Source organism: Selenomonas sp. oral taxon 478 (assembly GCF_001189555.1).
Taxonomy (GTDB): Bacteria; Bacillota; Negativicutes; order Selenomonadales; family Selenomonadaceae; genus Centipeda; species Centipeda felix.
Map to the genome: position 1 here is coordinate 2123049 of NZ_CP012071.1, position 57671 is coordinate 2180719.

The 57671-nt window shown below is 50.2% G+C and carries 48 protein-coding genes (2 of these 48 cut by a window edge); 3 read left to right on the top strand and 45 right to left on the bottom strand.

The genetic code is table 11. The features are described from left to right. The 4 genes in view from hisB to hisG are tightly spaced (each overlapping or abutting the next) and all read right to left on the bottom strand, a layout consistent with a single transcriptional unit that may run on beyond the window. On the bottom strand, nt 1-226 hold the start of the coding sequence (gene hisB, locus ADJ74_RS09840; protein ID WP_050343902.1) for an imidazoleglycerol-phosphate dehydratase HisB. 374 nt of this gene lie to the left of the window's left edge; only the first 226 of its 600 coding nucleotides appear in the window; it begins with the start codon at nt 224-226; the stop codon falls past the left edge of the window. After that, nucleotides 223-1287 (bottom strand): histidinol-phosphate transaminase, encoded by a 1065-nt coding sequence (hisC, locus tag ADJ74_RS09845; RefSeq protein ID WP_050343904.1) that lies wholly within the window; start codon nt 1285-1287, stop codon nt 223-225. Before hisC ends, hisB begins: the two co-directional genes overlap by 4 nt. Continuing rightward, complete coding sequence (gene hisD, locus ADJ74_RS09850) at nt 1281-2627, bottom strand: histidinol dehydrogenase (protein WP_050343906.1); 1347 nt, start codon at nt 2625-2627, stop codon at nt 1281-1283. The genes hisC and hisD overlap by 7 nt, the downstream gene beginning before the upstream one ends. Beyond that, entirely contained in the window at nt 2624-3289 is a 666-nt protein-coding gene (gene hisG, locus ADJ74_RS09855; protein WP_050343908.1) for an ATP phosphoribosyltransferase, read from the bottom strand. Before hisG ends, hisD begins: the two co-directional genes overlap by 4 nt. A gap of 154 nt (nt 3290-3443) precedes the next feature. Here hisG and ADJ74_RS09860 point away from each other — a divergent pair, with 154 nt between their 5' ends. After that, nucleotides 3444-4397, top strand: coding sequence for a D-2-hydroxyacid dehydrogenase (locus tag ADJ74_RS09860; RefSeq protein ID WP_050343910.1), 954 nt, complete (start codon nt 3444-3446; stop codon nt 4395-4397). A 78-nt stretch (nt 4398-4475) separates the two neighbouring features. On the opposite strand, the gene ADJ74_RS09865 is transcribed toward ADJ74_RS09860, so the two are convergent. From ADJ74_RS09865 to cobO, 16 genes are all read right to left on the bottom strand, one after another. After that, nucleotides 4476-5006: a hypothetical protein gene (locus ADJ74_RS09865; RefSeq protein WP_050343912.1), complete on the bottom strand. Its 531-nt coding sequence runs from the start codon at nt 5004-5006 to the stop codon at nt 4476-4478. After that, on the bottom strand, nt 5003-6202 hold the full coding sequence (gene hisZ / locus ADJ74_RS09870) for an ATP phosphoribosyltransferase regulatory subunit (RefSeq protein WP_050343914.1): 1200 nt from the start codon (nt 6200-6202) through the stop codon (nt 5003-5005). Before hisZ ends, ADJ74_RS09865 begins: the two co-directional genes overlap by 4 nt. Further along, the gene (locus ADJ74_RS09875; RefSeq protein ID WP_009442163.1) at nt 6171-6497 is read right to left on the bottom strand and encodes a YerC/YecD family TrpR-related protein; all 327 of its coding nucleotides are present in this window, start codon (nt 6495-6497) and stop codon (nt 6171-6173) included. Before ADJ74_RS09875 ends, hisZ begins: the two co-directional genes overlap by 32 nt. Before the next feature lie 83 nt (nt 6498-6580). Continuing rightward, the gene (locus ADJ74_RS09880) at nt 6581-7537 is read right to left on the bottom strand and encodes an HlyD family secretion protein (protein WP_253271700.1); all 957 of its coding nucleotides are present in this window, start codon (nt 7535-7537) and stop codon (nt 6581-6583) included. A 58-nt stretch (nt 7538-7595) separates the two neighbouring features. Then, complete coding sequence (alaS, locus tag ADJ74_RS09885; protein WP_253271742.1) at nt 7596-10214, bottom strand: alanine--tRNA ligase; 2619 nt, start codon at nt 10212-10214, stop codon at nt 7596-7598. A gap of 71 nt (nt 10215-10285) precedes the next feature. Then, complete coding sequence (locus ADJ74_RS09890) at nt 10286-12916, bottom strand: DNA translocase FtsK (RefSeq protein WP_050343920.1); 2631 nt, start codon at nt 12914-12916, stop codon at nt 10286-10288. A gap of 71 nt (nt 12917-12987) precedes the next feature. Further along, the gene (locus ADJ74_RS09895; protein WP_050343922.1) at nt 12988-14265 is read right to left on the bottom strand and encodes an amidohydrolase; all 1278 of its coding nucleotides are present in this window, start codon (nt 14263-14265) and stop codon (nt 12988-12990) included. A gap of 11 nt (nt 14266-14276) precedes the next feature. Beyond that, the gene (locus tag ADJ74_RS09900; RefSeq protein ID WP_050343924.1) at nt 14277-15518 is read right to left on the bottom strand and encodes an adenosylhomocysteinase; all 1242 of its coding nucleotides are present in this window, start codon (nt 15516-15518) and stop codon (nt 14277-14279) included. Between the two features lie 14 nt (nt 15519-15532). Next, nucleotides 15533-16102 (bottom strand): cob(I)yrinic acid a,c-diamide adenosyltransferase, encoded by a 570-nt coding sequence (locus ADJ74_RS09905; RefSeq protein WP_050343926.1) that lies wholly within the window; start codon nt 16100-16102, stop codon nt 15533-15535. Continuing rightward, nucleotides 16102-18171, bottom strand: a complete 2070-nt coding sequence (locus tag ADJ74_RS09910; RefSeq protein WP_050343927.1) for a polyribonucleotide nucleotidyltransferase — start codon at nt 18169-18171, stop codon at nt 16102-16104. Before ADJ74_RS09910 ends, ADJ74_RS09905 begins: the two co-directional genes overlap by 1 nt. Nucleotides 18172-18298: 127 nt before the next feature. Further along, nucleotides 18299-18565, bottom strand: a complete 267-nt coding sequence (gene rpsO / locus ADJ74_RS09915) for a 30S ribosomal protein S15 (RefSeq protein WP_009442171.1) — start codon at nt 18563-18565, stop codon at nt 18299-18301. A gap of 88 nt (nt 18566-18653) precedes the next feature. Further along, nucleotides 18654-19613 (bottom strand): bifunctional riboflavin kinase/FAD synthetase, encoded by a 960-nt coding sequence (locus tag ADJ74_RS09920; protein WP_050343929.1) that lies wholly within the window; start codon nt 19611-19613, stop codon nt 18654-18656. A gap of 16 nt (nt 19614-19629) precedes the next feature. Beyond that, on the bottom strand, nt 19630-20541 hold the full coding sequence (gene murB, locus ADJ74_RS09925; protein WP_050343932.1) for a UDP-N-acetylmuramate dehydrogenase: 912 nt from the start codon (nt 20539-20541) through the stop codon (nt 19630-19632). After that, on the bottom strand, nt 20538-21035 hold the full coding sequence (gene trmL / locus ADJ74_RS09930; protein WP_050344281.1) for a tRNA (uridine(34)/cytosine(34)/5-carboxymethylaminomethyluridine(34)-2'-O)-methyltransferase TrmL: 498 nt from the start codon (nt 21033-21035) through the stop codon (nt 20538-20540). The genes murB and trmL overlap by 4 nt, the downstream gene beginning before the upstream one ends. Nucleotides 21036-21143: 108 nt before the next feature. After that, nucleotides 21144-22796 (bottom strand): dihydroxy-acid dehydratase, encoded by a 1653-nt coding sequence (gene ilvD, locus ADJ74_RS09935; RefSeq protein ID WP_050343934.1) that lies wholly within the window; start codon nt 22794-22796, stop codon nt 21144-21146. Nucleotides 22797-22970: 174 nt separating this feature from the next. Then, nucleotides 22971-23507 (bottom strand): cob(I)yrinic acid a,c-diamide adenosyltransferase, encoded by a 537-nt coding sequence (gene cobO / locus ADJ74_RS09940; RefSeq protein ID WP_050343936.1) that lies wholly within the window; start codon nt 23505-23507, stop codon nt 22971-22973. A gap of 54 nt (nt 23508-23561) precedes the next feature. Here cobO and ADJ74_RS09945 point away from each other — a divergent pair, with 54 nt between their 5' ends. Beyond that, a complete protein-coding gene (locus tag ADJ74_RS09945) occupies nt 23562-25187 on the top strand; it encodes a GDSL-type esterase/lipase family protein (protein ID WP_050343938.1) in 1626 nt (541 codons plus the stop codon). Between the two features lie 46 nt (nt 25188-25233). On the opposite strand, the gene queA is transcribed toward ADJ74_RS09945, so the two are convergent. From queA to smc, 17 genes are all read right to left on the bottom strand, one after another. After that, nucleotides 25234-26265, bottom strand: a complete 1032-nt coding sequence (gene queA, locus ADJ74_RS09950) for a tRNA preQ1(34) S-adenosylmethionine ribosyltransferase-isomerase QueA (protein ID WP_050343940.1) — start codon at nt 26263-26265, stop codon at nt 25234-25236. Between the two features lie 66 nt (nt 26266-26331). Then, complete coding sequence (locus ADJ74_RS09955; RefSeq protein ID WP_050343942.1) at nt 26332-27483, bottom strand: SpoIID/LytB domain-containing protein; 1152 nt, start codon at nt 27481-27483, stop codon at nt 26332-26334. Between the two features lie 15 nt (nt 27484-27498). Then, nucleotides 27499-28101: an epoxyqueuosine reductase QueH gene (locus ADJ74_RS09960; protein ID WP_050343944.1), complete on the bottom strand. Its 603-nt coding sequence runs from the start codon at nt 28099-28101 to the stop codon at nt 27499-27501. A 1-nt stretch (nt 28102) separates the two neighbouring features. Continuing rightward, nucleotides 28103-29140, bottom strand: a complete 1038-nt coding sequence (gene ruvB, locus ADJ74_RS09965; protein ID WP_050343945.1) for a Holliday junction branch migration DNA helicase RuvB — start codon at nt 29138-29140, stop codon at nt 28103-28105. A 21-nt stretch (nt 29141-29161) separates the two neighbouring features. Continuing rightward, entirely contained in the window at nt 29162-29761 is a 600-nt protein-coding gene (gene ruvA / locus ADJ74_RS09970) for a Holliday junction branch migration protein RuvA (RefSeq protein ID WP_050343947.1), read from the bottom strand. 72 nt (nt 29762-29833) lie between these two features. Further along, nucleotides 29834-30328, bottom strand: a complete 495-nt coding sequence (ruvC, locus tag ADJ74_RS09975) for a crossover junction endodeoxyribonuclease RuvC (RefSeq protein ID WP_050343949.1) — start codon at nt 30326-30328, stop codon at nt 29834-29836. Nucleotides 30329-30394: 66 nt separating this feature from the next. Beyond that, entirely contained in the window at nt 30395-31123 is a 729-nt protein-coding gene (locus ADJ74_RS09980) for a YebC/PmpR family DNA-binding transcriptional regulator (RefSeq protein ID WP_009442185.1), read from the bottom strand. Between the two features lie 32 nt (nt 31124-31155). Beyond that, a complete protein-coding gene (gene tyrS, locus ADJ74_RS09985) occupies nt 31156-32358 on the bottom strand; it encodes a tyrosine--tRNA ligase (protein ID WP_050343951.1) in 1203 nt (400 codons plus the stop codon). A gap of 18 nt (nt 32359-32376) precedes the next feature. Beyond that, on the bottom strand, nt 32377-34464 hold the full coding sequence (locus ADJ74_RS09990) for a transglycosylase domain-containing protein (RefSeq protein WP_050343953.1): 2088 nt from the start codon (nt 34462-34464) through the stop codon (nt 32377-32379). Nucleotides 34465-34755: 291 nt separating this feature from the next. Continuing rightward, nucleotides 34756-37113, bottom strand: coding sequence for an endonuclease MutS2 (locus ADJ74_RS09995; protein ID WP_050343955.1), 2358 nt, complete (start codon nt 37111-37113; stop codon nt 34756-34758). Nucleotides 37114-37171: 58 nt separating this feature from the next. Continuing rightward, a complete protein-coding gene (locus ADJ74_RS10000; protein WP_084708985.1) occupies nt 37172-39676 on the bottom strand; it encodes a DUF3656 domain-containing protein in 2505 nt (834 codons plus the stop codon). 8 nt (nt 39677-39684) lie between these two features. Beyond that, nucleotides 39685-40278 (bottom strand): SMC-Scp complex subunit ScpB, encoded by a 594-nt coding sequence (scpB, locus tag ADJ74_RS10005; protein WP_050343960.1) that lies wholly within the window; start codon nt 40276-40278, stop codon nt 39685-39687. Beyond that, on the bottom strand, nt 40265-40993 hold the full coding sequence (locus ADJ74_RS10010) for a ScpA family protein (RefSeq protein WP_050343962.1): 729 nt from the start codon (nt 40991-40993) through the stop codon (nt 40265-40267). Before ADJ74_RS10010 ends, scpB begins: the two co-directional genes overlap by 14 nt. Before the next feature lie 8 nt (nt 40994-41001). After that, nucleotides 41002-41631: a site-2 protease family protein gene (locus ADJ74_RS10015; protein WP_009442192.1), complete on the bottom strand. Its 630-nt coding sequence runs from the start codon at nt 41629-41631 to the stop codon at nt 41002-41004. Between the two features lie 9 nt (nt 41632-41640). Beyond that, nucleotides 41641-42192, bottom strand: coding sequence for an NUDIX domain-containing protein (locus tag ADJ74_RS10020; RefSeq protein WP_050343964.1), 552 nt, complete (start codon nt 42190-42192; stop codon nt 41641-41643). Between the two features lie 37 nt (nt 42193-42229). Next, a complete protein-coding gene (gene ftsY, locus ADJ74_RS10025) occupies nt 42230-43162 on the bottom strand; it encodes a signal recognition particle-docking protein FtsY (RefSeq protein ID WP_050343965.1) in 933 nt (310 codons plus the stop codon). A 29-nt stretch (nt 43163-43191) separates the two neighbouring features. Next, nucleotides 43192-46752 carry a chromosome segregation protein SMC gene (smc, locus tag ADJ74_RS10030; RefSeq protein WP_050343967.1) on the bottom strand — a complete coding sequence of 1187 codons (3561 nt, stop codon included), beginning with the start codon at nt 46750-46752 and terminating at the stop codon, nt 43192-43194. Nucleotides 46753-46896: 144 nt separating this feature from the next. Here smc and fba point away from each other — a divergent pair, with 144 nt between their 5' ends. After that, nucleotides 46897-47895, top strand: coding sequence for a class II fructose-1,6-bisphosphate aldolase (gene fba / locus ADJ74_RS10035; protein ID WP_050343969.1), 999 nt, complete (start codon nt 46897-46899; stop codon nt 47893-47895). A 97-nt stretch (nt 47896-47992) separates the two neighbouring features. On the opposite strand, the gene ADJ74_RS10040 is transcribed toward fba, so the two are convergent. From ADJ74_RS10040 to ADJ74_RS10075, 8 genes are all read right to left on the bottom strand, one after another. After that, on the bottom strand, nt 47993-48706 hold the full coding sequence (locus tag ADJ74_RS10040; protein ID WP_009442197.1) for an HAD family hydrolase: 714 nt from the start codon (nt 48704-48706) through the stop codon (nt 47993-47995). 134 nt (nt 48707-48840) lie between these two features. Next, nucleotides 48841-49788: a transketolase family protein gene (locus ADJ74_RS10045; protein ID WP_172664530.1), complete on the bottom strand. Its 948-nt coding sequence runs from the start codon at nt 49786-49788 to the stop codon at nt 48841-48843. Then, on the bottom strand, nt 49785-50636 hold the full coding sequence (locus ADJ74_RS10050) for a transketolase (protein ID WP_050343973.1): 852 nt from the start codon (nt 50634-50636) through the stop codon (nt 49785-49787). The genes ADJ74_RS10045 and ADJ74_RS10050 overlap by 4 nt, the downstream gene beginning before the upstream one ends. A 233-nt stretch (nt 50637-50869) precedes the next feature. Continuing rightward, complete coding sequence (locus ADJ74_RS10055; RefSeq protein WP_050343976.1) at nt 50870-52558, bottom strand: ribonuclease J; 1689 nt, start codon at nt 52556-52558, stop codon at nt 50870-50872. Between the two features lie 312 nt (nt 52559-52870). Next, entirely contained in the window at nt 52871-54298 is a 1428-nt protein-coding gene (gene argH / locus ADJ74_RS10060) for an argininosuccinate lyase (protein ID WP_050343978.1), read from the bottom strand. Further along, nucleotides 54298-55509, bottom strand: coding sequence for an argininosuccinate synthase (locus ADJ74_RS10065; protein WP_009442201.1), 1212 nt, complete (start codon nt 55507-55509; stop codon nt 54298-54300). Before ADJ74_RS10065 ends, argH begins: the two co-directional genes overlap by 1 nt. A gap of 14 nt (nt 55510-55523) precedes the next feature. Beyond that, complete coding sequence (gene argF / locus ADJ74_RS10070) at nt 55524-56459, bottom strand: ornithine carbamoyltransferase (protein WP_050343980.1); 936 nt, start codon at nt 56457-56459, stop codon at nt 55524-55526. A 61-nt stretch (nt 56460-56520) separates the two neighbouring features. Next, nucleotides 56521-57671 carry the 3' portion of an acetylornithine transaminase gene (locus tag ADJ74_RS10075; RefSeq protein WP_050343982.1) on the bottom strand. Its footprint extends 55 nt past the window's final position, so only the last 1151 of its 1206 coding nucleotides appear in the window; the start codon falls outside the window, past its right edge; its stop codon occupies nt 56521-56523.

A 57671-nucleotide genomic window follows, 5' to 3' on the forward strand; every position in this document is an offset into this window, starting at 1 on the left:
TGCTGATGCCGATATCCTCCACCGTATGATGTCCATCGACCTCGATATCCCCATGACACGTAACAGTCAAGTCGACACGAGCATGTGCAGCAAACAGCGTGAGCATGTGATCAAAAAATCCAATCCCCGTATCAATATGAGATGTTCCGCTGCCGTCGAGCTCCATGGATACAACGACATCGGTCTCCGCTGTTGTCCGATGAATCTCTGCGTGTCGTGTACTCATGTACGTGCCTCCACATAATCTTTTATTGCGCGAAAAACGGCGTCATTTTCATCGGGTCTTCCCATGGAAATGCGCAGCGTATCCTCCAGCCGAGGTGCATTGTGAAAACTACGCACGCCAATTCCCTGATGGATCAATTCATCATTTAGCGCGCATGCTCCTGTATAATGAATCAGGATAAAATTAGTATATGACGGATATACCGTTACACCGCGCAGATGTTTGTATTTTTCCTGCATACGATCACGTTCTCCGCAGATCATTTGGATCTGCGGTTCAAATTCAGCGCGCATTTGAAAGACTGTGTCTGCCGTGGTCAAGGATAACGTATTGATATGATACGGCATATATGTTTTCGCAGCCATGTCAATAATATCACGATGTGCCAACATATAGCCGACACGACACGAAGCCAAGGAGTAGGCCTTGGAGAAGGTACGTGCAATCATCAAGTGGTCATATTTTTTTAGAAGCGAAACGGCACTCTGATCACAGAATTCTGTGTATGCTTCATCAAGAAGAAAAGCGCAGCGAATTCGCCCAGCAATATAATCTATGGTTTCAATCGACAGGGCATTGCCGGTGGGGTTGTTTGGATTACAAAGAACGGCAAGGGATGCATTGTTTTGATTTACGGCCTGAATGAATGCATCTGCATCAAGAGAATAATCCTCTTGCAGCGGGACAACAACATCCTGCGCCCCGGATGCAGCTGCATAGATTTTATACATAGAAAAGGAAGGTGCCGGGTAAACGATCTTATGCGTGGCATCACCACCAAAGGCATAGAATATCTTTTCAATGATCTCACTGGATCCATTTCCAAGGATAACGTTTTCTTTCCCCCATCCGTAGGCGCATCCTATCTGTTCACATAACATATCGTATTCCAGATTCGGATAGCGTTGGAATGCAACGCGTGATAATCGGGAAAGCACACGTTCCTCGACCAATGGAGGAAGTCCAAGGTTCGATTCATTGGCATTTACTTTGATCTTCCAACCCTGTTCTGTCGTGTCATAGGATGGCATGCGATCCAATCCGTTTCGGTAGTTCAACATATATTGTCTCTCCTTGTCCGAATGGCTCTTGCATGGGCTTCCAGCCCCTCTGTTTCTGCCAGACGGATGATGTCATCACTCACTTCATCAAGCGCTTTTTTCGTATAAGATATGATGCTGGTTCGCTTCATAAAGGTTTCTAGATTGAGGACGGAATAAAACCGTGCTGTTCCTCCTGTCGGAAGAACATGATTCGGTCCTGCGAAATAATCCCCCAATGGCTCCGGAGAATACGCGCCAACAAAGACGGCGCCTGCACATCGGATCTCTGGAAGTAAGTGAAAAGCATCCTTTACGAGAAGTTCAATATGTTCAGGTCCAGAATAGTTCGCAAGATGAACGGATTGTTGAATATTTTCCGTCACGATGATGCGTCCGTTACGTTCCAGTGAGGCAGAAGCAGTCTCCCTTCGCGGCAGACTCTGCAGCTGATCTTGTATTTCACAGCGAACGTTCGATGCCAAGTCCGCACTATCGGTGATTAAGATGCTGGATGCCAGAGGGTCATGTTCGGCCTGGCTGAGCATATCTGCCGCAATATATTTTGGAGAAGCCTCCGCATCCGCTAGGATCAGAATTTCACTGGGGCCCGCGAGCATATCAATATCTACATGCCCGTATACTTCTTTCTTCGCCAAGGTGACAAAAAGATTCCCAGGCCCCGTGATTTTATCGACACGAGGGATACTTTCTGTCCCGTATGCCATAGCGGCAATAGCTTGTGCGCCGCCAACTCTGAATATTTTCTTGATGCCAAGCATGTGTGCTGCAGCCAATACATATGGATTAAGGATGCCGCCTTTGGTTGGAACTGACATAATAATGTCATCAACGCCAGCGACTATGGCAGGTATGGCGTTCATGAGCACAGATGACGGATACGCCGCCGTCCCTCCCGGAACATAAATACCAACGCGCGAGAGTGGAATCACTTCCTGCCCCAAGATCGAGCCATGGGCGCGATAGGTCATCCACGATTTCGGCTTTTGTTCTTCGTGAAAGGCGAAGATATTCTTTGCTGCCCGCTCCAGTGAAGCAAGAACGGCTGCATCCACCTGATCCGCTGCCGCCTGTAACTCTGATTCAGATACCATAATGTCCTTGCTGTTTAGGTCAAGACCATCCAGTAATTTAGTATAACGAAGAAGTGCTTGATCTCCCCCGCTACGTACATCACGAACAATGCGATGAACCAATTCACTTGCGGTCAGGTCTTCGCCGAAAATCTCTTGATTCTTCGCCCGCATGGACGCCCCCAGCTCAATTTCGTCAAAGGCTTTTTTCGTGAGCTGTAATTCAACCTCTTTTATGCCGACATCAGCAACAGAAATGATCTTCATAGGATTTCCCCACTCTCTATGATTGGTCTCAGGTTATTGACAATCTCATTGATTCGATGAAATTTCAGTTTGAAACTCACACGGTTGACAATCAGACGTGCACTCACATCCAAGATGTGAGCGATCTCTTCCAAATCGTTTTCTGCCAGCGTCGTTCCCGTCTCAACAATATCTACAATACTCTCGGACAGTCCAACAATAGGACCGAGTTCAATGGAGCCGTTTAACTTGATGTACTCCATCTGCATCCCCTGCCTTGCAAAAAAACTTTCTGCAACATGAGGGTATTTAGTTGCGACTCTTGTATAGGAATAATCGACCAAACGTCGACGCTTTTCCTTTTTGGGAACAGCCATCATCAAATGACATTTCCCAAAGCCAAGATCCAAAATTTCATATACATCTTTTTGGGATTCCAGCAGAACATCCTTCCCTATGATTCCGATATCCGCAGCACCATATTCGACATAGGTAGGAACATCCGATGTTTTTGCAATGATGAATCGTACCTTTAGGTCTTTATTTTCGATGACAAGTTTACGAGATTTTTCACTCAGGTGATCCGCTGAAAGTCCAACACGATGAAGAAGATTTTTAGAGATGGTAAACAATTTCCCTTTTGGCAAAGCTATCGTCAAATAATCATTCATGTAATTTTCCATAGAAAACAGCTCCAATCCTTTAGTCCATTAAAGAACTAATATGAGCACATACTAGCACGTAAATTCACGATGGTCAATGCTTAAAAAAGGATTTTTCCGGGGAATCTAGAATAATCCCTATGCAAAGGATTCATTTTATGAGAAGGAGATGCAGATGACGCTTCAGATATTATCATTTATCAAATTAAGTGATTCGCAAAAGGATCTCATCCATAAAAGCGGCGACTGCCATATTAACTGCCTGCGTCCCAAAGAAGCTGCTGTTCATTTTGGACAAATCGACATCCTCTTGGGATATGATGCGCAGATGGATATGGATGCATTTCTTCCGCAAATGCCCAATTTAAAGTGGATCCATACGTACAGTGCCGGTGTAGAGCGGCTGCTTGCCAACGAGAACTTCCGACGTTCCGATATTTTATTGACCAACTCACGTGGGATTCACGGTATTCCCATGGCTGAACACATCCTCGGAACGATGCTCTCGTTCAGCCGCTGCCTCATCGAAGCGTGGGAGAATCAAAAAGCACACCACTGGAAGAGGCTCACGGCCCCTGATGAGCTCTATGGAAAGACTGCTGCTGTCGTCGGCCTGGGAAGCATTGGTCGCGAGGTGGCAAAGCATCTAAAGAATGTCGGGATGCGTGTCGTTGCCGTCAAGCGAAAGAAAACGACAGAACCGTTTGTAGATGAACTGTTCGACACAGAGCATCTAGGAGAAGCGTTGTCCAAGGCAGATTATGTGATCGTTACACTTCCTCTGACCCCACAGACACATCAGCTCTTTGACCGCAGAGCATTCAACATGATGAAGGAGACCGCATTCTTTATCAACGTATCCAGAGGTGACGTGGTCAATGAAGATGACCTTGTTGATGCCCTGTCCTCAAAGCGGATTCGTGGGGCTTCCTTAGACGTATTTGCCGAGGAACCACTGCCGGAGGATTCACCGCTATGGGATGTGGAAAATCTTTATATCACTCCACACCACTCATCAATCTCCCCCATGTATCTGGATCGCTCTCTCAAAATTTTCCGCAACAATTTGCAAATCTTTCCGCAGCGGATTGGAATGCTCAATGTCGTAGATAAGATGCGCGGATATTAATGGCATGATTCTCCACGGCGCACCTCCCTGCGTCCCGTTTTTTACCTCGTTCCAACCAAATGAACTGATAGTATAAGCTCAGTTCTCTCCATCAGCTTCCTTCAGAATAGCCAGCACCAGTGAATCCTCCGGTGCTGGTTTTTTTTGATGCTGTGAGATGATTTCTGCTTCTTTTATCGCTCCTATTTTTCGCAATTTATTTGCCCCAAGGATGGGATGGTATTGGCAGATATACAGCGCTGTACCAATTCTTCCGCGATGTCCGTTCGTTTCCCGGATGAAGTATTCAACGAGATGTGGTAGGAAACGATATACAAGGACGGACAGTACCTTCCCCCATACATCAGCCATCCCCTTTTCGCGCCCGATATCATGCAATAGAGCACATCGCGTCAACAGGATATACGCATCGGAATGGACGACGTCATATTGCAGATATTTTTTTTGCGCACTACGTGCGACACGCCATGCATGAAATTGATCCGCTTCGTGCATGGCATAAAACAGCTTCTGCTCTTCTTTGGATAAGTAGCAACGAACGAATGTGTTTGCCTCTGCATCCAAACGTCCGAATACAGCATATAGAAACTGCCGTATACGCTGTATCATGCGAAATACTCAAAAGCAACGTATCCCTTTTGTTTTCCTGAGGATGCCGCTTCATTCTTTGTCTGCGGAACGACAGCAAGCTCTACGACATTGCCCTCATTTCGGAGGGCTTTTGCACGTGTGATCGCCGACTGGATCTGTCCTTCCCCATATCCGATATATACGTCCTTCTGTGCCATTTGTGCATTGACGTTCTGTCGCTTTCGTGCCAGTATAACACGTTCCATCCCAAGGGCGAATCCGGTCGCAGGCATTGGAGCTCCATATTTCCCCAACAGATCATCATAGCGACCGCCCCCGCACAAAGGAAAGCCAAGTCCCGGGGAATATCCTTCAAAGACCATGCCCGTATAATAGTGAAAATCGCGAATTACGCCAAAATCAAAATGCACGTAGTCTGCCAAGTGATATTCTTTCAGGATCGAGTATATTTCCACCAAATTATTCGTTGCATGTTGACTTTCTTGGTTCAATGGGAGTTTGTAAATATGTTCAATGACATCCTCCTTTCCATTCAAAAGAGGAATACTCTTTAGGAGCTCTTTAGAGGCAGAAGAGATAGCGAGTGTGTCAATGAGCTGATTCGTTTGCACAATGTCGTGAGATTCCATCGCATTCTTTAATGCTTCACGATGCGCATCATCGATCCCAAAGGCCGTCATCATTCCTTTGAGGAAGTTCACCTGCCCAATATGAATCTGGAATTCCTTGATTCCACATGCCAGAACAGCCTCGATGGCAAGCGCAATGATCTCTGCATCTGCTGCCGCAGTATTGCATCCCATCAGCTCTACACCTGCTTGATGGAACTCGCATTGACGACCTTCCTGCGTCTGCTCAATGCGAAATACGTTGCCGATATACGATAATTTAAGCGGTGCAGGAAGATCTTTTAATCGACTGCTGACCAAACGCGCAATCGGCGTCGTCATTTCATTGCGCAAGGCAAGAAGTCTATTTTTATTTCCAGAAAGAATAAAGAGGTCATTCTCTTCCTGAATGCGCGAAACAAGAGTTTCCAAATGCTCGATTGTCGGCGTAGCGATCTCGTCATATCCCCATGAGGAAAAGATCTGCGATAGGATTTGATCGAGGTAACGCATTTCAATTACATCAGCAGGAAGCAGATCTCTTGTCCCATATGGGGTTTCTAGGATAGCGTTTTTAGCATTCATCTGTATCTCCTCCGTCCGCATTCACCGAAAGACATCCATTCTTCAGAACGAGTGTGTATCCATCTGCACCATAATTTAGGCAGCGCTTCACACGACTGATTGTTGCCGTGCTTGCACCTGTATGGGCAACAACCTCATCATAGGTATTCCCCCCGTATAACATACGGGCAACATCGAGTCTTTGTGCCATAGCACGAAGTTCGCCAATGGTGCAAAGATCTTCAAAAAATTGATAGCATTCATCAACAGTCTGCAGAGAGAGAACCGCACGAAACAACTGATCAGTGGAAGGATCCTTTCGTCTTTGATCTATCATTTGCCGTTTCCTTTCATAGTATATTCAGCAACAGTATAGCATAGATTCATGCTCACGAAAAGAATGAACAAAACATACATTCCCTACAAAGAAAAGTATAATTCGATTTGATCCGTCTGATGAAGATCAGACCAATCCGTGTTCGGCATAGAGACGGAAATTAAGATAGGGACATCTTCCTCTCCTGAATCATCTGCGGGGGTGATATCTTCTACCGTACCTTCCCTCTTTATTCCATCGAGTGAATAGGTAACGATTTGCCCGAGATAGATTTGTTTTGCCGTATCCGGGGAAACTTCTGCTTCGATTCGTATACGATCCGTGCATTCTATTTCCATAATGTCGCTGTCCGGTTCGAGGACATCTCCATTCTGAACATATAATTGAGAAACGACGCCATCCCATTTTGCATAGATATCAGTGGATGAAGATGGTTCTTTTGCTTTTTTTAACAGTGTTTCTGCCTGATTTAATTGATCTTCTGCTCCTTTTAGGGCAGCAGAGTTGAACGCTATCGATGAAGTTCCCCTATTTTCTTGCACGGAAGACTGTATTTCCTCATACTCCCGAATCGCTTCCTCTTTTTTTGCTGCACTGACCGCCCCCATATCATATAACGCAGACATACGTTCCGCTTTGCTGCGTGCAGCATCAACAGCTTCGTTGGAAATCGGTGAAATCTCTGGCTGATCAGAAACAGCTGCACCAGCGCGAAGCTGGTTAACATTGTTTTGAGCGAGTATCACACTCTGCTGTAAGCGTTGGATGTCTTCGTCAGAAAAAGTCTTTTGTACTGTTACTAGGAGATCTCCTTGTTTTACATGATCTCCGGTACTGACATGGAGTTCCTGTACCATCATGCGATCCGAAGACTGAAGGTGTTTTTTCTCGCAGGAAATAGACGCTTGAGAAACATGAACGCCACGGCTCGTACCTTTTGCATAAATCAATATGCCGGAGATCAAAAGGATCATGCAGATAAATACAATAAGATAACGAATGCTTTTACCCTTGATTTTTTGTGTTATATCCTGTTCCATGTCTCTGCCTTCTAAAAAAGGGCTGTCAGCACGTGACAGCCCGATCATCATGGTTGTATTATTTTCCTGCCTGCTGACGTATGACAAGAACTGCATCGTCAAAGGCCTGTGGCAAGTTCTGCGGCATTTTTCCCCCTGCCTGTGCCATGTCGGGACGTCCACCACCACCGCCGCCAACGGCTTTAGCAGCCACCTTAATGATGTTGCCGGCATGGGCACCATAGGCTACAGCATCTTGGTCTGCCTTAACGACAAGATTCACCTTATCGTTGGCTACCATACCAAGAACGACAATGCCCGCACTGAGCTTTTCGCAGGTAAGATCTGCAATATTGCGAAGCTCATCCATGGAATCCACATTTACTTTTCCAACAATGACGTGGAATTTTCCAATTTCCTGGACATCTGACAGCAGTTTTTGTGCATCTGCTTGATCACGGGAGTCTGCAAAAGCACGTAACTGCTCCTGCATGTTCTTCTTCTCGTCGATCAGTTTATCGACTTGCGTGGGCAGGTCTCCTGCCTTTACTTTCAGCCGCTGAGAAAGTGTACGGATCAGCGCATCCGTTTCTGACACATACTGATATGCCGCACGGCCGGTAATTGCTTCGATACGGCGTACGCCTGCAGCAACACCAGATTCGCCAATGATCTTAAAAAGACCGATCTGTCCTGTGTTGGATACATGAGAACCGCCACACAGCTCGATGCTGAAATTCGGAACCTCGACGACACGGACAATATCACCGTACTTCTCTCCAAAGAGAGCCATTGCACCGCGTTCTTTCGCCACTGCAATTGGCATCGTCGAAATATCGAGATCGATTGAGCTCAGAATTTCTTCATTGACCAAATCCTCGATATCCTGCACCTGCTGCTGTGTCAAAGGTTCAAAGTTCGTAAAATCGAAGCGAAGTCGTTCAGGCGTTACCAAAGATCCTGCCTGATGCACATGATCTCCGACAATTCTCTGAAGCGCTGCCTGAAGGAGATGTGTTGCTGTATGATTACGTGCGGATGATAGCTTATGCACCTCATCCAGCTGAATTTGAACTTTCTCTCCGCGCTGAATCTGGCCTTCCTCAACATACGCCAGGTGATAAACTGTCCCATCAGGAAGTCTTTTCGTATTACGGATAACGATTCGTCCGACATCACTGAGAAGAAGCCCAGCATCTCCCACCTGTCCGCCGCCCTCCGCGTGGAACGGCGTGGTGCTCAGGATGATTCCGGCGCTTTCTCCATCATGCAGCATGTCAACCAGAGTCCCATCGCGCCAAATGGCGACAACGTCGGCCTCGCGAGCCTCTGCGTTTTCGGTCAGGGCTGATGTATCCAATCCGGAAAGATCCGGAACAGCCACAGCCTGGTTCTCAGCCCGCGCACTTCTTGCCCGGTTGCGCTGCTTTTCCATCTCCTGCGCAAATCCAGCATCATCCAACTTGAGGCCATTCTCATGAAGAATTTCCTCAGTGAGTTCACGTGGAAATCCATAGGTATCATAGAGTTTGAATCCGACTTCTCCAGGAAGTATCTGCTGGGCATTTGCTTTCAGCGTGTCAATCTCTTCATTCAGGAGATCAATGCCCTGGACGAGTGTCGCAGCAAACCGTTCTTCTTCAATGCGTATGACACGCTTAATGTATTCCTCTTTCGATACGAGTTCGCTAAAGTCTTTTACATCACCAAAGATTTCGATGACAGCATCAACCGCTCCGTCCAGGAATGGCTTTGTGATGCCCAACATCCGTCCATGACGGATCGCACGCCGTATCGTACGGCGCAACACATATCCTCTTCCCTCATTGGATGGCAGAATTCCGTCCATGATCATAATGACAACAGAACGCGCATGATCGGCGATGACCTTGAGGGATATATCTTTTTGTGGATCAGCGCCATACTCCGTCTGAGATACATTGGCAGCATACTCGATAACAGGATAGAGCAAATCTGTCTCGAAATTTGTCTTCTTATTTTGTACAACAGAAGCAAGACGCTCAAGTCCGCAGCCGGTATCGATGTTTTTATGGGCAAGGAGGTTATACTCACCATCCTCGGTGCGATCATATTGAGTAAAGACGAGATTCCAGATTTCGAGGAATCGATCACAATCGCATCCTACACTGCAGGTCGGGCTGCCACAGCCACGCTCTACTCCAAGATCAATGTATATCTCAGAATCAGGACCGCATGGCCCTGGGCCGATCTCCCAGAAGTTATCTTCCAGTGGGACAATGTGATCCGGGGAAAGACCAGGCTGCTCCAGCCAAATCTGTCGTGCTTCATCATCGTTCGGATAGATGGTTACCCAAAGTTTCTCTTTGGGCAGTTCGATGACTTTGGTCAGAAACTCCCATGCCCAAGGAATTGCTTCTTTCTTGAAGTAGTCTCCAAAGGAGAAGTTTCCGAGCATCTCAAAAAACGTCTGATGCCGCGCTGTACGCCCGACGTTTTCGATATCTCCTGTACGCACACAGCGCTGACAGGTAACGATGCGATGGCGCGGCGGCTTTACCTTACCGGTAAAAAAGGGCTTGAGTGGGGCCATGCCGGCACCGATCAAAAGCAACGTCGGATCATTCTCCGGGACAAGAGAATAGCTTGGCAAACGAAGATGCCCCTTTTTCTCTGCAAAAAAATTAAGATATGCTTCCCGCAGTTCTTTTCCCGTCATATATTTCAATTCAATCGCCCTCCCAGCATTAATTCGTTTGTAAGTATAGCACATTTCATCGGAAAAATATATTACATCAGACTTTTAACCAATTCCATGGCCTGTTCCTGTGACATGAGGATTTCTCTCGGTTTATTCCCTCCCCCGCTCGGGCCAATGATACGCAGTTCCTCCATCGTATCCACCAGTCGTGCCGCTCTGGAGTACCCAACACGAAATCTCCTCTGTATACTGGATGATGAGGCCTGCCCCGTGGACATGACTAGCTCTACGGCATCTGGTAGAAGTTTGTCCTGCTTGACGAGGAATTCATCCTCTTCGGAAGAATCTTCTTCTTTGGAGTCATTCTCAATAAAATCAATGAGCTCTTCGTTTTCACTGACCTCTTGTCCTTGTGCGCGGATGTAGTCCAGAAGCATTTCAACTTCTTCGTCACTGATGAACGCTCCCTGCACACGAATCGGTTTCGGGGCTCCCTGTGGAGAAAAGAGCATATCCCCCTTACCAAGCAAGGTTTCTGCGCCACCGCGGTCCAAAATCGTACGAGAGTCGACCTGTGAGGAGACCGCAAACGAGATGCGAGAAGGAAGATTCGCCTTGATGATGCCCGTAATGACATTGACGGACGGCCGCTGTGTCGCTAGAATCATGTGAATTCCAGCGGCACGCGCTTTCTGTAGGATTCTGCAAATGGAATCTTCCACATCGCGTGGGGATACCATCATAAGATCTGCCAGCTCATCAATCACGATGACGATGAGCGGCATCTTTTCTTCGGCATAACGACGATTGAACGACTTGATGTCACGCACACTGTGTGATGCAAAGACAGCGTATCGCTTCTCCATCTCCTGCACGGCCCAGTTCAGTACGGACGACGCCTTCTTAGGATCCGTCACAACGGGAACCATGAGGTGTGGGATTCCATTGTAATTAGAAAGCTCGACCATTTTCGGATCGATGAGGATGAACTTAACTTCATCCGGAGCAGCTTTGAACAGAATACTGGAAATCAGCGTATTGATGCATACCGATTTACCTGAACCAGTAGCTCCAGCAACCAATAGATGAGGCATTTTCCCAATATCTGCAAAGATCGCCTGCCCGCTGATATCCATGCCAAGACCAACGGTCAGCTTTGACTGCGCCTCTTGGAAGGCAGGATTCTCCAAAACATCACGCAGCTGGACACTTTCCAGGATACGGTTTGGAATCTCAATACCAATGGCAGCTTTTCCCGGCACCGGTTCGATACGAACCGATGTTGTGGCTAGCTGTAAAGCAATATCTTCAGCCAAATTTGTGATTTTACTCACCTTCACACCGGGAGCAGGTTCCAAATCATAACGCGTTACAGCAGGACCGTGACATGCACTAATTACCTTTGCATTCACATGAAAGCTCTCCAGCGTCTGTTGGAGTGTATGTGCGTTTTCTTCGATTTCTTGGTCAAGTGACTCATTCTCTTTCTTCACATGCTTAGAAAGTATATGCGTGACTTTAGGAAGTATATAAGCTGCTTGCCCTTCTGTCTTAGTGTCCGGAGAGCCAATCTGCGCAGAACACATTACTGTAGCTGGTTCAGTATCGTCCTGTCGTTCCTCCTCGTCTGACGCATCCTGTTCCACTGCGTCGGATATCGTATTGTCTGTTTCTTCGATTTCATTTGGTACGATTCTTAGCGCATCAATGGCCTGCTCGTGTGGCGGTGCAGATGAAATTTCCGCCGGTAAATGTTCTTCGCTTTTTTGTATGGAGAATTGAATGGGTGTGTTCTCGTTTTCTTGTTTCAGCGTTGTCAAATAGGCGCCGGAACTTATCTCCTTCTCTGCCACCATGCTTTCTACGGGAGGAGCGACAGGAACAGATTCCTCCTCGGCGATAGGAGTATGTATTTCCAGATCCGCTGACACACTGTCCTGTATCTTTTCTTCGGTGTCATCTGGATGATATTTCGGATCCTCCATCTGACTGTGCTGCTCTACAAAGAGTGGGTCTTTTTCCTGATTGTACGGCATCGTGTCGGTCATCTGATGGACCATCTGTGTTGTCCGCTGCTCAAATTTTTCTGCGACTGTTTCAATTGTCTCACGTGTCGTATGAAGGGCAGCCCCCGCCGCCTGAGCACTTTTCTTTGCCTGTTCACGCGTTTTCATGTAGCCGGATGCCAACGACCATGTCGTCGATAGGAGTATCGAGCCGACGACGAATGTACCCAATAAAATGGCCGCACCGTCTACGCCGAAGAGAGTGCGCAACACAAATAAAACCCCACCGCCAAGAAGTCCACCACCTTCCGAAAGGCTTTGCGGAAGGATCTCTTCACCCACAGGAATGACGAAATGATGCCATATTGACAAAAGGGAGATGAATAAACTGATCACACCGAAGAACTTTTTGGTGTACTGTACGCCGCGATGATGCGTGATATATTGTGTACTGATCAGCAGAACGATAAGGATGGCAAAGAATGCCCCCCAGCCAAATAGATAACGAAATATATCAGCAAAAAAGAATCCAACGAACCCCACGTTAAGACCGAGCAGCCCTATGCCGGAGATCAGTGCGAAGGAAAGCAGGATAAGACCGATGAGTTCGTATTTCCGTCCTGATCCATTGGTCGTCGTATTTCCACGTTTTGCAGAAACAGATTTAGACGGTCGCCGACCAGAACTTTTCTTTTTCAAAAAGAATCCCCCCATATCATATTATGCCTCCGTTCTTGACAGAACGGAGGCATAATGCATACCCCATTGATCTGGGAAACAGTATACTATTTTGTCAGGCGATCTGCAACCCTTTGCGCCTCATAGAGAATACGCTCTTCATCGAGTGTTGTCAGAGTGCCCTTTTCCATCAGAAGTGAGCCATTGACCATCACTGTGTCAATCGATGAGGACTTTGCCGAATAGGCAAGAAGGGAAGCCGGATGATAACATGGCGTCCACTCTGCACCGTGCATCGAGAAGAGCACGATATCTGCTTTATACCCCTTTTGAAGCTTTCCAACGCGAGGAAGGGAGAGTGCTTGAGCACCATATTCCGTCCCCATTTTTATGGCGGTCAATGCCGGGACAGCCAATGGATCTAATGTATTTACCTTATGAAGGAGCGCTGCCAGCTGGATCTCATCGAGCATATCCAGATTATTGTTGCTGGATGCGCCATCTGTGCCGAGTGCAACGCAGACACCCTCTGCCAGAAGCCGTGGAACAGGTGCCGTTCCACTCGCCAGCTTCATATTGCTGCCCGGGTTGTGTGCCACACGAATGTGATACTTTTTGATGATATCAATGTCCTCATCATCCAAATGCACACAATGTGCTGCCAGTGTTCCATTTTCAAAGAGACCGGTAGAAGCCACATGGACAAACGGACGTTCCCCGTATTTCTTCATGCAATCTTCAACTTCTCCGATGGTCTCTGACATGTGGATGTGAACCTCAGCACCGAGAGACTGTGCTTTTTCAGCGACTTTTTTTAGATAGTCCGGCGGACATGTATAAAGCGCATGAGGACCAAACATGACCGTGATGCGTCCATCTGCTGTGCCGTGAAAATTTTCGTAGAGACACGCGTTTTCATCGAGTTTTTGCTCAGCATCGGGAACAAGGCCAATGAGGCCTCTGGATAGTACCCCACGCAGACCGGAAACCTCAACGACTTCAGCGACACGCTCCATATCCGGACCATACATATCGGCAAACGTCGTTGTGCCACTGCGAATCATCTCGACAGCAGCGAGCATTGCCCCCCAGTATATATCATCTGAGCAAAGCTTTGCCTCTATTGGCCAGATCATCTTCTGCAGCCAGTCCATCAGCTTCATATCATCTGCGTAACTGCGCAGCAGTGTCATCGAAGCATGTGTATGGGCATTGACAAATCCCGGAACAGCAAAGTGTTTCGTTCCATCGATCACTTTCTGAGCGCTGAAGTCATCAGGAACATCACCGACAGAAAAGATTTCATCGTTGGCGACGGCAATATTGACAACATCCGTTGTCCCATCCGGGAGAAGTGCCGTTACATTCTGAATCAGCGTATTCAACGTATATCTCCTTATGCCAGGCCAAGATAGCTCTTCTGGTCTGCACTGAGTTCATCGATTGCGATACCAAGCGATTTCAGTTTGATATTTGCAATCTCCACGTTGATCTCCTCCGGCATGAGATGAACGCCTTTTTCCATTTCCCGTCCATGACGAATCAAATGAAGGGCTGAGAAAAACTGAACGCCGAAGGAAAGATCCATGATCTCTGCCGGGTGTCCATCCCCTGCTGCGAGGTTGACCAGGCGCCCTTCTGCCAAGAGGTAGAGGCGTCGACCATCCTTCTGAACAAATTCGCGGATATTTTCACGCACAACAGCATTCGATACAGAGGCTTCGGTCAGTTCCGGAATGTTGATTTCAACATCAAAATGACCTGAATTTGCCATCATCGCGCCATCCTTCATCACATCAAAGTGATGCTTTCTAAGAATGTCTTTATTGCCCGTCAGTGTTAAGAAGATATCGCCAACCTTTGCCGCCTCATCCATCGGCATGACTCTGAATCCATCGAATACGGCTTCAATTGCTTTGATTGGATCGACTTCCGTAATGATAACGTCTGCCCCTAGACCACGTGCACGCATTGCACCGCCTTTGCCGCACCATCCGTAACCCGCGATGACCACGGTCTTTCCAGCAATGACCAAGTTTGTCGTACGCATGATACCGTCCCAAGTGGACTGCCCCGTTCCATATCGGTTGTCAAACAAGTATTTGCAGTATGCATCATTGGCAGCAATCATCGGGAACTCAAGTTTTCCCTGGCGCGCCAATGCATGAAGACGATGAACGCCCGTCGTGGTTTCCTCTGATCCGCCAATCAGCGACGGAAGCAGTTCGCGCCGCGTGGTATGAAGCATATCGACCAAATCACCGCCGTCGTCAATGACAATATCCGGGTGTATATCGAGTGCCTTGTTCAGGAATTCGGCATACTCCTCATCGGTACAGCCATGCCATGCAAATACGTGGATACCTTCCTCAACCAGCGCCGCAGCAACGTCATCCTGCGTGGACAGAGGGTTGCTCCCCGTCACGGCAACGTCTGCACCGGCATGCTTAAAGATCGTGGACATGTATGCCGTCTTTGCCTCTAAGTGCAGCGTGATAACCATCTTAATCCCTGCAAACGGCTTCGTCACGGAATACTCTTTATCTGCAGCCGCCATGACTGGCATAAAGCGCTTTACCCAGTCAATTTTTGCATGACCGGACGGTGCCAATTTAATATCACGAATCATGGATGTCATTACATTCATCTCCTCTAGTTTTCAATTCCCTTTCGCGCGTCAACACCATGTCGGTAGTAGTGCCGCACCTCTTCCATATTGGTGATCAGATCTGCCCGATCCTGAAGCCATGAAGGAGCATTTCGCCCCGTGCAGACGACCTCTGTCTCTACAGGAACAATATCCAACAGTGCTTCCATTTGCTCTCGCTGAATCAGTCCAAACGAGAGTGCCACATTGATCTCATCCAGAATGACGAGATCAAAGACCTGTTTGCGCAGGAGTTCGGTGACATGCTCCATGCCGTCAACCATCATAGCAAGATAGTCATGTGGTGGTTGTCCGTGTGGAAAAACGACAAGATCATCCCCCAAAGCAAGCCTCGTCTTTTCGTCCACCATCCCTTCCTCAGCAATAAAGAAGGGCTTTCCCGTTGTCTCCAGCGTCATCTTCGCTAGGTCCTTTAGAATATGCTGCTCTGCGTATGCAAGGCTTTTCATAAACTGCATCATGTATACACGATGCCCAGCCCCTAAAGAACGAATTGCCAATCCTATCGCAGCGGTCGTCTTCCCCTTACCGTTTCCTGTGTAAACTTGAAGCATTAGAGCAGTACCTTGTGACTGACGTTGATACGCCCTTTTTCATCGATTTCGACGACCTTGACTTCAAGTTGATCGCCAATATGAACAACATCCTCAATGTTTTCAACGCGGTGCTTGGCAAGCTGAGAAATATGGCAGAGTCCTTCCTTCCCAGGGAGGAGTTCGACAAATGCCCCAAACTTCAAGAAACGCGTCACACGACCGGTGTATACCTCTCCCACCTGTACTTCACGGACGATATCCTCAATCATCTTGCGTGCGAGATTCATGGCCTCTGTGTTGGGAGAGGTAATAAAGATATTCCCATCTTCATGGATGTCGATATCCACCCCGGTCTCATCGATGATTTTGCGTACGACCTTACCGCCGGTACCAATGACATCACGTATTTTCTCAATATCGATGGTAATTGTTTCTACGCGCGGTGCATAAGGCGAAAGTTCTTCTGCCGGCTTATCGATACACTCAAGCATTTTGGAGAGGATAAAGGCTCTTCCCTGCTTTGCCTGTTCAAGCGCTGAGGCAAGAATATCTCTCGTGATCCCGGCGATCTTAATATCCATTTGAATGGCTGTAATCCCCTTCGATGTGCCAGCCACCTTAAAGTCCATATCTCCAAGAGCATCTTCCATCCCCTGTATGTCCGTCAGGATGGAATAGTCATCACCATCGCGCACCAAGCCCATCGCCACACCGGAGACTGGACGCTTAATGGGGACACCGGCACACATAAGGGAGAGTGTGCTTCCACACACGCTGCCCATCGAACTGGAGCCATTGGATTCCAATATTTCTGAGACCAGCCGTATGGTATAGGGGAAATCCTCAATCGATGGAATCATCGGAAAAAGAGCGCGTTCCGCCAACGCTCCATGACCGATCTCACGGCGTCCGGGACTTCGCATGGGGCGTGCTTCTCCAACACTGTAGCCAGGGAAATTATAATGATGCAGGTAGTGTTTGGTTGTCTCAGGGCCAAGTCCGTCGATGATCTGCTCATCGCCAATAGCCCCCAATGTCGTTACCGTGAGCACTTGCGTCTGACCTCTGGTGAAAAGGCCTGAGCCATGGACACGCGGCAGAATGCCAACTTCACAGCTGACCGGACGAACTTCATCCAAGGCACGCCCATCCGGACGTATCTTCTCGTGCGTAATCATATGGCGCACGATTCCCTTCTCGATATGGTACAGGATCTGGGCAATTTCCTTCACAGCATCCGGGTATTCCTCAGCGAAATGGGCTATGGTCTCTTCCTTGATGGCAGAAATATCTGCATCACGGGAAAGTTTATCGCTGTTTCGCGTTGCAGTGTCGAGACGAGCTTCTGCATAGGAGCGCACTTTTTCTTCGAGTTCTTCGGATACTTTGAATACAGAAGGAATCTGTTTCTCTTTCCCACAGGCCTGTTGTATGTTCTGCTGGAACTCGACCAGTCGCCGGATCTCTGCATGACCAAAAAGGATAGCATCCAAAACGATTTCTTCCGGCAGCTCGTTTGCTCCGGCTTCCACCATCATGACAGCATCGTATGACCCCGCGACGGTTAAGTTCAAGTCAGAGTCAGCGCGCTCCTCCTCTGTCGGATTGATGACAAATTCACCATTGATATAACCAACGCGCACTCCGGCAATCGGACCCATAAAGGGGATGTCAGACACCGTCAGGGCACAAGAGGCGCCGAACATCGCTGCGATTTCAGGAGGATTGTCCTGTTCCACGGAAAGAACCGTGGATACAATCTGTACGTCATTGCGAAATCCATCCGGAAACAGCGGACGGATGGGACGGTCAATCAAACGCGCACAAAGGACAGCATCGCTGCTGGGACGTCCTTCCCGCTTGATAAAGCCACCGGGAATCTTTCCTGCGGCATACATCTTTTCTTCGTAGTCTACGGTTAATGGGAAGAAATCCACGCCTTCCCTTGGTGCTTTTGATGCTGTGGCTGTTACTAATACAACAGTATCACCATATCGAACTAAAACAGCACCGTTTGCCTGCTTCGCCATTTTTCCATGTTCGACCGTCAGTTTACGTCCGCCCAGGTCGATCTCGAAACTCTGCATAGTACCCTCCTCGGATTCTCACATACGCGTACAGTTAATCCATTCGACAAAACATTGCAGAATCCTTGTTTTCACAATAAAAAAGGACGGGAATCCCCCCGTCCTGTGTTTTTGCTCCGCTAAGAAGTTACTTGCGAAGATTAAGTTTCGTGATGATGGAGCGATACCGCTCAATATCCGTCTGATAGAGATATCCAAGAAGACGACGACGATGTCCGACCATCTTCAGTAGACCACGGCGTGAATGATGATCCTTCTTATGCTCTTTCAGATGCTCAGTGAGATACTGAATGCGGGCAGTTAAAACAGCGATCTGTACTTCAGGAGAGCCCGTATCCCCCTCGTGCACTGCATATTTCTTGATAATGTCTTGCTTCTGTTCCTGTGTGATCATAAAAAATCCTCCTCATAAAAATAAATAACCAATGACCAAGAAAACGTCGGATTACTCGCTATCTGAGTCATGGATACAACTGCGTTGTTCATATTACCATAGAAATTTTTTCTTGTAAATGAAAAGTTTCCTGAAATACGCATTCCGCGCATTCTTTATCAGATTTAATTTGTGAAATAAGCGCCTCAACGGAATCAAATCGCGTCTCACTCCGTATCCTTTTATGAAACGATACAAGAATCTTCTTTCCGTAAAGATCTCCGTCAAAGTCCATAATGTGAACTTCCATGCGCCGATCACATAGCCCAAACGTTGGATTATTTCCTATATTGGCAACGGCTGAATAGATACGGTGATGATATACAACCGTTACCGCGTATACGCCGTTCGGCAGAATCTCATAGGATTCGCGGAGTGCAATATTGGCTGTGGGAAAGCCAAGCAGCCGTCCACGTGCCTGCCCGTGTATTACCGTCCCAATCATCGTAAAAGGGTATCCAAGAAGCTCATTTACGTGCGTTATATCCCCCTGTTCGATATAGGTCCGAATGCGCGTACTGCTGATTGGTTCCCCATCGTACAAAACGGATGAACACACAATGGTCTCTATGGTATACCGTTTTCCCATATCGTGCAGGAGCTGTGGTGTTCCTGCACCTTTTTTTCCAAACGTATAGTTTTCACCGACAACAATGTATCGCGGTGAAAAATGGCGGTACAGCAGGTGAATAAATTCCTCGGGCGACGTGTCAGCAAAATCATGTGTGAAAGGAATTTCAACCAAGACATCGACACCCAAATTTCGCAGAATCCGCAGACTTACCTGTTCGCTGCTGATGCGGCGTGGGGCTCCCAAGGAATCAACGATGGCCCGCGGATGATTCGTAAAGGAAAAAACAAATGCAGAGCCATGAATACTTCTTGCCCGTTCGACTGCTGTGCGGATGATCTTTTGGTGTCCAATATGCAATCCGTCAAACATGCCAAGTGCAACGACGATATTTTTGTATTTTGACGCAAAATCAACCAGCTGATGGTATGTTTCCATGGGGGAAACGTTCTCCTTATGGTTCTCCAATGATACGAAGCTCTGGGAACAGTCTTACGTTATGCTTAGCATATACACGATTCTGTACAGAGTGTATGAGCTGCTGTACATCACGCGCTGTCGCACCGCCGATATTGATAATAAAACCGGCATGTTTCTGTGAGACCTGTGCGCCCCCGTATGTAAGTCCCTTAAGCCCCGTCTGGTCGATCAGAGTGCCTGCAAAATATCCGGGTGGTCGCTTGAACGTACTGCCGGCACTAGGATAGGAAAGCGGCTGTTTGCTTTCACGGCGCTGATTGAGGTCAGACATTCTCTCCAAGATAGACGACGGATCATCCGTACGAAGGCACAGATGGGCTTCACAAATTGCCTCATTATTCGTATGAAAAACACTATGGCGATAGCCGAAGTCCAACTCATTCGCAGAATACAGGCGCACCCCTCCATCTGGTGAAATGGTTTTGACTGCCGTGACGACAGATTTTACTTCACCGTCATAGGCGCCTGCATTCATAAAGATGGCTCCGCCGATGCTTCCCGGTATCCCACAAGCAAACTCTAGGCCTGAGAGCCCCTTCTTTTGCGCAAATGATGCAATATCTTTCAGAAGAGCTCCTGCGCCGACAATAAGTGTTGTCCCCTCCTGCGTGATGGCTGACATCTGGCGGCTGAAACGAATCACCAGCCCTCGTATCCCACCGTCTCGGATCAGCAGATTTGATCCATTTCCAAGAATGGTGATGGGAATATCATAGTTTTTTGCTTTCTGTATGATCGCGCGCACTTCTTCTGTGTTATGCGGATAAAACAGAAGATCTGCAGGTCCGCCGATGCGAAACGTTGTATGGAAGCGCATGGGAGCGTTTTCAAAGAGCCTTATCCGTTCAAACTCCTGATAACAGGAATGAATGAATGTTTCATTCATATCTGTGTGCTCCTTCCATGGCAACCGTTACCGTATATACGTAAGTCGGAAAATTGATGCTGCCGCAGGGCTTCAAACGCCACGACGGCAACGGCATTGGATAAATTTAACGAGCGTGCTTCTTCCCGCATCGGAATGCGGATGGTATTGGCTGCGTGCGCTGTCAATAAAGACGCCGGCAGGCCTGCACTTTCCTTTCCAAAAACGAGAAAATCATCCATTTTATAGGATATGTCACAGTAGCTGTGACGCGCTTTTGTACTGCAGAAGTAAAATGTATGCTCTTGATATTGTTGGTGGAGCGCCGCAAAGGAATCATGATAGTGAACGCGGACAAGATGCCAATAATCGAGCCCGGCGCGCTTTAAATGCTTATCGTCGGTTGAAAATCCGAGTGGCCGTACCAGATGCAGATCCATTCCTGTTCCTGCACACAGCCGTGCAATATTTCCAGTATTTCCAGGGATCTCGGGCTCGACGAGAACAATATGCATATTGTTCGCTTCTCCATTCTTTTTCCTGAACAACGCAACGACATTATATCGAATTGGCATCATAAAAACAACCCATAGGAGGAGAATCTCCCATGGGTCGAATCAAAATCACTGCAGAATTGCACCGGTGTTGGCCGATGTTGTTAACTTAGCATAACGCGCAAGGTATCCCGTTTTGATTTTTTGTTCTGGTTTTACCCAATTCTTACGCCGTTTTTCAAGTTCTTCATCACTGACTTCGAGTTCAAGTCTGCGATTCGGAATATCGATGGTAATCATATCCCCATCTTCGATCAGTGCGATAGGACCGCCTGACATGGCTTCCGGAGACACATGCCCAACACAGGCACCCTGACTTGCACCACTGAAACGTCCGTCGGTGATGAGCCCAACCTTAAGCCCCATGCCTGTAATCACGGCAGTTGGATTCAGCATTTCCTGCATCCCGGGGCCGCCTTTTGGCCCCTCGTAGCGTATGACAACGACGTCACCATCATGGATCTTCCCCTCCATGATGGCATTAACTCCCTCTTCTTCGGAGTTAAAGCATTTCGCTGATCCACGATAGGTAAGCATATCATCTGACACGGCAGATGCTTTCACGACAGCATAGTCCGGAGCAAGATTACCGCTCAGTATGGCAAGGCCGCCCTCAGGACGATAGGGATGATCAACGCTGTGAATGACCGTGGGATCCAGTACTTCTGCGTGTGCAATCCGCTCGCGTACAGTCCCTGTCACTGTCAATGCATCCAGATGAAGCAAATTCTTCTTGGACAGTTCCTTCATCACCGCAGAGATACCGCCCGCCTCGTTCAAATCCTGCATGTGATGTGTGCCGGCAGGGCTTAACTTCGTAATGTACGGTGTACGTCGGCTGATCTCGTCAAAGAGAGGCGTAGGAAGCTCAATGCCTGCTTCGTGTGCGATTGCCGTAAGGTGAAGGACGGTGTTTGACGATCCGCCAATACCCATATCAACGGTGATAGCATTCTCAAATGCCTCACGTGTCATTATATCGCGCGGGCAAATATTCTTGCGTACGAGATCGAGAATGATGGTTCCTGCCATCTTTGCAAGCAGACGACGTTCTCCGGTATACGGTGCAGGTATTGTCCCATTCCCGGGAAGCCCCATGCCAAGTACCTCGGTCAAAGAGTTCATGGTGTTTGCGGTAAAAAGCCCAGAGCAAGAGCCACAGCTGGGACAGGCATGTTCCTCGATCGCCGTCATTTCCTCTGCGTCCATCTTGCCGGCGGCAAACATGCCGGCGGCCTCGAATGCCTGACTGACACTGATGTTACGCCCGTGATGGCGACCTGCCAGCATCGGTCCGCCGCTGACCAAAATGGCTGGAATGTTCAAACGCGCTGCCGCCATCAACATCCCCGGAACAACTTTGTCGCAGTTTGGGATCAGAACAAGTCCATCAAAGCCGGATGCCATGGTAACTGCCTCTATCGAATCGGCGATCAGCTCACGGCTGGCAAGGGAGTATTTCATCCCTGTATGCCCCATTGCAATTCCATCACACACACCGATGGACGGAAATTCAATCGGTGTACCGCCGGCTGCAGCCACGCCGAGTTTTACGGCTTCCGCAATCGTATTGAGATGAAAATGACCGGGAATAATCTCGTTAAATGAATTGCAGACACCAATCAGTGGTTTTGCAAGATCTTCCTTTCCATATCCATTGGCATGAAAAAGTGAACGATGCGCACAGCGCGTCGCTCCTTTTTTTACAACATCGCTTCTCATAAGGATTCTCCCCCACTTCCACTTCGCTCATGCAGGAAGAATTTTTTCAGCATAAGCGGAGATAACAAATACATGACAGAGATTTTAGCGCATTCCTCCATTTTTTTCAACCGAATATTGCTGCAGCATGTATATCTTTCATAGCACGCTGTTATCAAATATGCTATAATCGGATTAGAATTCGATCCCTTCCTGCGCTTTGATTCCCTGTTGATAAGGATGTTTGATCAGCTTCATCTCTGTGACAAGATCCGCCCGCTCAATGAGTTCCTGTGCGGCATTCCTGCCTGTGAAAATAAGGTGCATACAGGAAGGTCGTGCGGCGATCAGATCATCCAATTCATTTCGTTGGATAAATCCAAAGGAATATGCGTAGTTGAATTCGTCGAGGATGACCATATCCCACATTCTTCGTTGGATTTCATTCTTTGCCGTATGGAGAAGCTCCTGCGCGGCCTGACGATGCTGTTCCTCCCTATTGTCTCCGCGCTGAGAAAAGCCAAGGCCCCCTTGTCGAATCTCAATCCGCTCCTGCAGCGAATGAAGTGCCTTGATCGCCTCCAATTCACCGTAGGTTCGGCTTCCTTTAATGAATTGGAGGATCAGTACGCGCATGCCATTTCCCCACGCACGCATCGCCATTCCAAGGGCGGCCGTTGTCTTTCCCTTACCGTCACCGGTGTGAACGATAATTAGACCTTTTTTTTCCATATTGACCCCTGCCTTTCTAAGGAGTTTTCTATCATATCATCTTTGGGTGAATCTATGAAGCAATATTTGTTTTTTACAAGTCTCATCTTTTTTATCGTTATCGGATGCATTTTTTTTCTTGAGAAAACCGATTTCCTGCATTTTCGTGAACTCGACATTTCCGCCAAGGTATACGAGGAAGACGGCACCGTCACATTGCGTTGGGAACGCCCTGCATATCCATGCTACTATCGTGTGGATACCTATATCAAGACAACGGGAACGGGCACAGACAAAGCTGAATTTGAGCTTGTTAAGACTGAATTTACAACAACACCTTCCTATCGGATCTCCTCGGCGCCGATTCCCTTTTATTATCGGATCACCGCATACGGTATGTTCGGCGCTCTGACATCTCCATCGACGGAGATTGCTTCCCCCTATTTCGCTGCACAGGCACCTATTCCAATCTACCATTATACAAAAGAACATCCAGCAAGTCTTATGCCCTTTCTCGTTTGGCACAGCATTCCTAACGCAGTTCTCTACGAAGTGGAGCTGCTCTCCGCTCCCCCGGAGCAAGAAGGTGGCATCGCACTTTCCACGAAATACCATTTAACCAGCACCCGCGATGTATTCACGAATGGTTGGCAGGCAGACCTGCGAAAGTTTTCCTCTCATAAGACAATCTATTGGAGAGTCCGTGCCTTGGGGTTAAAGCAGGAACCCATCGGCGAGTTTTCTTCCGCTGAGCCGCTTGTCATCGATCAAAATGCAGCGATTCCCGATCGTCCTCTACCGAATACTTTCGATCAGGTCATGAATTTCCATCAGCCAATCTACCCAGTCTACCAATGGATTCCGATGAACGGCGTCCATACGTACGAGGTTGAACTTCTGACGGAAAAACCAGAGCACGACCACGGAACGAAACCTGATCCACATCGTGCCTGGGCACAAACCATCTCCGATGTCAATGCCATTTACGATGAATATGCACGCCCCTATGCCGGTACCTACTACTGGCGTGTACGTGGGCTGGATGCCAAAGGTCATACCGTTGGAACATGGTCGGATGTGGCATCATTTACAGTGAATCCAGCTCCATCGGGACATGTTTACGCTGCGGCACTCGGAGACAGCATCACTCATGGAGGCGGTGCGATATCGAGCTCCCCCGCATTCCTAGAGTACAGCTATACGACATTTCTTTCCTTTGAATGTCTCAACCTTGGCCGCAGCGGGGATACATCGCACACGACACTGGAGCGCTTTGACCAAGATGTGCCCCCCCTACACCCGGCCAATCTTTTGATTCTCACAGGCTCCAACAGTCTGCGTGCGGATACGCCTGCACAGGAAATTATAAAGGATCTGGATGCCATCCGAAAGAAGTGTTCTCTGCATGGTATACGTCCTATTTTCTTAACGCTGCTGCCGCTGAATCCGGAACGTATCCAGCTGGCATTTCATACTGAAACGGATCCCACGTGGAAAATGAAGTTGAGTCTCATCAATGCGTGGATTCGATCACAGGAGTACTACATTGACATAGAGCCATATTTCTATGATGCAAAGTGGAGTGTCCTAAATCCGCTTCTGTCAACCGACGGGCTGCATCCGGATGTCAACGGTAAGAGAATGATGGCCGATTTGATCAATCAGCACCGTGACCTCCTGAGCGAGCCTCCGGAAAAGTAAAGGACAGTCATACGAAGAACAACACCTTCGTATGACTGTCCTTTCTTTATGCTCGTGATTGAATCAGCATGGCATCACCGAATGAAAAGAATCGGTAGTTCTCCTCGACGGCTGTTCGGTACGCCTTCAGGGTAAATTCTCGTCCGGCAAATGCACTGACCAACATAATCAGTGTGGATTTTGGAAGATGAAAGTTTGTAATCACAGCATCAACGATTTTGAACTGGTACCCCGGATAGATGAAAATATTCGTCCATCCCTGCTTTGCTTCGATCATTCCATGGTCGACCGCCGCAGACTCCAGTGTTCGGATGGAGGTCGTCCCCACTGCAATTACTCGTCGGCCTTCCTGCTTTGCCATACGGATCAGTTCCGCTGTCTCGGTCGGTATGGAATAAAATTCACTGTGCATTACATGATCTTCGATCTCATCGACTTGAACCGGACGAAATGTACCGAGACCCACATGTAGCGTGACGAAGCCAAGGTGCACCCCCTTTTTCCTCAGCCGATCCATAAGAGACTCCGTAAAATGCAGCCCTGCCGTCGGTGCTGCCGCAGAGCCTTTCTCTCGGCTGTAAATCGTTTGGTAACGCTCTGGGTCCTGCAGTGTCTCATGAATGTAAGGCGGAAGAGGCATCGTTCCCAAACGATCCAGAATCTCCTCAAAGATTCCCTCATAGGAGAATTTCACAATTCGTCCGCCAAAATTCGTATGTGCAAGCACCTCGCAGGACAGCTCATGACCAAACGTAATCACAGAGCCAACACGCATTTTTCTGCCGGGCTTCACAAGAACTTCCCATTGATCCCGTTCCAGTTGGCGCAGTAAAAACACCTCAGCCTTTCCCCCCGTAGGATGTCTTACACCAATGAGGCGCGCTGGGATTACTCGGGTATCATTGAATATCAGAACATCTCCATCCGTCAGATATTCATCCAGCTGATAAAAGTGTCGATGTTCGATGCTCTGTGTTTGGGGGGACAGCACCATCAATCGTGAAGAGTCCCGCGGGTCTGCCGGAACTTGTGCAATTTGCTCCTCTGGAAGAAAGTAATCGAAATCAGAAATATTCATAGATCTCACCTTATATGACTACGGACTGCATAATACAATGTGTGGCTCGGTGTATCCGTAGTTCATTTAGTATATTTTCTCGATGGTTATATCCGTATAGTAGTGCGATAGGATCTCTCGGTCGGTCTTCCCCCGGTCGGCAAATGCCTTGGCCCCCCACTGCGAGAGACCGAGACCATGCCCTCCGCCATAGCCGCGAAAGACAATATCGGATGATTCACGCTGCACGTCAAATAGTGTGCTTGGCAGAGCAAACAGCCTGCGCAAGTCACTTCCTGAAACAACACAATTTCCTTTGTCACCAAGAACTTCAATAAACTGGACGCGGCCGCTCGGACTCCGATCTTTGCTCCTCTTGCCGATACTGAGAGGAGAAAGATGAATCGACTTCATACGACCAATCTTTGTTCCGTTCTCCTCCATTTTTTTCATGAACAGTGCCGTTGAAACACGTTGCGTCCACGGCTTGGTTTTCGTCTGCAGTTCGGATACGGCACGCAGATAAGGTACATAGCTCCCCCACACCTGTTCGGCGGACTCAGTCATACCGCCGGAATCCGTATGAAATACAGCATCAATGATGGCGCCGTGATAAAACATCACTTCTCCGCGCGTACGATCAACAGCTTCCGTCGTTTCCTTCGTCTCTGCCGAACTTCCTTCATAAACTTGACAATGCGCAGTATTACACAGATCGAATCCTTGCTCGCTATGGCGATTTCTGTTCTTCAGGGCAAACGTTCGTGCTGCAATACTCTGCGCACGTAAAGCGCCCATTGGCCACGTCGAAGGCATTTCTTTGGGCACAACTCCGTACAAATAATCCTCCGTCAAAACATGGTTGATAACAGTCATACCGTTTTGTTTCAGCAATGTAACATAACCACGATATGGCATATCGTTGATGTAAATGGATTCATCTTCGCCTGCCTGAATGTATAACTGCTTAGCCTCATACAATTTTCCATTGAGTTCAAATGTATTATGAAGGAATCGAACCCGCAGTTTTTCCTTTTGTGGAATCGTCAGAATGGGGCTCTTTTGCTGCTCGTCTGTGTATACATAAAGCGGTGCATTCCTTCCGGAAAATTCTGCTTCCGCGACACCCTGGCTGATTCCTACCGTAATTTCCGGCTGCCACGATGCGGACACAATGCCAGGAACAACGAACAGAAGTGTACTGATGACAAGAATACTGCACCGCAAATACAATTTCATTGCTGCACTCCCTTTTCATACGGAAAGCATTTGGCGTTGTCGTTTCTTCTCCCGATTTTCCTTTCGACGAATTTTTTGCAGTTCCTTGCTGTATCGTTCTTCTTCACTAAAAATACATCCACAGTAGGATTGACGGTAGAGCTCCATATCCTTGCTCATATCAATACCTTCCTGCCATCCGATACGAAAGTCTTCGTAGTAGAACGTGATGCAGTACTGATCTGCAAAATATTCTGCAACAGAGCGCATGAGATCATGCTGTTGGTAGATACTGTAGAACAGGGTTGATGTAAAGGCATCGAATCCGTTCTGTGCCGCATAGGCGGCAGTTTCCTGCAGGCGCCATGTATAGCACATACGGCATCGTCCACTGCGCGTATCCTCTGCAGGAAGAGCTTTTTTCAGGAATGAACGCATCTGATATTCCCGATCAATGACAATCGGCATCTGCACCATTTCCGCAAACTGTGCTGCCCCCTGCATCCGTGCTTTCCACTCCTGATATGGATGGATGTTCGGGTTAAAGAAATACCCGGTCGGCTCTATGCCGTCGCTGCGTAATTTTTTTACCGGATAGCAGGAACATGGACCGCAGCACATATGCAAAAGCATTTTCATGTTAGAGTAACTCTCCCTGTCTGTCATCACCGCGTGGATACGGTGCCCCGATGTGTTCATACCCACCCTGTGTCACAACACGTCCGCGCGCAGTACGAGCGATAAAGCCAAGCTGGATCAAATACGGCTCATAGACATCCTCTATGGTCTCTGTCATCTCACTCAGTGCCGCCGCAAGGGTCTTGAGTCCGACGGGGCCACCGGAGAATTTCTGAATCATGACTTCAAGCATATAACGGTCTTTGTTCTCTAGACCACATTCGTCGACTTCCAATGCATCCAGTGCATCGATGGTAACGGAACGCGAAATAATTTCCTCGCCTGCCACTTGTGCAATATCACGCACGCGCTTTAGAATACGGTTGGCAACGCGCGGCGTTCCACGCGAGCGACGTGCAATCTCAAGTGCACCGTCTCGTTCAATATGAACGGAAAGAATCTCAGCGGTGCGTTCGATGATGAGCAGGAGAGCGTCGGTCGTATAGTACTCTAACCGCGCCTGTATCCCAAATCGGTCGCGCAGCGGTGCCGATAGAGATCCCGTCTTCGTCGTTGCCCCAACCAGCGTAAACGGTGCGAGGTCTAAACGGATGGATCGCGCACTTGGCCCTTTTCCTATGATAATATCAATGGCGTGATCTTCCATGGCAGAATAGAGTATTTCCTCAACATGATGGGAAAGACGATGGATCTCATCGATGAAGAGAACATCGTGTTCTTGTAAATTGGTCAACAGGGAGGCGAGATCTCCCTGCCGTTCGATGGCAGGCGCCGATGTCTGGCGAAAATTAGCCCCCATCTCATTGGCAATAATGGCCGCGAGCGTCGTCTTTCCAAGTCCCGGCGGGCCATAAAGGAGGACATGGTCGAGCGCTTCTCCCCGCGACAGCGCCGCTTGTATAAATTTGGATAAATTGGACTTTACTCTATCCTGTCCGATGTATTCACTGAGCCGCCGCGGCCGCAGACTATACTGCCAGCCATCGGAGGACTGCTCTTCATAGGAAATGATTTCTTCATCTTCTCCCATCTCAGGCATTGTGTTCCCTCCTCTCCTGGATCAGAGTCGCTGTAGTTCTGCCAATGCATACCGGATCAGCTCCTCCGTATTTTGGCAGGAATGCCTCTGTCGGAATACACGCTGAATCTCACTATCTTGAAAACCAAGCGTGAGAAGCGCTTCTGTCGCTTCAGCGATCATACTATTTTCGGTCTTTGTTCCGACGTTGTTGTCACCTTCCGGCAGATCTGCAACCGAGACATCTGATATCTTGTCTTTCAGCTCCAATAGAATACGCTCAGCCGTCTTCTTTCCAATACCGGGAAGTTTTGTGATACCTTTTACGTCCTTTTGCTGCACCATACGGTAGAAATCATTTACTGTTGCCGAAGAGAGGATTCCCTGAGCGACTTTTGGTCCGATGCCTGAAATGCCGATCAAATGGAGGAACAGATCATATTCTTCCCGCGAAAAGAAGCCATAGAGAAGAATGGCGTCCTCTCGTACGTTTGTATGAATGTAAAGCATGACTTCTGCACTTGGACTGATATGTGCGCGTGTCTGATTGGAAATGAATACGCGATAACCTACATCATGCACATCAAGAAGGCAATAGTCGGATGTGATATGCGTCGCTTTTCCTTTTAGAAATCCGATCATAAATCTACTCTGCTCCTGTCAAAACAAATCCTCGTGAAGTTCAGCCTTCATTTCATCTCGGTCAACATGAGACTACAATCGATTGCGCCAGGCAATTGTGTCCATGCAGTGTACAGCACTGATCGCGACAGCGAGAGCATCCGCCGTGTCATCAGGATGAGGAGCCTCGGCCAGATGGAGGAGTTTCGTCACCATGTAGATGACCTGTTCCTTTGTTGCCTTGCCGTATCCCGTAACGGATTGTTTCACCTGAAGCGGCGTTCTCTCAATCAGCAGAAGGTTATTTTTTGCTGCGGCGAGAAGTACGACCCCACGCGCCTGTCCGACCGGTATGGCTGTCGTAACATTGCGATTGAAGAAGAGCTGTTCCACGCCCATTGCATCGGGGCGATATTTTTGGATGAGTTCATCGAGCACTGTATGGATTTTTAACAGACGCTGTTCCACAGGCATTTTTGATGGTGTTGTAACAGCTCCATAGGCACGTGCATGTAAACGCGACCCATTTTGCTCTACAAATCCGTAACCGCAAATAGCTGTTCCTGGATCAATACCAAGTACTAACATTGTATATTCCTATGCGATTCCTAAAAAAGTGCAGACACGATGTCTGCACTCAAGGAAGGTTGTCGTCTACTCATCCATTTCGTAGTTGCTGTAGACGTTTTGAACATCGTCATTGTCTTCCAGCGCATCAATCAGCGTCTGCATTTTCTCCGCATCTTTGTCAACGAGGTGAACCGTCGTGTCAGGAACCATCGTCACCTCTGCTGATGCCGTTTCAATCCCCTTTTCGCCCAATACAGTCTCAATGGCATCGTAGGCATCCGGCTCAGCGACGATCTCAAAGACATCGTCCTCGGAGCGCATGTCCTCAGCACCCGCCTCCAAAACGAGCTCTAGGAGTGCGTCCTCATCGTCAAAGGTATCTCGTTCGACCACGAAAACAGCTTTCTTTTTGAACATCCATGAGACACAGCCGTCCTGTCCAAGGTTGCCGCCATACTTCGAAAAAAGATGACGCACGTCCGCAGCGGTACGGTTACGGTTATCGGTCAGGATATCGAGCATCACCGCCGTACCACCCGGACCGTAGCCCTCGTAGATCACCTCTTCGTAATTGCTGCCCTCAGTTGCTCCGAGTCCTTTTTGAATGGCGCGATTGATATTGTCCTTCGGAATATTATTGGCCTTTGCCTTGGAAAGCGCCAATTTCAGACGCATATTTCCCGTTGGATCCGCGCCACCCATACGGACAGCAATCGTGATTTCGCGCCCGATCTTCGTCGTGATTTTTCCGCGAATTGCATCATTTGCACCTTTTTTACGCTTGATATTTGCCCATTTTGAATGCCCGGACATTATTTATCTCCTTCCCATCGTCAACGTAGTATTCAGCAAACCAACTGATAGTGCTTCTTTTTTCCTTTTTTCAGCAGTGCTTTCCCCTCTGAAAAATCATCTGCCTGTAAGACATAATGTTCATCAGAGACGCGCGTCTCATTGAGCGTGACACCGCCCTGCTGAATCAAGCGACGCACCTCTCCTTTGGAAGAAAAGACGCCCTCGCGCGTCAGTGCATCAATCAGCTTCTCTCCACATGTCACATGGAGCTGTGGAACCTGTTCAGAGACACCACCACCGAACAGAGCCCGCGCCATCTCCTGTGCCTTATGTGCTTCCTGCTCTCCATGAACGATCTTCGTCACCTCGTAGGCAAGCACTTCCTTCGAGTGATTCATCTCCTGCCCTTCAACGGACGTCAGACGATGCACTTCCTCCATGGGGAGGAATGTGAGCAGAGAGAGACAGGTCAAAACATCCGTATCATCGACGTTCCGCCAATACTGATAGAAATCATAGGGAGAAGTCTTCTTCGGGTCAAGCCAAAGTGCTCCGCCCGCCGTTTTGCCCATTTTCTTTCCATCGCTTTTGGTCAGCAGCTTATTGGTTAGGCCAAATACGGTAATATTCTTCTTGCGACGGCAGAGTTCGACACCGGCGATAATATTCGACCACTGGTCGTCGCCGCCCATTTCAAGGCAACATCCGTAGCGTCGGTTGAGCTCTAGGAAATCATACGCCTGCATAATCATGTAGTTGAACTCAAGGAAGGTAAGCCCTTTCTCCCACCGCTGTTTATAGCTTTCTGCAGCAAGCATACGATTTACTGTAAAGTGTGCTCCAACATCGCGGAGCAGATCAATATAATTGAGCTTGCGCAGCCAGTCGCCGTTATCGACCATGATGGCACGTCCATCCGTAAAATCGATAAAGTGCGAGATCTGTGCCCGAAAACAATCGCAATTATGCGCAATGGTTTCATCGGTCATGACCTTGCGCATATCTGTTCGTCCTGAAGGATCACCTACTGTCCCCGTGCCGCCACCGACAAGACAAATGGGACGATGTCCTGCACGCTGCATGTGGGACATGGCCATAAGTGCAATCAAATGTCCTGCGTGGAGGCTGTCTGCCGTCGGATCGAATCCTGTGTAGAATGTCACCTGTTCATGATCGAGCAGGTCGCGCAGTGCAGCTTCGTCTGTGCACTGTGCAAGAAACCCGCGCTCCTTTAGAATATCAACAGCATTCAATGAATGATCCTCTCTTCTCTAGTTTTGTCCTTTTTCTATCCCCATGCCAGGTTCAGGCGCAGCTCCTGGAGACTCGACCGGTGCAGAACGTACGGGTTCCGCAGGAGCAGTATTTCCCCCGCCCTTGGAAGAGCTTCCAGAGGTCTTTCCCTGCTCCTTCTTTTTCTCATCCGCTGCCTTTTTCTCACCAGAGGACTTCTCATGGTCGACCGCCGTCTCCTCTTTGGCAGACGTGTCAGAATGGGCCGAACTCCCAGCGAAGCTTCGTATGGGCATCTGAGCCAATGCTTTCTGCATAAATGCCTGCCAAATAACGGCGGGGGTCATACCACCGGACATACCGTGCAAGTCACTGACACTGTCATTTCCGATCCACACGCCGGCAACCAGATCCGGTGTATAACCGACGAACCATGCATCATGATAGTCGCTCGTCGTGCCGGTCTTTCCTGCGGCCGGACGTCCGATGTTGGCGCGCGTACCCGTCCCGCGTCGAATGACATCTTCAAGCATCGCCGTCAGTGCCGCCGCATTGTCTGCGGACATAACACTCTTTTCTTTGCGCTCTGCTTCTTCGAGCACCTTCCCGGTACGCGATACGACACGCAGAATAGCAACGGGTTTGACGTGGATGCCACGGTTGGCAAATGTACCATAGGCGCTGGTCAGTTCCAGCGGGGTTACACCGCGCGTCATTCCGCCCAGGGCTGTTGCCAGATTACGGTCATTCGTCGCACCATCCAGGACAAATGTGGAAATTCCCATCTCCTGCGCGTAAAAAATTGCTTTATCGATGCCAATATCCTGTGCGATACGAACGGTTGGAACATTGAGCGACCAGCGTACAACATCGCGCAGACGAACCTTGCCGGAGAAGTTGCGGCTGTAGTTTTGCGGCTCCCAAGAACCGACCTTCAGCGGCTTGTCTTCGATGATGGATTCCGGCGTATACTTGTTCTCGAGTGCGGCAGCAAAAACGAAGGGCTTAAACGCTGAGCCGGGCTGTCTGACTGCCTGTGTCGCACGATTGAACTGATCCGTCCCACGCCCGCCAACCATCGCTTTAATGTAGCCCGTGTGCGGATCGATAGCGACCAATGCTCCCTGTGGCTGAACGATCCCATTGGCATCCGTAAAGTAGGTCGGCAGATTCTTCATCGCCGTCTCTGCCGCGGCCTGCATATCCATGTCGATGGTTGTATATATCTTCAGACCGTCCTTGTAGATCGCATCATCTCCATATTTCTCTGCCAGCTGCTGGAGAACGTAGTCCACAAAATAGGAGGCACTCTTGCCGCCATCATTTGTATTTTTTGCAATATGCAGCGGCTCCTTCTTTGCCGCTGCGGCTTCACTGTCACTGATATAGCCGTACTTAACCATCTGATCGAGCACGACAGCCTTGCGCTCTGTCGCCGCATCCATATTGTTGACCGGCGAGTAATAGTTCGGGCTCTTTGGAATTCCCGCAAGCATGGCACACTCGTTGAGCGTCAGATCCTTGGCATCCTTGCCAAAATAGGTGCGCGCCGCTGCCTGAACACCGTAGGCTCCCTGTCCAAAGTAGATCTGGTTCATGTAGAGCTCAAGAATTTCCTGCTTCGTATACTGCCGTTCCAGCTGCAACGCGAGAAATACTTCCTGTACCTTACGCTTTAGTGTGCGATCCTGTGTCAGGTAAGCATTCTTCGCGAGCTGCTGCGTAATCGTAGAGCCGCCTTCCGTGACCGTTCGGCCGCGAATATTTGCCCAGATCGCGCGGACAATGCCACGTGGGTCAATACCGATATGATCGTAGAATCGATTGTCCTCCACCGCAATAAAAGCATTTTGGAGGTTTTTTGGGATTTCATTGATGCCAATCGGACGACGATTCTCCGCCGCATGGATATTCGCAATCTCATTTCCATGAATATCGTAGATCTGCGACGATGCCGGCGGAACAATATCCTCTGCCAGATTGGATCTGGTATTCAGACTTGCCGTCAGGAAACCACAGCCGACGCCGATGACCATGACAAACAAAATTAGTCCTATGACGAGGATCATCTTTCCCAGGGAAAACCCTGACGACTTCTTCGTTGCTTTCTTTTCGCTCTTCTGCATGGATACCTTCCTAACCTAGGGAAGCATGAAAAATTTAACACCATCATCTTGACGCATCTTTATTGCCCGTACTTCGGCGGAAAATCTAGTGCAGAGCCTTACTCTGCGTCCGGTTTTCCACTCGTTTGGACGAAAAAATACGCCAATCTGACAGATTTCATTTCGTCAGTGATTCCCAAGATGTGTCCATTGGAGGCGCTTTGTGCACTCAATTCCTCTATTGTAACACAAAGTTGGTATTTTGTAAGGAGATTTTCTCAAAAAGCGCGCGACAAGAGGAGTTTTTCACTTCTATTTCAGTGTAACGACGGTTGCACCTGTACCGCCCTCAGAAATATCAGCAAAAGAGAACGCGCGGATGGATTTATTTCGCTTAAAGTAATCACGCAACCCAAGGCGCAGCGCTCCTGTCCCCTTTCCGTGAATGACCAGCACAGTGGAAAGCCCTGCAAAGACAGCATCGTCAATGAATTTCTCAAGAACTGCCTCTGCCTCCAATACGGTCATGCCACGCACATCAATCTGTGGACGAACCTCTGCCGATTTCTGCGCCAATGAACCTCCGACGCGTATCTTGTTGATCTTTTTTTTACGTTTTTGGTGTCCGACAAATGTGCACGCATCCATCTTGACCATCGTACGCAGACCGCCAACTTGAACGCTGAGCTCCTTGCCCTGTACGGAAAGCACTGTACCCTCCTGGGCAAGCGTACGGATGTAAACTGTATCCCCGCTTTGAATCTCATCGGGGCGAACGGGTCTCCCCTCCGCAGGAATTTTCGGCGATATGTTGTGCACATAGGCCTCATTCAATCTTGACCGTGCTGCTTGAATCGCTTTTTGACGTTCCTTGATGCCATGGTCATCAAACTGTTCCTTGAGCGACTGAATGGTCTCCTCGGCACTTCGTCTTGCCTCACGTACAATGTTGTTTGCTTCTTCGCGCGCCTTATGGAGGAGTTCCTGCTTCGACTGCTCAAATGCAGCACGTTCTGCGCGAAGGCGTGCCTCAGCCCTGCCGACATCCGTTTCTTTTTTATAGAGGAGCTGATTTTTTTCCTCATAAATCGTCTTGGCACGTTCCAAATCGTGAACAACGGTTTCAAACTGGGCATGATCCTCGCTTACATATTCTTCCGCCCGTGCAACGATCTCCTCCGGCAGACCGAGTTGGCGGCTGATGAAAAAGGCGTTGCTTGCCCCCGGTATACCGATGAGCAAACGATAGGTCGGACGGAGCGTCTCGAGGTCAAATTCAACCGATGCATTTTCAACGCCTTGCTGTGTATATGCATACGTTTTAAGATCGGCATAATGCGTTGTCGCAACAGTAGCAATGCGATTCATAAGGAAGTGTTCGATGATACTCCGCGCAAGAGCAGCGCCCTCGTCAGGATCAGTTCCCGCGCCGACCTCATCTAGGAGCACCAAGTCGCCGGATGTCGCTCGATCGATGATGCGTACAATATTGCGCGTGTGTGCGGAAAATGTGGATAAACTCTGCTCGATGCTCTGCTCATCCCCAATGTCCGCATAAATATTTTGATAGACCGGTATTTCCGAGCCTGACTCAGCTGGAAGAAAACAGCCTGACTGGGACATCAGCGCAAGAATGCCGAGGGTCTTCATACTGACCGTCTTACCGCCGGTATTCGGCCCCGTGATCAGCAGTGTGGAAAAAGTTTTCCCCAGCTCTATATCAATCGGAACGACCTTGTCCGGAGGGAGCAGTGGATGTCGCGCCCTTTGCAGATGCACATACCCGTCTTTATTCAAAATCGGTGGATAGGCTCTCATCTCACGCGCCAAGGAAGCACGAGCAAAAATGAGATCGAGATCGGACAAAATCGTGCAGTTGGCAGACAAAACATCAGCAGAACGGGCAATTTCACTGGTCAATCGCTGCATAATACGCAGGATTTCCTGCTCGCGTGCAATCCCCATCTGACGCACGGTGTTATTCAGCTCGACAATGGCGAGTGGTTCAATAAACAGTGTCGCGCCGCTTGCGGATTGATCGTGAATGACTCCTGGAAATTGGCTGCGATGTTCCTGCTTGACCGGGATGACATAGCGTTCATCACGCACAGTGACAATAGCTTCCTGAAACATTTTTTGATAGGCTGCATCGTGAAGAATGGAAGAAAGCCGATCCTTTACCCGCGACTGTGCCGTACGCAGCTCATTTGTGATGCGATGAAGGACGGGGCTGGCATCATCGCGAAAATTTCCATATTCGTCAATCGCTGCCTTAAGATTCCGTTCCAACATGCCCAAGATTTCGATGCGCCGCGCCAAGTCTTTCAACAGCTCTGCATCAGCGGACAGATCGCGAAAAAAATACTTCACGTCTCTCATGCCGCCAATGGTGCTCTTGACCAAGCGCAGCTCATCCAGCTCCAGCAGGATGCCTCGGCCTGCCCTTTTAAGAATCTCCTGCAGATGATGGATGCCATCAAATGGAGGCGGCTGAATCTGCACAACCCGCACCGCCTCTTCGGTCTCCCTCTGAAGCCGTGCAACGTGATCATAGTCGGAAGATGGCATGATACTGCTGCATCGTTCTTTCCCATAGGCTGTGGCGGCATACGATGCGAGTCTGGTTTTTATTTTTTCGTATTCTAAAACCTTAAATGACTCCGTGTCCATAAGTACCTCTTTTTATAAAGAATGCGTCAAAATAATGCGACAGAATTGATCCGTGCTTCTACAAGATTCCACGAAAGTAATGACCGCGCGTAATGTCATTTCCTTCCTGCATTTGCAGGCGCTTTTCTTCTTCCTCGGTTAAGGGCAGAGATAGTTTCATCGCATCCCTGTAGGCAGAAACCGTACGCCGCAGCTCATCCGGTGCCGTGCCGCGTCCTTCGATGCGCAGGGTTGTAATCCCCGCACGTAAAATCTTCGGAACATGTGGGAGAAGTGACAGTTTCTTGCTGTTCAATATATGCATACGACAGAATTGATCGGTTACAATGGGAAAATCGATACCCTTGCGGTCATGCAAAAAATATCTTCCTTTTCGGCATGGCATCGTGCACTTTCCCTTATCTAAATTGCCGAGAAAACTTCCGAGCACACAGTATTCCGATACCATCAACGGAAGACGACCGCTGACCATCATGCTGAGCGGGATAGCAGAGTCATGGGCGAGCCGCGCTGCCTGTTTTTCGTTTAACTCCGGTGAAATCGTTGCTTCCTTAAAGCCATAAGCCTGTAAAAAATCAAGAGTTGCTCTATTGTAGCTGATCATGGATGCATCTGCATGAAGAACAGCAGAACAATGCTCCTGCGCGAGATGGGCAGTTCCGATATTATGGACATGAAGAGCAGCAGGTAATTTGTTTTCAAAATGTGCCAGAAGATCTACTAACGCAGAGCATTCACCTTCATGGACGATACGCGGCGTATTATAGTCAATGCGTACGTGATGCGCCTGTGCATAGTCCCAGGCCGTATCATAATCACGCGGCTGCAGATGGCGCCCCTCATAGGACTCACCACCGTAGAGAATCCCATCTGCACCGCCGGAAATTGCTGCTTCGGCAGCCGCAAGGGAATCCACAGAGACCATCAATTTTGCAGGAGGTGCAGTCGACACATTCTCTCGCACAGGAACCATGACGCGACATATCTTTTTTTTCGCCTGAAAACGGCTAAGGCGTATCTCTTCTAGCGCGGCAATCGCTGATCTGCGAAGTTTATTCAGTTCGCTGACGGGAACCATTACTTCCGGATCGATCTCACAGGTGAGTTCTTTCATGACAAACGCCGTTGTTCCCAGGCGTTCCATCTGTGCTTTTGCTATTTCGTCGGTGAGAGGACGCTTTGTCGCGCACACCGGCAGGTACTCACTTTTTTCATCGACACAGTTTCCTGCATCATCTTCAACATGGAGGGTCAGCGGAGCTTGTAGTTTGGCATGAAGGTGCATGGCGACAGGAATCTTAGCAAGCGAATCCGCTGCATAAGAACGGCGCGCCGTCTCCATCAGTTTTGCATCATAGACCTTGAAGGCTCGGTCATGCATACGTACGCGCCCACGGATCCGGAAGGAGACAATATCCCCCGCAGATGCGGCCGGACACTCGCGCCCCTCTTCATCATAGAGATGTTCGATCTCCGCAGAAACGCGTCCTCCGACTTTGACCCAGAAATCCAGCTGATCGCCAACAGCAAGATCACGGGCAAGTTTCAGCGACACCATTTCCGTACGGGCATCATAATCGACGACACGGCCGACCAAGAGCCCCCGATTGTTCGGACGGCGGTCACTCATCATCTGCTTTCCTTGGTGTCTTTCCATGTATGCTGTTGTGAAGTCCCGATTAAACACCTGCGCCAGATGATCGCGATCATCATCGTCGATCGGTGGATTTTTTTCAGCTAGATAGTGATCGATCGCCTTTCGGTACGTGCGGACAATGGTCGCAACATACTCAGGACGTTTCATCCGCCCCTCAATCTTCAGCGAATATATTCCTGCGTCGAGCAGCTGTGGAATCAGATCAACGGCATTCAGATCGCGCGGAGAGAGCAAGAAATTCCCGGCAGAATCGCCGAGCACATCTCGTCCTGCCTCATCGATCAGTGTATACGGAAGGCGGCAGGGCTGTGCACAGCGGCCACGATTTCCACTGCGCCCGCCGATCATGCTGCTCATCAGACATTGTCCTGAGTAACAGACACAGAGTGCGCCATGCACAAAGCATTCGATCTCAACACTGCTCTCACGGCATATCTTCTGTATCTCAGGAATGGACAATTCCCGTGCGAGAACGACGCGGGAAAACCCAAGCGCTGCAAGAGCCTTTACCCCTTCACTGTTGTGGATGGTCATCTGCGTACTCGCATGCAGCGGAAGAGACGGTGCGATTTGCTGTGCCAGACGTGCCGCGCCGAGATCCTGTACCAATATAGCATCTGCTCCAACCGAGGAAAGAAAGGATAGGTATTCCTTTAACTTAGGGAGTTCCTCATTGTCGATGATCGTATTGACAGCGACGTGTACCTGAACGTTCTTCAGATGCGCATAGCGGATGACATCGCTCAGTTCCTGCTCGTCAAAATTGGCCGCATAGGCACGCGCACCAAACATTTTTCCCGCGAGATAGACGGCATTCGCTCCATTTTCAACAGCAGCATAAAAAGCCTCTTTCGTTCCCGCAGGCGCGAGCAGTTCTACCAATGATTCCACCCCTTTATTTCGCATAAGCTAAGTTATTCTTCTTCCGTAGAATCCGATGCCCCCTGCATCTCCTCAAATAGACGCAGCTGGTCATCATCCAGCGTCTTCTTTATATCGTCGATGTTCGGTAAGGCAGGAAGATCCTCTATCCGCGCTAGGCCAAAGGAGCGCAAAAACAAATCTGTCGTTCCATACAGAATGGGACGCCCGACGACGGGTTTACGTCCCATTTCACAGATAAGTTCCAGCTCCATCAACCGTCCAATGGAGCGTTCGGCGCGCACCCCGCGGATGTGTTCTACCTCCTGCTTGGTGATGGGCTGCCGATAGGCAATAATGGAGAGGGTTTCCATCGCAGACGAGGACAGTGTCGGCTGTATTTTTTCAGCGAGCTTCTGCACCCACGGAAAGGCACTGGGGTGCGTCACGAGCTGATAGCCGCCTGCCGATCTGCGCAAAAATATTCCGCGCCCCTGCGCAGCGATATCGCGTTCGAGGACGGTCAGCGCCTCCTGCACCTCCCACTCCGGAACCTCGATGATCTCTGCCAGTTTTGAGAGGGGAAGCGGTGCACCTGCGGCAAACAGAACGGCTTCAAGAATACTCGAGCGGCTAAGAGACTGCACTGCTGCCCTCCTTTGTTGAAATCGTAATCACATGATACAGACATTCCTGCGTAACGAGTACCGTCTGCATCTTGACGAGCTCCAGCAGTGCCAAAAAGGCAGAGAGCAGCTCTTCCCGCGTTCCGCTGGGAAACGCGTCGCTCAGTTTCATGCGGCCATGATGTGTATGGAGAAGAGACAGAATATCCGCCATCTTATCCTGCACACGATACTCCTCCGCTGAAATGACAACCGTCGGGATGCGTGGCTTCTCCTGCGCGCGCAGGACATCCGAAAAAGCCCGCAGCAGCGCATCAGGAGAAAGACCAAGCAGCGGCATGCGATGCGCAGGGAGCGGCATGGGAGAGCGTTCCACATAGGGACTTTGTGCATCGTTCATCGTTGCGAGAAGCGACGCGATTTCTTTGAATCGACGATACACCAACAGACGTTCGACAAGTTCCTTGCGCGGATCTTCTTCTTGCTCTTCATCCGTTTCGGCCGGAGGAAGCAGCATACGGGCTTTAATCCGCAGCAATGTTGCCGCCATGACCAAGAACTCGCTGGCATATTCAATATCGAACTGGTAGAGTCTGTCAATATGATCTAAATACTGGCGCGTCAAATCGGCAATCGGTATATCATAGAGATCGATCTTATTCTTTTCAATAAGATGCATGAGCAGATCCATGGGCCCCTCAAACGCAGCTAATTTGACCAGATAATCATCCTTCATGACACAGCCTAAAACAGGAGTGCTGACCCAAGCACTTTATAGAATCCGTAGACCAAGCGAAAGAGCGGCATCAGCACAACGCTCAGAATCGGTGTCGCAATAAATACGATCATGATGAGAATACTGTATCGTTCTATCGACTGATAACGATAAGCAAGATCCGGCGGCAGCAGGTTGCGGAGAATATGCGAGCCATCGAGCGGCGGAATAGGAAGCATATTGAAAATGGCGAAGTTCACGTTGTAGACAAAGATCATCTGTATGATCGTATAGGTGATCTGCGAGACATCAAGGCGGTGTGCATTGATCAGCAGCATAACGTAAAAAGCCACAAAGCCGAGGAACAAATTCATCATCGGCCCCGCGAGTGATACGAGGATATCGTCACGTTTGGGCTGACGAAAATTGCTTGGATTGATCATGACCGGCTTTGCCCATCCGAATCGTACCAAGAAGAGCATCAGGAGACCAATGGGGTCGATATGGGCCGTTGGGTTCAACGTCAACCGCCCCATGAGACGCGGGGTAAAGTCCCCCAGAGAGACGGCGGCACGCGCATGCGCATACTCGTGAAAGGTCATTGCAATGACAAGCCCGGGAATGCCGAGCAGCATTTCCTGTAAATCAAATCCGAACATCAATATCTCCTATGACTCGATGGGACAATGCGGCGCTGCCATCATCAGCGAGATGATGGTTTTGGCATCGATGATTTCTCCTGTATTGACCAGATGCAGTGCTTCTTTTAGCGGCATTTGTACCACATTGACAAACTCATCTTCATCCGTATGCTGTCGTCCGGAGGAAAGCTGACGTGCGAGGTACAGATGAATGTACTCATTCGAAAAGCCGACGGTGGTTGCAATTGTCGTCAGTTTATCGTATTGCTCCGCGGTGTAGCCCGTCTCCTCCGACAGCTCCCGCCGCGCACAGTGCAGCGGATCTTCCCCCTCGGCATCAAGCTTTCCGGCGGGGACTTCCAAGGTAACCTTTCCGATCGGGTGGCGATATTGCCGCACGAGAATAACATTTCCATCGGGGAGAAGCGGAAGTACGGCCGCAGCCCCCGGATGGCGAATCCACTCGCGCACCCCCTCTTTTCCGTTCGGCAGACGCACGGTATCGCGGCGCACATGAAGCAGCGTGCCATCAAATATATCCTCGCTGCGAACGGTATGCTCGATCAGATCTTCATACATCGACGATTCCTTCTTTCGTTATAGATATCCGTATCTATCATGCTTCTGCATCTTCGCGTTTGGCAAACAGTGCGTTGACGAAATCCTCCGCATGAAAGGGACGTAAGTCGTCAATGCCCTCGCCTACGCCAATCCACTTGATGGGAATGTCGAGCTGCGCGGTGATGCCGATCGTAACGCCGCCCTTTGCCGTACCGTCCAGCTTGGTAAGGACGACGCCGGTGACAGGGGCTGCCTGCGAAAATAATTCCGCCTGGCTGATCGCGTTCTGCCCCGTCCCTGCATCGAGAACAAGGAGTGTTTCATGTGGAGCCCCCGGCACCTCGCGTCCGATCACACGGTAGATCTTCTCCAGTTCCTGCATGAGATTGGACTTTGTCTGGAGGCGCCCCGCCGTATCCACTATGACAAGCTCCGTTCTGCGTGCCTTTGCCGCCTGAAGCGCATCAAACACAACGGCGGCGGGATCCGATCCTTCGCCATGTTTAATGACTTGGACATCCGCTCGCTTACCCCAAACCTCAAGCTGCTCGATGGCGGCTGCGCGAAACGTATCCGCCGCCGCCAGCAAAACACTTTTGCCCTGGTGGCGGTAGTAGGCACTCAGCTTCCCAATGGTCGTCGTCTTGCCGACGCCATTTGTCCCAACCACCAAGATCACCGTTGGAGGGCAATCCGCCATGGGCGTATCACTCTCTCCGCGATCCAAGATACGGACAATTTCTTTTTCCAGAAAAGGAATCAAGTCATCCGGCGTCTGAATTTCCTTATTTCTGATCCCCTTTCGTACAGACGCGATCAGCATCTCCGTCGTCTTGACGCCAACATCAGCCATCAAAAGGGTTTCTTCCAGCTCATCGATGAGATCGTCATCAATGTCAGCATAGCCAATAATCAAGCGTTCAATGCTATGGGTAAAATTCTCCCGTGTCTTCGTTAAGCCTTTTTTCAGGCGATCAAAGAATCCCACGACAACTCCTTTCTCTGAGGAAGCACTGATTAGGCGCTCTGTTCTGCCTCATAATCCTTCAAGCGGATTGACAGCACCTTGGAGACACCGGCATCCTCCACGGTAACGCCGTACATCGTATCCGCTGCCCGCATGGTTCCCTTTCGATGCGTGACCACAATAAACTGCGTGTGTTTTGCAAACTCCTGCAGGAAGTCACCGAAGCGCGACACATTTGCCTCATCCAGCGGCGCATCAATCTCGTCGAGAATGGAAAATGGAGACGGCCGATAGCGAAGAAAGGAAAACAACAAGGCGATCACCGTGAGTGCACGCTCACCACCGGATAGAGCAGACAGATTCTGCCGTTTCTTATCCGGCAGGGTAACGAGAATCTCAACACCACTGTTCAGAATATCTTCCTTGTCCGTCAGCCGCAATTCTGCGATTCCTCCGCCAAAGAGCCGCACAAATATCTCGTTGAAATACTCCTGAATCTGACGGAATGCTTCGCGGAATGTCCGGGTCATATCCTGGTCTATCTTTTGAATGATCTGCTCGATATCCTGTTTGGCCGATTTCAGATCCTCTACTTGGCGTTCTTCTTCCTCGTATCGTGCTTTCTTTTCTTCGTACTCCTCTATGGCATTCGGATTGACTGTGCCAAGTGATTGAATGGCGGATTCAAGCTCGCGCAGATGTGCGCTGACTACCTGCGGCTCTGCATGCTTCGCCTTTGCATACGCCGATTCGGGAGTGAGGCCAAAATCGCTCAGTAAACGCTCACGACAGTCCCCCATACGCAGATGAACCCGTTCCACGAGCTTATCGCACTCATGCCGTTTGGAGCGGATCTCTTCCAAATTTATGAGACATTTCTTCAGTGCCTCATCCAAAACGCGCACGTCTGCTTCATGAGCAAGACGTGTATCCCGGAGATCACTGCTGTTTTTTCTGCTCTCACGAAGGAGTTTCTCCTGTGCAGATATCTCCTCTGAGAGCGATGCGATTCGCGCTGTCCCCTCTGTCAGTTCCTCAGACAGCTGTTTCTCTTGGGCAGTAATATCACTTTGTGTCTTACGGGCATCCTGCTCTTCCAATACGCGGGACTTACGATGCATTTCCTCCGTATCAATGGAGGTTCGAAGTGAGGCAAGCTCCACTTCGAGTGCATGGATGGCGTCCGCTGTCTTTTTTAATGCAGCACCGTACTCCCTGCCAGCCTGATTCAGCTTCTCCTGTTCATGGATAAAGCGAGACTCATGTACCTCACACTGAGCGATATGACGCTCGAGCTGCACACGTTTCTTGGCGAGCTGTGCGGAGTATATGGCACGTTCCTGCTCAGCATGTTCCATCTTCTGGATGGCCTCTGCATGATCCAGTGCACGCGCCTGCAGCAGTTCACGATTTCCATTGTTTTTTAATAGTTCACCCGACAGTTGCTCGATTTGCTTCGTACAACGCTGAACGTCACGATCTTTTATTTGCCACGCATTCTGATGCTCTTCTCGTGCAGCACGACATGCGCCGCATAGTTTGCTTTTCGCTGCAATATCCGCCTCAGTTTCCTCGATCTCCGCATGGCGATTGAGCAGCATTGTCTGCTGTTTCCTTCGCCCTCCACCCGAAAGTGACCCGCCGGGATTCAGCAACTCTCCGGTAAGTGTTACGATGCGAAGACGATAACCTTCCTTCTTCGCTGTCACAAGAGCATCGTCGAGGGTTTCCATCACCAGTGTCTGACCAAGGAGATGATCCACGACACGCTGAAATTGTCCATCCGCTTGAACGAGTGTATTCGCCCAGCCGATGATGCCTTTATGCTGCTTGACATCTATATCCCGTGGAGAACGCACAGCGATCGTCGTCAGTGGGAGAAAGGTGACGCGTCCGCCATGATTCCGTTTCAGATAGCCGATTGCTTCCTTTGCCGTCTGTGCATCTTCGGTGACAATATTGCGCACACTCCCGCCGAGCGCTGCTTCCATTGCCGCAAGGAAGCGCTGCGGAATACGAATGAGATCAGCGACGGTTCCCGCCACGTGGCTGCGCCATGCCTCCTGTGCACGGAGGACGATCTGTACGTCCTTGCCAAATCCCTCATAGCTCTCCTGCATACGCCGAAGAAACTCCAGACTCTGCTGTGCACGGAGCATCTCGCCCTCCGTCTGTCGGATCTGCCGTTCATCGTTCTCCTGTGCGTGGCGCAGTTCTTCCATCTCTTTTTGGATGCGGCTGCATTTTTCTTTCACCCCGCACAATTCTTCTTCGATATGGCGGGCATCATCCTCTGCTGCTGTAAGTTCAGACTGTGTCTCTATCAACAGTGACCTTCTTCGGGCAAGCTCCTCCTGTGCCGATGCCGCATGGTCGCTGTCTTGATGCGCCCCCGATACGGCAGCAAGTTTTTCACGCAGGCGTGCCAACACACGCTGCACGGCGTGCCGTGCATGCGCATTACGCTCCTGTTCCTTTTCCTCTGTATGCACGAGAGCCTGCACGCGTTCAAGTTCAGCACATGCCTCATGCAGCGCATGTTCTTTTCCGGTACATTCCTCTCTTTTCCGTACGAGGAGAGCATCAATCTGAGCAATTTCCTGTAGTGTCGTCTGAATCTTAACTTCGGCAGACTGGCGCTGTTGCTCAATATATGCTTTTCGTTTCTCTCCTTCATCCCGGCGCCCTTCCAGGAGAGCAGCTTCTCTGGTTAAATGATCCAGCTTAGATTGAAGCTCTGTACTCTTTTGTTCCTGTTCCCCCATACGGAGATCAATAGCAGCCATTTTCTCTTCGAGCGCAGTCTTCTGATCTTCTTTTTCTTTCCTCTCCTGCATCGCACGTATCTCTGCCTCTTCGTGCACATGCAGCTCTCGATCAGCGGATTCCTGTTCTTTTCGCAGGCTTTCGTGCTGCTGGACGAGGGCGGTCAGCTGGTAGCTCCGTCGCTCTGAATCCAGTGCGCGGAACTGTTTGGTCTTTTCCGCCTGTTGGGACAACGGCTGAAGCTCAGCAGCCTGCGCGTGCATAATATCGCTCAGGCGCACGAGGTCAGCATCATTGTCACGCAGCTTGCGGAGTGCCTCCTGTTTGCGCGTACGGTATTTGGTGATCCCCGCAGTTTCCTCGAAAAAAACGCGCCGATCTTCCGGACGGCTGTCAAGGATATCGTTCAGGCGATTCTGTCCGATGATGCTCATACCATCGTGTCCGATCCCTGTGTCGGCAAACAACTGATATATATCCTTGATACGGCAACGGGAATCGTTCAGATATATTTCACTGTCCCCATTGCGATACAGTCGGCGCTTGACCACAACCTCCTCGTAGTCAATGGGCAGCGTCTTATCCGTATTGTCAAATACAAGAATTACCTCTGCCACACTCAACGCACGCCGTGCAGAAGAGCCGGCAAAGATGATGTCCTCGGCACGCAGCCCACGCAGCATACGGATATTCTGTTCCCCCAGGACCCAGCGCACTGCGTCGGTAATATTGCTTTTTCCACTGCCATTCGGTCCCACAACCGCTGTGATTCCCTGATCAAACTGGACGACAATTCGCTCGGCGAATGACTTGAACCCATAAGCCTCCAAGCGCTTTAACTGCACGCGATGCACCCGCCTTTACCGATTAGTGTTCCCATTATAGCAGAACCGATGGGAAATTTCAAAAAGCGGTATCTTCACTCAATAATCTATGCTATAATTAAGGCATTCGATGAATCATTGTTAATCTGTTTAGGGGGTAATCACATGCCACTCGTCGGAACAAAAGAAATGTTTAAGAAAGCCTACGACGGCGGATATGCCATCGGCGCTTTCAACGTCAACAACATGGAGATTGTCCAGGGGATTACGGATGCCGCCGGAGAGTTGAAGTCTCCGCTGATTCTGCAGGTCTCCGCAGGTGCACGCAAGTACGCCCGTCATGAGTACCTTGTCCATCTCGTCAAGGCAGCACTTGAAATCAATGATATTCCCATCGCACTTCACCTCGACCACGGCGCAGATTTTGACATCTGCAAGGCGTGCATCGATGGCGGTTTCACCTCCGTCATGATCGACGGCTCGCATCTCCCCTACACAGAAAACGTGGCACTTGCTAAGCGCGTTGCCGAGTATGCACATGCACACGGCGTTGTTGTCGAGGCAGAACTTGGTCAGCTGGCAGGTATCGAAGACGATGTCAATGTCTCGGCAGAAAATGCGTCCTACACGAAGCCGGAGGAAGTACAGGACTTTGTCGAGAAGACGGGGGTTGACTCCCTCGCTATCGCGATCGGCACGTCGCACGGCGCATTTAAGTTTACGCCGGAGCAGTGCACGCGCAATGCGGACGGCGTTCTTGTACCGCCCCCGCTCCGCTTTGATATTCTTGAAGAGATCGAGAAGCGTATCCCGGGATTCCCCATCGTGCTCCATGGTGCGTCCTCTGTTATTCCGAAGTACGTCAAGATCATCAACGAGAACGGCGGTCACATGCCGGATGCGGTCGGCATTCCCGAGGATCAGCTCCGTCGTGGTGCAAAGTCGGCCGTCTGCAAGATCAACATCGATTCCGATCTGCGTCTTGCGATGACGGCAGGCATCCGCGAGCACTTCAAGAAGGAGCCGTCGCACTTTGACCCGCGTCAGTACCTGTCTGATGGTCGTAACTACATCAAGGAGCTTGTTGCTCACAAGATCAAGGAAGTCCTCGGCTCGGATGGAAAGGCACCCGAAGTTCAGGCTCTCATCGACCAGAATAAGTAATTCTGCGACTTAAGCAGTACAAAATAGCTCATCCATAAGGATGAGCTATTTTTATGCTATTTCAGGTTTCAGGAATCACTGATAAATGCTGTTCAAATCATCCGCGCACGGCTTTCACAACGACCGAAAGCAATTTATCCTCGGACGAAACCTCGGTAAATGACAGACCCGCAGCATCCGTCGGCACGGCACGATCACGACGATTGTACCAAACAGCACTCCAGCCTGCCTCTATCGCACCTTTCACATCCATCTCAAACGCATCACCGACATAGAGAAGCCCTGCTTTATCCAAATCCATACGTTCCTCCATCAGTTGGAAAATGCGGGGGTCTGGTTTACGAAACTTGTGGTCACCTGATACGATCATTGTCTCTTCCGGTATCCATTTTGAGAGACCAAGAGAAGCTATCTTTTTTCTCTGATGTGCAGATTCACCATTGGTAATCACACCGAGTTTGGCGCGCGGACGAAGCTCGTTGAACATACGGATCATCATCGGCGAGAGCCGAATCTGATACTGGAGCCCCATATAGACGCGCTGAAACGCCAACGCCTGCGCATCCGTCGTCTGAACATCAGCTTCTTCCAACGTTTTTTGGATGCGATAAATATAGAATTGCTCCATACTGATTTTCCCTGTTTGCGACTCCTCAAACCGCTCGTCGCTATGGCGGCGGAAGGACAGAAAGAGAGATGGCAAGTCGAACTCACTGCGCTCCCCATAGAGTCTTCGTAATGCAGCATAGAATGGCTGAGCCATATCATACAGCGTGTCATCAACATCAAACACTACGCCCTGTATTCTCATAACTTCCTCATTTCATATAACTCTTATGACTCTTATTCCTATTATAAGGGAAAAAGGAATATCGTGCAATCTAGGAAAGCACGGATAAAACAAAAGATGTTCTCCAACGAAAGAGAACATCTTCTGCATGGATATTATTTTCCCGCCAGCGTGCGTGCCGTCTCGGCAATGTGGTCAGCAGTCAGACCGAACTCCTTCAGGAGCTCTGCCGCAGGGCCAGAGTGTCCGAACGCATCGTTGACACCGACACGGCGGACAGGAAAGGGACATCCTTCCGCAAGCGTAGCGCAGACCGCTTCGCCAAGTCCACCGATGATGTTATGCTCCTCTACCGTGACAATCTTCCCGCATTCACGCGCTGCACGAAGAACGATCTCTGTATCGAGCGGCTTGATCGTCGCCATATTGATCACACGTGTGCTGATGCCCTCGGCCGCAAGACGTTTTCCTGCCTCGATCGCCTCCGGCACGAGAATCCCCGTGGCAATGACTGCGACATCCGTGCCATCCTGCAGCACCTCTCCTTTGCCAACGACAAAAGGAAAATCCTCCGCATGGTAGACCGGCGTTGCTGCACGTCCGAAGCGGATGTAGACAGGACCATCCATCTCGTAGGCAGCATGCAGCATTTTGCGCGCCTCCACATCATCCGAAGGGCACATGACCGTCATGCCGGGAATCGTACGCATGAGAGCAAAATCCTCACAGCACTGATGCGATGCACCATCTTCGCCAACGGAGATACCGCCGTGCGTGGCACAGATCTTAACGTTCAGATGAGGGTATCCGATCGTATTGCGCACCTGCTCATAGGCACGCCCCGCCGCAAACATGGCAAATGTCGAGACAAACGGCACGAGTCCCATGGTCGACAGACCTGCGCCGACATCTACCAGGTTGCACTCCGCAATACCGCAGTTAAAGTGACGATCGGGGAATGCCTTCTTAAAGATTGCCGTCTTGGTTGCACCGGCAAGATCCGCATCCAGCACGACGACGTTATCGTGTTCTTTTCCTAGCTCCACCAATCCGTTGCCGTAGCTCTCACGGGTTGCGATTTTCTTTACCTCTGCCATGCTCATGCCTCCTCGATGCTCTTCCGAACCGCAGCCAAGTCCTCCAGCCCCCGAGCAAGTTCGGCATCATTGGGCGCTTTGCCATGCCAGCCCGCCTGATTCTCCATAAAGGAGACATCCTTGCCCTTGACCGTCTTCATCAGAATCACCGTTGGTTTCTTGCGGCCCTGATTCTCATGGAAGGTGTGGAAAGCCGATGCAAGAGCAGTGAAATCATGTCCATCAATCCACTGAACGGCACAGCCGAACGCCTCGAATTTCTTATCTACGGGGGCGCTATTCATGACATCTGCTGTTTTTCCGTCGATCTGAAGTCCGTTGACATCCACAGCGATGCAGAGATTGTCGAGCCCATAGTGCGCGGCGAACATCGTCGCCTCCCAGATCTGTCCTTCGGCAAGCTCGCCGTCGCCGAGCAGCGTGTAGACGTTGATATCCTTGCCAAGATACTTCGCGCCCTTGGCCATGCCCGCAGCCGTCGAAAGTCCCTGACCAAGAGAGCCTGTAGACATATCGATGCCGGGCGTGAGGTTCATATTCGGATGTCCCTGCAGGCGCGAGCCGATATGACGAAGGGTCAGCAGTTCCTCCACGGGGAAAAATCCACAGTTCGCCAGTGTCGCATAGAGCCCCGGTGCAACGTGTCCCTTGGAAAGAACGAAGCGGTCGCGGTTTGGATCATGCGGATTTTTCGGATCGACACGAATTTCCTTCTTGTAGAGATAGGTGAAATAATCCGCTGACGAAAGTGATCCACCTGGATGCCCGCTTTTCGCCGCATGCGTGCCGCGCAGAATCCCCTCGCGCACCTTCACCGCAAAGAGCCGCAGCTCTTTCTGTTCAGCCGCCGTCATAAAACTCCTCCTCATCCACATCAAAAAGACGATAAACCACGATTATTCTATCTCATTTTGTGAACAACTGCAAGCTGCCAATACAGCAATATCATCAAAATATTAGCGAATGAAATCTCTATTACACACGATACCAATCACAGCTCAGACATGAGGGGGTGTTGAAAGAAATACGCAAATGGGGCCGTTATACGAAGTTCGCTTCTTCGCATAACAACCCCATATAATAGATATTAAACATCCATAATGATCGGGAGGATCATCGGACGGCGGCGCGTCTTATCAAAGAGATAACGGCTGAGCGCATCGCGTACATTCGACTTGATCGCCGACCACTCACGCACATTCTCGTCCTCACAGCGGTCAAGCGCCTGCTGAACACGAGCTCGTGCCTCATCCATCAGGGCCTCCGACTCGCGTACGTAGACAAAGCCACGCGAGACGATGTCAGGCCCCGAAACAACACGATTGCTCTGACGGTTCATTGCCACAACAACGATGAGGATGCCATCCTGTGAGAGCTGACGGCGATCCCGCAGAACAATGTTGCCGACATCGCCGACGCCAAGGCCATCGACCATAACCATGCCAGACTGCACGCGCCCGACAACCTGGCCTTTCTCCTTCGTAAACTCGAGCACCTGCCCGTTCTCACTGATGAAGATATTTTCCTTCGGCATTCCGAGCTCGCGGGCAAGACCTGCATGCTGAACGAGATGATGATACTCACCGTGTACGGGCATGAAGAACTTCGGCCGTACGAGGTTGTGCATCAGCTTCAGTTCCTCACGGCTGCCATGCCCTGAGACATGGATCCCTTTATCGCGCCCATAGATGACGTTTGCACCGAGCTTCATCAGATTATCCACCGTCTTGGAGACCAGCTTCTCATTCCCCGGGATCGGCGTTGCCGAGATAATGACTGTATCGCCCGGTACAATCGTGATTTTACGATGATCGGATGCAGCCATGCGTGAGAGTGCAGACATCGGCTCACCCTGACTGCCCGTTGTCACGATGACGATCTGTTCCGGACGGTAGTTATTGACCTCATCGATACCGATGATCGTCCCCTCAGGAGCAGTCAGATAGCCAAGCTCAAGTGAGATACCGACGACGTTTTCCATACTGCGTCCGAGAACGGCAACGCGCCGCTTGTACTTGACCGCCGTATCAATGACCTGCTGAATGCGGTGCACATTCGAGGAAAATGTGGCGACAATAATGCGCCCACGCACATTGTGGAACGCCTTATCAAACGCGGCTCCCACCGTACGTTCACTTGCCGTATGTCCCTCGCGCTCGGCGTTCGTACTGTCGGCGAGCAGAAGGAGCACACCCTTATTGCCAAGATCGGAGAAACGGCGGAAATCCGTCATCTGCCCATCCACCGGTGTATAGTCGAGCTTGAAGTCACCCGTATGGACAATCATCCCCACGGGCGTCTTGATGGAGAGTCCGACCGCATCGGGAATGGAGTGGTTCACGCGGATAAATCCGACGCTGAAACAGCCAATATTGATGATGTCCCCCGCCATGACGGAGTGCAGATTGGTCGAGTCTACCCCATTCTCCTTCAGGCGTCCCTCCAGTATGCCGAGCGTCAGACGTGTACCATACACGGGGCACGGAATCTGCTTCATCACATACGGGAGAGCACCGATATGATCCTCATGTCCGTGCGTCAGCACGATTGCTTTGACCATATCACGGTTCTCGATGAGATAGGTAATATCCGGGATAACAAGATCAATCCCCAGCATATCTTCCTCCGGGAACATCAGCCCAGAGTCTACCACGAGGATCTCATCATCCACGCGGATGGCCGTCATATTCTTTCCGATCTCACCCAATCCGCCCAACGGGATAACCTGTACCTTTTGTCCGCCTTTTCCATGGTTGCCATTACGATTGAACGACAAAAAAACACACCTCCATAAATCCTTCGGGAAAAATCCCCTTCCTATATTTTTCTCAGTCTTTCGATCATGAAATCAGAATTCATCCGCACGAAAACACAGCGACCACACGTCCTATACGCCTGTCGCTATACGGAAAAGAGCCATTTTCGATGTCATTGCCGTGAAAATACGTCCGCACAGCAAATACGAAAATCGCAAAAAAATAATCCGATCCAGTCACTTGGTGCTATTGTACCATCTGTACAGTGACAATGCAAATAAAATTTAAGGACTTGCTGATAAAAAACAATCAGCAAGTCCTTCTCATTGAAATTACGACAATATATTCTGTTTTTCCGTCAGTACGGAGATAATGTGCTTCTCCTCCATCATGAGGTTTTTCGCAGCCTCAAGCTGCATTTCTGCCTGCTCGTACGACGTGCCGCCGTAGGAGTTTCGGCAGGCAACGCAGGTCTCGGGACGGATCGCATCGTAGATGTCCTCCGCAAAGAGCGGCGAGAGCTGCTGATAGTCTGCGATCGACAGATCCGCGAGATAGATTCCGCGTGCGATGCACTGTGCCACTGCCTGCCCCGCGACGGCGTGTGCCTTGCGGAACGGCAGTCCCTTGCGCACGAGATAGTCCGCGAGATCCGTGGCATTCGAGTAATCCGCTTCGACGGCACGCCGCATGACGTCCTCACGCAGTTTCATGCCCCGTATCAGCTGTGCATATACCGCAAGGCTGAATTTCACCGTGTCGATGGCGTCAAACAGCCCCTCCTTATCCTCCTGTAAATCTTTGTTGTAGGCAAGGGGAAGCCCCTTGACCGCCATGAGCATCGCCATGAGATGCCCAACAACACGTCCAGTCTTTCCGCGCACGAGCTCGGAGACATCAGGATTTTTCTTCTGCGGCATCATCGACGAGCCCGTACAATGCGCGTCGTCCAACTCGACAAACGAGAACTCACGTGAGCACCAGAGAATGATCTCCTCTGAGAGGCGGGAAAGGTGCACCATGAGAATTGATGCGGCAGAGAGGAACTCGAGGATATAGTCACGATCGCTGACGGCATCCAGACTATTCGTGTAGATGCGCTCGAAGTGCAGCCGCTGTGCCACGAACTGCCGATCTATCGGCAGTGTCGTCCCCGCAAGTGCTCCGGCACCGAGCGGCATGATATCCGTACGCGCATATACACCCTGAAACCGCTCAAAGTCGCGTGCGAGCATTCCGAAATACGCCATGAGATGGTGGGAAAAGAGGATGGGCTGCGCACGCTGGAGATGTGTATAGCCCGGCATAATCACATCCCGATGCTGTGCAGCGGACTCTGTGATGGCCTGCTGCAGCGCGTGAATGTGTGCCATCACGTCCACGACGGCATGGCGTACAAAGAGATGCGTATCGAGAGCCACCTGATCGTTGCGGCTGCGTGCCGTGTGCAGGCGGCTGCCCGCATCGCCGATTGCATCCGTGAGACGCTTTTCGATATTCATGTGAATATCTTCAAGTGCCACACTGAAATCAAAATCTCCGTGTTCGATCTGGGCAAGGATGTCCTTCAGCCCCTTCTCGATTGCCGCATGATCCTCCTCCGAGAGGATGCCGACCTTTGCGAGCATGGCGGCATGGGCAAGTGATCCCGCGATATCCTCGCGGTACATACGGCGGTCAAATCCGATGGATGCCTGAAACTCATTGATCATCTCATCGGTCGTCTTGGAGAAGCGGCCGCCCCAGAGCTTTTCGCTCATTATTTCTGCCCCTCCTGCATGAGTGCACGTACCTTGAGCGGCAGGCCGAAGAGGTTGATAAAGCCCGTTGCATCCGCCTGATCGTAAACATCGTCATGTTCGAAGGTGACAAACTCCTGACTGTAGAGGGAATAGGGGGACTTCGCACCGGCAGAGATGATGTTGCCCTTGTAGAGCTTCAGGCGTACCTCACCCGTCACGGTCTCCTGCGTGCTGTCCACGAAGGCAGCGAGTGCCTCGCGCAGCTGACAGAACCACATGCCGTCATAGACCAGCTCACCGTAACGGATGGCAAGTCCCTCCTTGTAGTGGAAGGTAGAGCGGTCGAGGCAGAGGTATTCCAGCTCACGATGCGCATAGTAGAGAATCGATCCACCCGGGTTCTCATAGACACCGCGCGACTTCATGCCGACGAGGCGGTTCTCGCAGATATCGACGATGCCGACACCATTGCGTGCACCGACCTCATTGAGTTTTGTCAGCAATTCGACTGCGCCCATCTTCTCCCCGTTGACAGCGACGGGGATTCCTTTCTCAAAGGAAATGGAGACATACTCCGGCGCATCCGGCGCATCCTCAGGTGCACAGGAGATGAGGAACATGGAATTCTTCGGCTCGTTCGCGGGATCCTCGAGGTCTGATCCCTCATGTGAGAGATGCCAAATGTTGCGGTCCATGCTGTATGTCTTATTCTCCGTCGCAACGGGGATGCCGTGCTTCTTCGCATAGGCGATCTCTGCCGTGCGCGAGTCAAGATCCCATTCACGCCACGGTGCAATGATCTGGAGATTGGGAGCGAGTGCCTTGACCGTCAGCTCAAAACGCACCTGATCGTTCCCCTTTCCTGTTGCGCCATGAGCAATGGCATCCGCCCCCTCGCGCTTCGCGATGTCAACGAGCGCCTTGGCAATCACAGGGCGGGCAAACGAAGTGCCGAGCAGATATTTGCCCTCGTATACCGCACCTGCCTTCAGTGTCGGCCAGACATACTCCTCAAGGAACTCCTTCGTGAGATCGACGATGAACACCTTCGATGCACCAGAGGCGAGTGCTTTGTCGTGAACAACACTCAGCTCATCGCCCTGTCCAACATCGGCACAGGCAGCGATAACCTCACAGCCATCGTAGTGCTCTTTCAGCCAAGGAATGATCACCGACGTATCCAGTCCGCCGGAATAGGCAAGAACGACTTTTTTGATCTGTTTAGCCATAATAAAACAACTCCTTAATTTCCCATGGTGAGTGCCATGATTGCCTTCTGAACATGGAGACGGTTTTCCGCCTCGTCAAAGATCACATCGGCAAATTCCTCAAAGACATCCTCCGCGATCTCCTCTCCCCGGTAGGCGGGCAGGCAGTGCATGACGATGCAGCGCGCATTGCCTGACTCGGCAACGAGCTCCCAATTCACCTGATAGGGACGGAAGACTGCCATGCGTGCGTCGTGCTCCGCCTCCTGTCCCATGCTCGCCCACGTGTCCGTGACGATGACATCTGCGCCCACAACCGCTTCCATCGGATTGTGCGTGATCGTAACAGTCGCGCCCGTCGCTGCCGCATCAGCCTTGGCATTTGCCACAACTTCGGCATTCGGCTCATATCCCTCGGGGGTCGCTGCCGCGAAGTTCATGCCGACCTTCGCCGCCGCATACATGAGCGAGTGCGTCATATTATTGCCGTCGCCGACGTATGCCATCTTCAGCCCCGTGAGATTCTTGCCCTTATGCTCACGGATCGTGAGGAGATCGGTGAGCGCCTGGCACGGATGCAGGAGGTCACTGAGCGCATTGATAACGGGCACATCCGCCCACTCCGCAAGCTCCTCGATGCGCTCATGTCCATACGTGCGGATCATAATGCCGTCAAGGTAGCGTGAGAGTACGCGTGCCGTATCCTTGATCGGCTCACCGCGCCCGAGCTGCAGATCGCTGCTGCTGAGGAACAGCGCCTGCCCGCCAAGCTGATACATCCCCACCTCGAAGGAGACGCGCGTCCGCGTTGAGGATTTCTCAAAGATCATACCGAGCGACTTGCCCTCCAGAATGCGGTGCGAAATCCCCGCCTTCTGCTTTGCCTTGAGCTCCTGCGCGAGGGACAGAATCTCCTCGACCTCATCACGACTGAGTTCATGAATGGACAATAAGTCCTTCCCTTTCAGCATATAACCCCTCCCATTTGTGCATTATATCCTATTACATCATCGCCGTAAAGAAAACAGCACATCACGCATCGTGTGAGATCACATCATCAAGAACGCTGACCACCTCGTCGATCTGCGGCTCGGTGATGATGAGCGGCGGCAGAAAACGCAGCACCTTGCCCACAGTACAATTAATGATAATGCCCTTTTCAAGACACACATTCACAATATCACGCCCATGTACATCCGACGCGAGCTCCGCGCCGAGTATCAGCCCCGTACCGCGCACGTCAACGATGAATGCCGGATACTTCTTCTGCAGCTCCATGAGTCTCTGCTTGAAATATGCGCCGAGCACCTCAACACGTGCCAGGAACTCCTTTTTCGGAATCGTATCGAGGACGATGTTCGCAGCCGCACAGGCAAGGGGGTTGCCGCCAAAAGTCGTGCCGTGATCACCTGCATGGAACGCAGCTGCGACTTCATTCGTGACAGCAAAGGCACCGATCGGCACACCGCCGGCAAGACCTTTCGCGAGCGTTACAATATCGGGTTTCACTCCGTATTTCTCGTAGGCAAAGAACGTCCCTGCACGCCCGATTCCTGCCTGAATCTCATCGAGGATAAGGAGCGCACCATGCTGGTCGCAGAGGGCACGAACCTTTTTCAAATAGTTGTCCTCCGGCGGATAGACGCCGCCCTCCCCTTGGATCGTCTCGAGCATGACCGCTGCCGTCTTATCACTGATCTTCGCCTCGAGATCTGCTATATCATTGTAGCGGATATAGTCAAAGCCTGCCGGCAGCGGGCCAAGGCCCTCGTGATACTTCGGCTGCCCCGTCGCGGTCAGTGTCGCAAGCGTACGACCATGAAAACTGTCCCACGCCGTGAGAATCTGCGATTTCCCGGGATGGATGCGGCAGGCGTACTTACGTGCAATCTTTATTGCTCCCTCATTTGCCTCTGCGCCCGAGTTGCAGAAGAATACTTTGCCGAGCCCGCTGAGTGCCGTGAGTTTTGCCGCTGCGTCCGCCTGCGGCTTCGTGTAGTAAAGGTTCGAGGCATGGATGATCTTTGCTGCCTGCGACGCGATTGCCGCGACGAGCGGCGGATAATGATGCCCGAGAACATTGACAGCGATGCCGCCGAGAAAGTCAAGATACTTTCTGCCCGCAACATCCCAAACATAGACCCCCTCACCATGATCGAGCACGATTTTATAGCGGTTGAATA

Excerpts from the sequence above, each read along its gene's own strand:
- hisC (WP_050343904.1), bottom strand. The coding sequence starts at position 1,287 with ATGTTGAACTACCGAAACGGATTGGATCGCATGCCATCCTATGACACG.
- hisD (WP_050343906.1), bottom strand. The coding sequence starts at position 2,627 with ATGAAGATCATTTCTGTTGCTGATGTCGGCATAAAAGAGGTTGAATTA.
- hisG (WP_050343908.1), bottom strand. The coding sequence starts at position 3,289 with ATGGAAAATTACATGAATGATTATTTGACGATAGCTTTGCCAAAAGGG.
- ADJ74_RS09860 (WP_050343910.1), top strand. The coding sequence starts at position 3,444 with ATGACGCTTCAGATATTATCATTTATCAAATTAAGTGATTCGCAAAAG.
- ADJ74_RS09865 (WP_050343912.1), bottom strand. The coding sequence starts at position 5,006 with ATGATACAGCGTATACGGCAGTTTCTATATGCTGTATTCGGACGTTTG.
- hisZ (WP_050343914.1), bottom strand. The coding sequence starts at position 6,202 with ATGCGGACGGAGGAGATACAGATGAATGCTAAAAACGCTATCCTAGAA.
- ADJ74_RS09875 (WP_009442163.1), bottom strand. The coding sequence starts at position 6,497 with ATGATAGATCAAAGACGAAAGGATCCTTCCACTGATCAGTTGTTTCGT.
- ADJ74_RS09880 (WP_253271700.1), bottom strand. The coding sequence starts at position 7,537 with ATGGAACAGGATATAACACAAAAAATCAAGGGTAAAAGCATTCGTTAT.
- alaS (WP_253271742.1), bottom strand. The coding sequence starts at position 10,214 with ATGACGGGAAAAGAACTGCGGGAAGCATATCTTAATTTTTTTGCAGAG.
- ADJ74_RS09890 (WP_050343920.1), bottom strand. The coding sequence starts at position 12,916 with ATGGGGGGATTCTTTTTGAAAAAGAAAAGTTCTGGTCGGCGACCGTCT.
- ADJ74_RS09900 (WP_050343924.1), bottom strand. The coding sequence starts at position 15,518 with ATGACATCCATGATTCGTGATATTAAATTGGCACCGTCCGGTCATGCA.
- ADJ74_RS09905 (WP_050343926.1), bottom strand. The coding sequence starts at position 16,102 with ATGCTTCAAGTTTACACAGGAAACGGTAAGGGGAAGACGACCGCTGCG.
- ADJ74_RS09910 (WP_050343927.1), bottom strand. The coding sequence starts at position 18,171 with ATGCAGAGTTTCGAGATCGACCTGGGCGGACGTAAACTGACGGTCGAA.
- rpsO (WP_009442171.1), bottom strand. The coding sequence starts at position 18,565 with ATGATCACACAGGAACAGAAGCAAGACATTATCAAGAAATATGCAGTG.
- ADJ74_RS09920 (WP_050343929.1), bottom strand. The coding sequence starts at position 19,613 with ATGGAAACATACCATCAGCTGGTTGATTTTGCGTCAAAATACAAAAAT.
- murB (WP_050343932.1), bottom strand. The coding sequence starts at position 20,541 with ATGAATGAAACATTCATTCATTCCTGTTATCAGGAGTTTGAACGGATA.
- trmL (WP_050344281.1), bottom strand. The coding sequence starts at position 21,035 with ATGCATATTGTTCTCGTCGAGCCCGAGATCCCTGGAAATACTGGAAAT.
- ilvD (WP_050343934.1), bottom strand. The coding sequence starts at position 22,796 with ATGAGAAGCGATGTTGTAAAAAAAGGAGCGACGCGCTGTGCGCATCGT.
- cobO (WP_050343936.1), bottom strand. The coding sequence starts at position 23,507 with ATGGAAAAAAAAGGTCTAATTATCGTTCACACCGGTGACGGTAAGGGA.
- ADJ74_RS09945 (WP_050343938.1), top strand. The coding sequence starts at position 23,562 with ATGAAGCAATATTTGTTTTTTACAAGTCTCATCTTTTTTATCGTTATC.
- queA (WP_050343940.1), bottom strand. The coding sequence starts at position 26,265 with ATGAATATTTCTGATTTCGATTACTTTCTTCCAGAGGAGCAAATTGCA.
- ADJ74_RS09955 (WP_050343942.1), bottom strand. The coding sequence starts at position 27,483 with ATGAAATTGTATTTGCGGTGCAGTATTCTTGTCATCAGTACACTTCTG.
- ADJ74_RS09960 (WP_050343944.1), bottom strand. The coding sequence starts at position 28,101 with ATGAAAATGCTTTTGCATATGTGCTGCGGTCCATGTTCCTGCTATCCG.
- ruvB (WP_050343945.1), bottom strand. The coding sequence starts at position 29,140 with ATGCCTGAGATGGGAGAAGATGAAGAAATCATTTCCTATGAAGAGCAG.
- ruvA (WP_050343947.1), bottom strand. The coding sequence starts at position 29,761 with ATGATCGGATTTCTAAAAGGAAAAGCGACGCATATCACATCCGACTAT.
- ruvC (WP_050343949.1), bottom strand. The coding sequence starts at position 30,328 with ATGTTAGTACTTGGTATTGATCCAGGAACAGCTATTTGCGGTTACGGA.
- ADJ74_RS09980 (WP_009442185.1), bottom strand. The coding sequence starts at position 31,123 with ATGTCCGGGCATTCAAAATGGGCAAATATCAAGCGTAAAAAAGGTGCA.
- ADJ74_RS09990 (WP_050343953.1), bottom strand. The coding sequence starts at position 34,464 with ATGCAGAAGAGCGAAAAGAAAGCAACGAAGAAGTCGTCAGGGTTTTCC.
- ADJ74_RS09995 (WP_050343955.1), bottom strand. The coding sequence starts at position 37,113 with ATGGACACGGAGTCATTTAAGGTTTTAGAATACGAAAAAATAAAAACC.
- ADJ74_RS10000 (WP_084708985.1), bottom strand. The coding sequence starts at position 39,676 with ATGCGAAATAAAGGGGTGGAATCATTGGTAGAACTGCTCGCGCCTGCG.
- ADJ74_RS10010 (WP_050343962.1), bottom strand. The coding sequence starts at position 40,993 with ATGAAGGATGATTATCTGGTCAAATTAGCTGCGTTTGAGGGGCCCATG.
- ADJ74_RS10015 (WP_009442192.1), bottom strand. The coding sequence starts at position 41,631 with ATGTTCGGATTTGATTTACAGGAAATGCTGCTCGGCATTCCCGGGCTT.
- ADJ74_RS10020 (WP_050343964.1), bottom strand. The coding sequence starts at position 42,192 with ATGTATGAAGATCTGATCGAGCATACCGTTCGCAGCGAGGATATATTT.
- fba (WP_050343969.1), top strand. The coding sequence starts at position 46,897 with ATGCCACTCGTCGGAACAAAAGAAATGTTTAAGAAAGCCTACGACGGC.
- ADJ74_RS10040 (WP_009442197.1), bottom strand. The coding sequence starts at position 48,706 with ATGAGAATACAGGGCGTAGTGTTTGATGTTGATGACACGCTGTATGAT.
- ADJ74_RS10045 (WP_172664530.1), bottom strand. The coding sequence starts at position 49,788 with ATGAGCATGGCAGAGGTAAAGAAAATCGCAACCCGTGAGAGCTACGGC.
- ADJ74_RS10050 (WP_050343973.1), bottom strand. The coding sequence starts at position 50,636 with ATGACGGCGGCTGAACAGAAAGAGCTGCGGCTCTTTGCGGTGAAGGTG.
- argH (WP_050343978.1), bottom strand. The coding sequence starts at position 54,298 with ATGAGCGAAAAGCTCTGGGGCGGCCGCTTCTCCAAGACGACCGATGAG.
- ADJ74_RS10065 (WP_009442201.1), bottom strand. The coding sequence starts at position 55,509 with ATGGCTAAACAGATCAAAAAAGTCGTTCTTGCCTATTCCGGCGGACTG.
- argF (WP_050343980.1), bottom strand. The coding sequence starts at position 56,459 with ATGCTGAAAGGGAAGGACTTATTGTCCATTCATGAACTCAGTCGTGAT.